Here is a 57,671-nt window from a genome sequence, read left to right as displayed (position 1 = left end):
GCACGCCGACCAGCTGGACACCAGCGGCCGGCAGCGCCGCCGGCACCTGGAGCGGCTGGCCGAGCTGCTGCTCACCGGTGCGCCCCCCTACGACCTCGGCACCGCCGCCGAGCGTGCGGACTGGACGCCGCCGCGGACCCTGACCGCCGTGCTGGTGCCCGAGGCCCGGGTGCGGGGCGCGCTCGGCGTGCTCGACGTGCGCACCCTGCAGGCCGGTGAGGACGCGCCGGGTGCGGAGTCCGGCGGCGAGCGCGCGGTGCTGCTCGTGCCGGACGCCGACGGGTACGCCCGCGGCCAGCTGGTCCGTGCGCTGACCGGGCGGGAGGCCGTCGTCGGCCCGGCCCGGCCGTGGCAGCAGGCCCGGTCGTCCTACTCGCGGGCGTTGCGGGCGGTGCAGCTGGACCTGCGCCCGGACGGCGACCTGCCGGTGGACACCGAGCTGCGGCTGGCCGACCTGGTGCTGCGGGCCGACGGCGAGGCGCTGGCCGACCTGCGCGCCCAGGTGCTGGGTCCGCTGGACGAGCTGGGCCCCGGCCCGCGGGAGAAGCTCGTGGAGACGCTGCGCGCCTGGCTGCTGCACCACGGGCGGCGGGAGCGGGTCGCCGCCGAGCTGTTCGTGCACCCGCAGACCGTCCGCTACCGCATGGGCCAGCTGCGCGAGCTCTACGGCACCCGACTGGAGGACCCGCGGTCGGTGCTGGAGCTCACCCTGGCCCTCGGCGTCCCGGAGGCCTGACCGCGGGCGGTCCCGGCCCTACGCTCGGCGTCGTGCCGGAGGACCTGCGCGGACGAGGTGTGGACCTGCTGGCGCAGGTGTGGCCGCTGCTGACCGGCACCGACGGACCACCGCCGCAGCTGCGGGTCACCGGCGCGACCGGCCTGGCGTCCCCGCTGCCGGTACCCGACCTCGCGGTCGGCTCCGTCGCCGCCCAGCTCGCCGCCGCACGGGTGCTGCGCGAGGACGGCGGCCCGCTGGACGTGGACGCCGCCCACGTCGGGCTCGCCTTCCGCAGCGAGCGGTACGCCGCGGTGGACGGCACGCCGGCCGGGCTGCGCCTGCACCCGCTGTCCCGCTTCTGCCGCACCGCGGACGGCTGGGTCCGTCTGCACGCCAACTACCCCCACCACCGGGCCGCGGTGCACCGGGTGCTGGGCCAGGACGTCGAGGCGGCGGCGCTGGACCGGACGGCCGGAGAGCTGGCCGACGCCGTGGTCGCGGCCGGGGGCGCGGCGGCCGCCGTCCGCCCGGCCGTGGCGTGGGCGGCCAGCCCGCAGGGACGGGCCGCCGCGTCCGCACCGCTGGTCGCGCTGCGCCGCACGGCCGACGGCCCGCCTCGCGCGGTCCTGGTCGAGGGGGTGCGGGTGCTCGACCTGACCCGGGTGATCGCCGGTCCGGTGGCCACCCGCACGCTGGCCTCGCACGGCGCCGACGTCCTGCGGCTGGACGGACCCGCGCTGCCCGAGGACCCGGCCGCCCTCGTCGACACCGGCCCGGGCAAGCGGCACGCGGTGCTCGACCTGGCGTCGGCGGCCGGCCGCCGGACCGTCGAGGAGCTGCTCGGCGCGGCCGACGTCGTCGTGCAGGGCTACCGGCCCGGCGCGCTGGCCCGGTTCGGGCTCGACCCGGCGTCCCTCGCCGAGCGGCACCCGCACCTGGTGGTGGTCAGCCTCTCGGCGTGGGGGACGACCGGGCCGTGGGCGGACCGCCGCGGCTTCGACTCGCTGGTGCAGGCCGCCTGCGGCATCGCCCTGGAGTGCGGGACGGCCGAGGCGCCCGGCGTGCTGCCCGCCCAGGCGCTGGACCACGCCACCGGCCACCTCGCCGCGGCGGCGGTGTTGGCGGGGCTCGCCCGGCGACGGGTCGAGGGCGGCGGGTGGCACGGGGAGCTGTCGCTCGCGCGGACGGCGGCCTGGCTGCTCGCCGCCCCCCGCCGCGCCGAGCCGGTCGGCGAGCCGGCCGACCCGGCGCCGTACCTGCTGACGCTCCCGTCGACGGACGGCGAGGTGACGGTGCTCGCCCCGCCGGGGTCGCCGCGGTGGTCCGCGCCGGCCCGGTTCCTCGCCGCCACCGAGCGCCCGGCCTGGCGCGACCGGGGGTAGCGGCCGCACCCGGGTCAGTCCGGCCGGCGCACCAGGTGGACCCACTCCAGGCCGGGGCGGTCGGGGGCGTCCCGGACCTCCTCGAGCACCAGCTCGGCGGCTGCGAGAGAGTCGGCGATCTCCTCGCGACCGCGGAACCGGAGCGTGGACCGCGAGGTGAGCAGCGCGCCGTCCTCGTGGAAGGCGAAGCTCGACCGGAACGACACGAGGTCGCCCCGGACGTCGGTGACCTCCACCCACGCCTCGACGACCCCGACCCCAGGGACGTCCACCCGGCGCGCCGACCGTTCCCGGGTCCACGTGCGCCAGGCCTGCCGCTCGGGGCGGCGGGTCTCGAAGACGAGGTACCCGCCCGGGCGGAGCGCTGCCCGTGCCGCGGACAGCGTCGCCGCCCACTCCTCGTCGGTGAGGAAGACCTGGGCGACGTTTCCCGTCATGGTGGCCAGGTCGACCTGCAGGGGCGGCAGGGACCGGACGTCCCCGGTCACCCAGCGCACGTGCCGGGCCTGCGGTTTCGCACGTGCGACGTCCAGGGAGGCCGCCGCGGGGTCGACGCCGACCACCTGCACGCCTCGGTCGGCGAGCAGGCACGCGAGGCTGCCGGTCCCGCACCCGACGTCCAGGACGGTGCGTGCGCCCAGTTCCCCGACCAGGGCGACGTAGGAGTCGAGGTCCGACCGCTCGCCCTCGAGGACGTCGTACAGGCGGGCGAGTCTGGGGTCGGCGAAGTGGGCGTCGGGCACGGCGGGACGGGGGCTCAGGCGGGGCGGAGGACGGCGACCAGGAAGTCCGCCTCGGCGGTGAACGGTCGCAGGTCCCAGGTGGACAGCAGCAGGTCCTCCGCCCAGCCGGCCGCGCGGGCGTCGTCCCGGAAGTCGTCGAAGGCGTAGCCGCGGCCGGCCCCGAAGCCGATCACCGCCCGCCCGCCGTCGGCGACGTGGGCACGCAGCCGCGTGAGCACCGCCGCCCGGGTGGACGGCGCCACGAAGGCCATCACGTTGCCGGCGGACACGATGACGTCGAAGGGACCCGCGACGCCGCGGGCGGGCAGGTCGAGCTCGGCCAGGTCCCCGACCAGCCACCGCGGGCCCGGGTGGTCCTCCTCCGCGGCGGCGACGAGCACCGGGTCCACGTCCACCCCGACGACGTCGTGACCGGCGCGGGCCAGCCAGCCGCCGGTGCGCCCCGGGCCGCAGCCGGCGTCCAGCACCCGCGAGCCGCGGGGCAGCATCGCGTCGACCATGCGCGCCTCGCCGGCCAGGTCGAAGCCCTGGGCGGCCAGGTCGCGGAACCGCTGCACGTAGGCGGCCGAGTGGCCCGGGTCCTGCTCGGTGATCCGCACCCACGCGCTCTGCTCGACCATGGCGCCCATCCTCACCCGCACGCTGCGAGCGCGAGGGACCGGCGTCCGCGAGCGCCGCCTCGTGGACCGCGAGGCCGCGCGGACCGGCCGGTCGATCTCGGCCCTGATCCTGGCCATCGCGGCCACCGTCGTCCAGCTCGACGGCCGGCTGCTGACCGGCAACGTCCGCCACTCCCCCGTTGTCCGCGGACATGCGCCGGTGCGGCTCGTGCGGATCAGGTGCCGGGCATGCCGGCGGGCCGCCGTCCGGATGGGCAGCGGCTGGGCGGAGGCGGTGCGGTCAGGTGCGCAAGCGGGTGGCGGCGATGAGGATCTCGGTGCCGTCAGGCCGCCAGGTACGCCATCGATCGTCGATGCGTTCGACGCGGTACCCGTGGTGGACCTTGGTGTGGTGGCGTTCGCAGAGCAGTGCGGAGTTCTCCAGGCTCGTCGCGCCGCCCTGCGCCCAGTGCAGCAGGTGGTGCACGTCGCAGAACCAGACGGGAGCCTCGCAGCCGGCGAAGACGCAACCGGCGTCGCGGAGTTCGGCCGCCCGGCGGATGTGCGGCGGGACGATGCGCTGGGTGCGGCCGACGTCGAGGGGGAGGCCGTCGGGGTCGAGCACGATCCGGGTGATGCCGGCGTCGCAGGCCACCCAGCGGGCGCGGGCTGCGGAGATCGTGGCGCCGGTGGAGGTCTGCGCCGCCCCCGGTGCGGTGTGGCTGCCGGAGAGGTCGGACAGCGGCACAGTGACGATGACCTGGGGCTTGGTGCCCCGCAGGACCGGCAGCTGTCCGCCGGTGAGCTGGTTGTCGGCCAGCTGCACGAGTGCGTCACCGGTGCGCTCGGCGCGGGTGCGCTCGTCGCCGGCGCACCGGGACGCGGCCTGGACGGACTCGAGCGCGGTGGCGACCTTCTGCCCGCCGACGGCGTCGAGGTGCCCGCCGATGGTCCACGTCCCGTCGGGGTGCTGGACGAGGGTGACCGCGCGCTCGGAGGTCGGGTCGGGTTCGGTGCCGTCGGGGTCGAGCTTGGCCAGGTACTCGCCGACTGCCTGCTGCAACTGCCGGTGGGTGCCGACGCAGGCCAGCTGCACGAGGGCGCCCTCGATGGCGCCGACGTCGATGCCCTGTGCCCGCGCCAGATCGACGTTGGCGGGCTCGGCGATGACGGCGATGACCTCGACCTGGTCGGGGCCGATCGATCCCTCGGCGAAGGCGTGCGCGGTGGCGGGCAGCGACTCGAGGACGCGCCCGTGGTCCACCAGGTCGCCGGCCCACGCGCCGGAGATCCGGGGGACGCCGCGCAGCCAGGCCCGGACGTTCTTCGCCCCGTCGTGCTCGCTCGCGCCCCGCACGTCGCTGCGGCGGACCACGCGGGTCAGCTGCGCGTGGACGCGGTGGGCGGCGGTGATGAGGTCGCGCGCCTGGTCGAGCAGCTCGGCATCGCTGAACTCGTCGAGGTCGACGGCGGACAGGGCGTCGAGCGCGGAGGCCAGTTCGCCCACTGCCGTCACCTCCTCGATCCATCGAACTCGTGTTCGAGGATACCGGAGGGAGGGACGCCTGCGCAAGGTGAAAGTCCAGCTCAGAGGCTTGTTTCCGTCAAGATTCGGCCTCTGTGATCGGCTGGTCGGCGACTCGGGGAAGTCCTCGTCGAGCTCGACCACGCGGTAGGTGTGTCGGGTCTGGACGCCGGCCCTACCGAGCCCGAGGCCGCCAGTCCGGCGGGTCGGCGGGGTGCAGGGCGGGGTCGTCGGCGGACAGCGTGCGCACCGGTCCGGGCGGGGTGAGCGGGCCCTCGAAGCGGACCGTGACCCGCCCGAGCCCGCGCCCCCACACCCACCCGGCGCCGAGGTCGTCGTGTCGCACGTCCTGGCCCGGCCACCACCGCGCCTCGGCGGTCACCGGCTCCGGCGCCTGCTCGGCCGGTTCGCCCTCGACCGCGTCGTCCGGCGGCGGGTCGTCGTCCACGGCGAACAGGTCCCCCTGGGCGTACAGCGACAGCCCGGAGACGCCGACGCCGAGCAGCCGCAGCCCGCCCTGCGTGCCGGCCTCGGCGAGCAGCCGGTGCGCCACGGCGGCGATCACCCGCGGGTCGTCGGTCGGCTGGGGCAGGGTCTGGGAGCGGGTGAGCGTGGTGAAGTCGTAGCGGCGCAGCTTCAGCGTCACCGTCCGGCCGGAGTAGGCGGCGCTGCGCAGCCGGCTGCCCACCCGCGCGGCCATGCTCTCCACGTGCCGGCCCAGCACGGCACGGTCGGTGAGGTCACGGGCGAAGGTCTCCTCCTGGGAGACCGACTTGGCCTCGCGCTCGGCGACCACCGGCCGGTCGTCCTCGGCGCGGGCCAGCGCGTACAACCCCGTCCCGTGCGCCCGGCCGGCCAGCGCGACCAGGTCCGACAGCGGCTTGGCGGCGAGGTCCGCGACGGTGGCCACGCCCACCTGGCGCAGCCGCTCGGCGGTGGCCGGCCCCACGCCGCCCAGCCGGGTCACCGGCAGCGGGTGCAACACCGCCAGCTCACCGCCCGGGGGGACGACGACCAGGCCGTCGGGCTTGTCGAGGTCCGAGGCGATCTTCGCCATCAGCTTGGACGTCCCGATGCCCACCGAGCCGGTCACCCCGCCGGTGGCCGCCGCGATCCGCTCCTTGAGGCCGCGGGCCAGGGCGGTCACGCCGTCCACCGACAGGTCCGCGACCCCGCCGGCGGCCAGGTCGACGTAGGCCTCGTCGATCGACACCGGCTCCACCAGCGGCGAGAGCTCGCGCAGCAGCTCCATGACCACGTCGGAGGTGCGCCGGTACGCGGCGAACCGGCCGCCGAGGAACGCCGTCCCCGACGGGCAGCGCCGCCGGGCCTCGGCCGTCGACATCGCCGAGCGCGCCCCGTAGGCGCGGGCCTCGTAGGACGCCGTCGCCACCACCCCGCGGCCGCCGGTGCCACCGACGACCACCGGCCGCCCGCGCAGCGAGGGCTTGTCGCGCTGCTCCACCGCGGCGAAGAAGGCGTCGAGGTCCAGGTGCAGGATGCCCGCCTCCCGCCGCACGCCCCACCTCCCCGCCCGTCGTCGCACTCCATGGTCGCCCGTCCTCCGCACGGGTGAGAGCGGACGCCCCGGAGCCGGATCTCGTTGATCACCGGCGCCCCCGCCTGCCAGTGTCGGGCGGACACCGACCGGAGAGGGGCAGCGTGGAGGTGCTCTTCCTCGTCCTCGGGGCGTTCGGCGTCGGCGTCCTGCTGCTGGCCCTGGTCGTCGGCGAGGTCGGTGACCTCGGTGACGCCGACGGTCCGTTCTCCGTCCCGGCGCTGGCCGCGCTGGCCGGCGGGGTGGGCTTCGGCGGTGCGGCCGCCGCCTCCGTGCTGCCCGAGGAGCTGCCGGACGCCGGACGCGCCGCGCTGGCGCTGGCGGCCGGGCTGGTGCTCGCCGTCCCGCTGGCGTGGGCCACGGTCCGGCTCTCCCGCGGGCTGCGCGACATGCCGACGGCCCCCACGCTCACCCGCTCCGACCTGGTCGGCACCCAGGGCGTCGTCGTGTCCGCCGTCCCCGCGCCGGGCTACGGCGAGGTCCGGCTGGTGCTCGCCGGCCAGCAGCTGAAGTTCGCGGCGAGCAGCGACACCCCGTTGCCCGCCGGCACCCCCGTGTACGTCGTCGAGGCGCTCAGCGACACCGCCGTCCACGTCGTCTCGACCGCACCCGACCCCGGAGGCACCATCCAGTGGACCTGACCCTGCTCATCGCGCTGGGCGGCCTCGCCGTCCTGGTGCTCGTGCTCGTGCTGTTCGTGCTGTCCCGGATCAAGGTGGCCGGGCCCAACCAGGCGTTCATCGTCACCGGCCGGCAGGGCCGGGAGGTCACCAGCGCGGCGGGGATCACCTCGCGGGACGCCTCCGGGCAGAAGGTCGTCATGGGCGCCAGCGTGTTCGTGCTGCCGGTGGTGCAGAAGCTGCACACCCTGGACCTGTCCAGCCGGCGCATCCCGGTGGGCATCCGCGGCGCGGTGTCCAAGCAAGGCGTCAAGTGCGACCTGGAGGGCGTGGCCATCGTAAAGGTCGGCGGCACCGAGGACTCCGTGCGCGCCGCCGCGCAGCGCTTCCTCAACCAGCAGGAGGGCATCGACACCTTCACCTCGGAGGTGCTCGCCGGGGCGCTGCGGTCGATCGTGGGCCGGCTGACCATCGAGGAGATCATCCGCGACCGCGCCGCCTTCGCCTCCGCCGTCGCCGAGGAGGCGGAGTCCTCGCTCACCGGGCAGGGGCTGGTGCTGGACACCTTCCAGCTGCAGGACATCCAGGCCGAGGGCAGCTACCTGGCCGACCTGGGCCGCCCGGAGGCCGCCCGGGTGCTCAAGGAGGCGTCGATCGCCGAAGCGCGCGCCCGGCAGGCCGCCGAGCAGGAGCAGCTGCTCGCCGACGAGGCGATCGCGGTGGCCAAGCGGCAGCTGGCGCTGCGGCAGGCCGAGATCACCGCGGAGACCGACGCGGCCACGGCCCGCGCGGCGGCGGCCGGCCCGCTGGCGCAGGCCGCGCAGGACCAGGCCATCCTCGCCGAGCAGGAGAAGGTCGCCGTCCGGACGGCGTCGCTCACCGAGCGGCAGCTGGACACCCAGGTGCGCCGGCCCGCCGACGCCCAGCGGTACAAGGTCGAGCAGGAGGCCGAGGCGCGCAAGAACGCCGCCATCCTGACCGCCGAGGCGCAGCGGCAGGCGACGATCGCCGGTGCGCAGGCCGCCGCCGAGCAGGCCCGGCTGTCCGGTGAGGGCGAGCGGGCGCGGCGGTCGGCGCTGGCCGAGGCCGAGGCGGTCGAGGGCGCCAAGCGCGGCGAGGCCGAGAAGCTGCGCCGGCAGGCGGTCGCGGACGCCGTCGAGCGCGAGGGCACCGCCGAGGCCGCGGCGATCCTCGCCCGTGGTCAGGCCGAGGCCGAGGCGCTGGACGCCCGCTCGGAGGCCTTCGCCAAGTACGGCGAGGCCGCGGTCCTGGAGATGCTGGTCAAGGTGCTGCCGGAGGTCGTGCAGGCCGCGGCCGCCCCGCTGGCGGGCGTGGACAAGATGACCGTCATCTCCGCCGACGGCGCCGGCGCGCTGGGTCGCTCGGTCGCGGCCAACGTCGCCCAGGGGCTGCAGCTGTCCGGCGACCTCACCGGCGTGGACGTCGCCGCCCTGCTGCGCCGCTTCGCCGCGGACGGCGGTGGTGCCACCCGCGTGCCGATCACGACCGACGGGGACGCCCCGCCCCGCCCGTGATCATCGGCATCCGGCGGCTCGACACGCCGGTGTAGGCCCACCACTCGCCGATGATCACGGTGGGTGGCGGTGGGCTCACCGCTCCCAGACGCCGGCGAAGTGGTGCACGGGACCGTGCCCGGAGCCGACGCCCAGGGTGCCGCCCGCCTGCAGCGCCCGCTGCAGGTAGTCCCGCGCCGGGTCGACCAGCCGGGTCCAGTCGTCGGTGCGGTGGCGGGCGGCCAGCGCGGCGAGCGCGGAGGACAGCGTGCACCCGGTGCCGTGCGTCGAGGTGGTGTGCACCCTGGGCCGCCGGGTGACCGTCACGCCGTCGGCGGTGGCCAGCACGTCGACGCTGTCCTCGCCGCCCAGGTGGCCGCCTTTGAGCAGCACCGCCCGCGGGCCGAGCGCCAGCAGCGCGGTGGCCTGGCCGGGCAGCTGGTCGACGTCGGTCGCCGGGTCGACGCCGAGCAGGACGGCGGCCTCGGGCACGTTCGGCGTCACCAGGTCGGCATGGGGCAGCAGCTCGGCGCGGACGGCGTCGACGGCGGTGTCGTCGATGAGCCGGTCGCCGCTGGTCGCCACCATCACCGGGTCGCACACCACCGGCCCGCCCGGGCGGGCGGCCAGCGCCTCCGCGACCGCGTGGACCACGTCGGCGGTGCCGAGCATGCCGAGCTTGGTGGCGTGCACCCCGACGTCGGCGAACAGCGTGGCCAGCTGCTCGGCGACGAAGGCGGCGGGGACGGCGTGCACGCCGGTGACGCCGCGGGTGTTCTGCGCCGTGAGCGCGGTGAGCACCGCGGTGCCGTAGACGCCCAGCGCGCTGAAGGTCTTCAGGTCGGCCTGGATGCCGGCGCCGCCGCTGGGGTCGCTCCCCGCCACGGTCAGCGCCACCGCGACCCCGCTCACCGGGCCGCCCCGATCGACTCGTCCAGCCGGCGGGCCGCCCGCTGCGGGTCCTCCGCCGTGCAGATCGCCGAGACGACGCACACGCCGTCCACCCCGGTGGCGGCCACCTCGCCGGCCCGGTCGGCGTCGATGCCGCCGATCGCGACGGTGGTGAACCCCGCGGCCCGGGCCTCGTCGGCCAGCGCGCGGACGCCGTCCGGGCCGAGCGCGGTGCCGGCGTCGGGCTTGGTCGGCGTCGACCACACCGGGCCGATGCCCACCAGGTCGACGGTGCCGGGCGGCAGGGCGCGGGCGACGTCGAGCTCGGCGACGGAGGAGACGCTGAACCCGAGCAGCCGGTCGGGACCGAGCAGGGCCCGCACCTCGGCGGGGGGCAGGTCGTCCTGGCCGAGGTGCACGCCGTCGGCCCCGGCGAGCAGCGCGACGTCGACCGCGTCGTTGACCCACAGCGCGACGTCGGGCCGGCCGGCCAGCGCGTCCTGCACCGCCCGGGTGAGCGCCAGCAGCTCGCGGCGGGCGGCGGTCTTGTCCCGGACCTGGACGGTGGTGACGCCACCGGCCACGGCCGCGCGGACGACGTCGGCCACCGGGCGGGGGCGGCACAGCGCGGTGTCGGTGACCAGGTAGAGGGTCGGGTCGAACGCCCTGCTCATCGGACGTCGGCCGCGGCCAGCGCGTCGCCGTCCACGGCGTCCAGCGCGTCGAGCCAGGCGGGGGTGAAGGTGCCGGGGCCGCCGGCCACCGCCGCGGCGCGCTCGGCGGCGACGGCGACGTGCGCGTGCGCGGCGACCGCCCCGGTGAGCGGGTCGCCGGTGGCGGCCACGTAGGCGGCGACCAGGGCGCCCAGCGCGCAGCCGGCACCGGTGGTGCGGGTGAGCAGCGCCGAGCCGCCGCCGACGCGGACCGTGCGCCGCCCGTCCGTGACCAGGTCGACCGCGCCGCTGACCGCGACCACCCCGCCGGTGCGGGCGGCGAGCTCGGCGGCGGCCTTCGCGGCGTCCTCGGCGCTGTCGGTGCTGTCCACGCCGCGGCCGCCGGCGCCCGCGCCGGCCAGCGCCATGACCTCCGAGGCGTTGCCGCGGACGACGGTCGGCCGCAGCCCCACCAGCTCGGCGGCCAGTCCGGTGCGGAACGCCAGCCCGCCGACCGCGACCGGGTCGAGCACCCACGGCGTGCCGGCCGTCCCGGCCGCGCGGGCGGCCAGCCGCATGGCCTCGGCGGTGCGGGCGGAGACGGTGCCCACGTTGACCAGCACCGCGGAGGCGACCGCGGCGAAGTCGCCGGCCTCCTCCGGGGCGTCCACCATCGCCGGCGCGGCGCCGACGGCCAGCAGGGCGTTGGCGGTGACGGTCTGCACGACGGTGTTGGTCAGGCAGTGCACCAGGGGGGTGCGGGTGCGCAGCGCCGCGGAGGCGGCCCGCAGGTCGAGGACCGGCATGCCGGTGACATCCCTTCGCCAGTGCGAACTGGAGCAGGTTCGACGGGTGTGCTCTCAGTCCCCGGGAGGGGACACCCCGTGCCGAGCCGAACGTAACACCGGCCGGTCGGCCCGGTAGCGTCCCGGCCCTGACCACGGGAGCCCGCGCCGAGCGGGCTGAGAGGGCGGCTGGGGCCGCCGACCGTCCGAACCTGTCCGGGTCGTGCCGGCGTAGGGAGGCCGTTGCGTGCGTGCTGTCCGTTTCTCCGGGGTGGGACACCCCCTGACCGTCGAGGACGTCGAGTCCCCTCGCCCCGGTCCGGGCGAGGTGCTGCTCGACGTCGCCGCGGCCGGGGTGTGCGGCACCGAGCTGCACTTCCTCGACGGCCTGCTCACCCCGGCCCGCACCCCGATCACCCTGGGCCACGAGGTCGCCGGGGTGGTGGCCGCGCTCGGCGAGGGGGTCGACGGCGTCGCGGTGGGTGACCGGGTCGCCGTCCACTACCTGCACGCCTGCCACCGGTGCCGCTGGTGCCGGGCCGGCGACGACCACCTGTGCGACGCGCCGCTGGGCTTCCTCGCGTTCGCCACCGACGGGGGGTTCGCCGAGCAGGTCGCCGTCCCGGCCTCGTCGGTGGTGCCCGTGCCGGCGGGGGTGGACCTGCCCACCGCGGCCACGCTGTGCTGCAGCGGGACGACGGCGTTGCACGCGGTGTCGGTCGCCGGCGTGCGGCCCGGGTCGGACGCCGTCGTGTACGGCGTCGGCGGGGTCGGGCTGGCGTTGGTGCAGGTGCTGCGGGAGGCCGGCGCGCGGGTGGTCGCGGTGGCCCGGTCGGCACGGCGGCTGGAGCTGGCCCGCGAGCTGGGCGCCGCGGTGACCGTGGACGCGTCGGCCGGGGACGTCGCCGGCGCCGTCCGGGAGGCCACCGGTGGCCGTGGGGCGGACGTCGTGTTCGAGCTGGTCGGCACCCGGGAGACCGGCGCCGCCGCGCTGGCCGCCCTGGGCAAGCGCGGCACGCTGGTCTACGTCGGCTACTCCGCCGAGCGGGTGGAGGTCGACCCGCTGGCGATGGTGGTGCCCGAGCAGCGGATCGTCACCTCCGTCGGCAACCGGCGCGCCGAGCTGGTCGAGGCCCTGGAGCTGGCCGCCCGCGGCCGGCTGGTCACCAGCGTGAGCACGCACCCGCTGGCCGACGCCCCGCGGGTGCTCGAGGACCTGCGCGCCGGCCGCGTCGTGGGCCGCGCGGTGCTCGTGCCCTGACCACCCGTCGCTCCGCCGTCCGCTCGTCCCGGTGGCGGCCCGCGCGGGTCAGCCGTCGGTGAGGGTGGCCGGTGGCAGCCAGTCGGCGTCCAGCAGCTCGGCGACCTCCCGCAGCGCGGAGGTGTCCGCGCCCGCGGTCGAGCCGCTGACCGCCAGCCGCTCCACCATCACCCGGGCCACCTGCTCCTCCACGGTGTCCGCGGCGAAGGCCACCCGCCACGGGGAGACCTGGCCGTCGCGGTGGGTGCGGCCGGTGACCTGGCGGGCCTGGATGCCGGAGAACCGCGGCTGGTGGAACAGTCCGACCCGCGGGGTGGTGGACGCCGTCGCCCCGCCGGGCAGCAGCTCGCCAGCGTGCAGGCTGATCGACGCCGTCACGGTGAACACGCACACCGGCGCCACCCCGGTCTGGAAGCGCAACCGCTCGGCCTCGACGTCGAAGCGGTCGCGCCCGTAGATCGACGCCACCGCGACGCCGGAGTCCTGCAGCGCCTCGCGGATGGGATCGGCGGCCGTCTCCACGAACTCCACCGACACCGCGACCTGGCGCTCGGCCTCCACCTGGGCCCGCACCCAGTCGACGGTGGCCTGCGCGCGGATCAGCCCGGCCTTCTGCCGGAACCGCAGCAGCGCCGCCCGCCCGCGCGCGGTCTGCCGGGCGCGGCGGGCCAGCTGCATCTCCGCCCGGAACTCCTGCCACTCCGACTCGTAGGCGGTCCGCTCGGCCGGGGTGAGTGCGACCGGCGTTCCGGTGACCGACACCGGACCCCACGGCGCCGGGCGGTGCAGCGTGGCGGGCGGGTCCCCGCCGGCCAGCCAGCCCTGCAGCCGGGCCAGGTCCGCGCGGCGGGCGTCGGCGTCCTCGGTCCACGCCCACCCGTACCGCCCACGTTCCACGTGGAACCCGTGCTCGGCGAGCCTCGCGGGCAGGTCCGCCCAGGCGCGCAGCGGGTCGCCGTGCCGCTGGGCGAACTGCGGCGCGAGGTAGGGCAGCTCCAGCGGCGTGTGCGCCGGGGTGGCGGTCGCGGCGACGACGAACGGCACGTCCCTCACCCGGCCGGCGCCGGAGACGGCCCGCCAGTGCTTCCACCGCTGGGTGGTCGTGTGCCGGACCATGTGCGCCTCGTCGGCGATGACGACGTCGAACCGCAGGCCGGCGACCTTGGCCAGCCGGTCCCAGGTGGTGACGCACCAGCGCAGGCCGCCGTCGCCGAAGCCGGCGATCGAGCGGGTCCAGTGCGGGACGGTGATCGCGGCCGGGCGGTCGGCGACGACCAGCACCCGGTCGCCGCCGCGGGCCTCGCAGACCTCACGGGCGGCCAGGACGGCGGTGCCGGTCTTGCCCACGCCGGGGTCGTCGCCGAGCAGGAAGACCCGGTGCCCGGCGGCGGCGGAGGCGACCACGGCCTCCGCGCCGGTGCACTGCTCCTCGCGCGGGACCAGCGGCCGGCCGGGCGGCACCGGGCGGGGGGTGTCGTTGAGCTCGTCCTCGAGGAACCGCTCGAGGGTGTACGGCGGCGGGTCGTAGGCGGCCAGCGCCGGGGGCAGCTCGCGGCCGACCCACACGTGCGCCTGCAGCTCCGCGTGCCACTGCGCGCCCGGCGCCGGGGCGCGGAAGGGCACGGCGAGCACCCACACCCGCTCCCCCGGCCGGGCGACCGGCCGCTCGGCGGCGGGCTGCGCGGTGCGGCGGGCGGGCGCCTTCCGGCGCGAGGTCGTGGTGGTGCCCGTGGAGCGGCTGGTGGTCCGGCGTCGCCGTCCGGGCACGGTCGCGGTGCTCCTCTCCTCCGGCGGTGGCCCGGGGAGCCGGGCCGCCGCAGGGATGGTGCGTCGGCCCGGCGCCGGTCCGGTGGCGCCCCGCCGGACCGTGAGCCGCGTGGCGTCGTGTCCGGCTGTGGTGCGATGACCCGGTGACCGACGCGGAGGAACGGCTGCACGCCCGGACGCTGGGGGACGCCGGGCCGCGGGTGGCGTTCGTGCACGGCCTGTTCGGCCAGGGCCGGAACTGGACGACGATCGCCAAGGGCCTGGCGGGCGACCACCGGGTCACCCTGCTGGACCTGCCCAACCACGGGCACTCGCCGTGGACCGACCGGGTCGACTACGTCGACATGGCCGAGCTGCTGGCCGTGGAGCTGCGTTCGTCCGGGGAGCCGGTCACCCTCGTCGGGCACTCGATGGGCGGCAAGGTGGCCATGCAGCTGGCGCTGCGGCACCCGGAGCTGCTGCGCGCGCTGGTCGTCGTCGACGTCGCCCCGGTGGAGTACCCGGTCTCCGGCGGTCGCACCGGCGACCCCGACGAGGAGGCCTCGCCGTTCGCCGCCTTCATCGCCGCGATGCGCGCCGTGGACCTCGACCGGCTGGAGACCCGCGAGGACGCCGACGCCGCGCTGCGGGACGCCGTCCCCAGCACGATGGTGCGCTCGTTCCTGCTGCAGTCCCTGGTGCGCGACGGGGTGGGCCCCGACGGCGGCTGGCGCTGGCGGCTGAACCTGGCGGTGCTCGAGCGCGACCTCGGTGAGCTGCGCGGCTTCCCCGAGCCGCCGCCGGGCGCCCGCTACGACGGGCCGGTGCTGTGGCTCGCCGGCGCCACCTCCCACTACGTGCTCCCGCAGGACCGCGCGCGCATGGAGGAGCTGTTCCCGAACACCCGGCTGGTGCGGGTGAAGGGCGCCGGCCACTGGGTGCACTCCGAGCAGCCCGAGGTCTTCCTGCAGTCGGTGCGGGCCTTCCTCGACCGCGTCGAGTCCTGAGCCGTGCGCCGGGCCGGGACGTCGCCGTCCCGGCCCGGCGCCGGTCGCTCAGGACCCGGTCAGGCCGCGGCCCGCTGCTCCTGCGGGTCCTCCTCGAGCAGGAACGCCTGCAGCCCGGGCAGGTCGTCGGTGTTGAGGTGGTCGACGTCGGCGGCCACCAGCTCGCCCCACAGCGCGTCGCGCTGCGGTCCGGGCAGGTCCGGCGTGGCCCAGAAGCGCACCCGGTACCCCTCGGCGTGCGCCTCGGCCACGATCTCCCGCAGCCGCGCCCGCTCGGCCTCCGGCATCGGGCCGATGCCCAGCCAGGTGAAGTGCCGGGTCCAGTTGTCGCTGACCAGCGGCACCAGCGTGGCCGGCAGCCCGGACCCGAGGTCGGCCAGCCGGCCGTCGTAGCCGGCGAAGCGGGTGCGCTGCGCGGCCATGGCCGGCAGGTCGCGGTTGCCGCTGATGACCGCGGTGACCGCCCGCTCCTTCTCCCGCCCGTCGGTCCAGCGGGTCATCAGCACCGCGTACTCCCGCAGCTGGGCGTCGATGGCCGCGTAGGTGGCCGCCGCCTCGCTCTTGACGTCGACGAGCAGCTGTAGGGAGCCGTCCCAGCCCGGGTACACCGAACCGCGGTTGGCCGCGACCCGCTCGGCCAGCGGCTGCAGGTACAGCGACTCCAGCGTCACGCCCGGAGAAGCGTCGACGAGGTCGTGGGCGACCCGCAGCTCGCCGTCCACCAGCCACACGTCGGCCTCCACGCTGGTGAAGCCGTGCTCCAGCGCGTCGAGCAGCGGGCGGTCGTGCTCGTAGTCGTTGTGCGCGTGCGCCCGCTCGAGCGGCTGGACGTCGGAGGTGGTGGGCGGGGCGGCGGCCGCCGGTCCCACGGCCGGCGCCAGGGTGGCCGCGACGACACCGAGGAGCAGGGTCAGCACCCTGCCGGGGAGGCTCACCGCCGGCCGCCGGGGACGGCGACGTCGACCCACACCATGCGGTGGTCGGAGCTGGGGAACCCGTTGGTGTACTGCGGGTCGTAGACGCCGGTCAGCCGGGACAGCGGGTCGGCCAGCGGCGGCCAGAACACCCCGGCGCCGGCCACCCGCAGGCCGCGCGAGGGCAGCGCGTAGTCCACCCGCAGGTTGCCCGGGCCGGTCTCGCCGTCGGAGAAGTCGGCGGTGTCGTACGCCGGGTCGCCCTCGTGCGCGAGGTTGGCCCCGCCCTGCAGCGCGGTCGCCTCGACGGCGCCCTCGCTGGCCGGCAGCGGGTCGTGGACGCGCGGGTGCTCGACGATCTGGTCGGCCGCGCCCGGCAGGCCGTTGCCGTCCTCGGCCGGGTCGGCGTTGAGGTCGCCCATGACGACGAAGCGCGCACCCGCCGCCAGCCCGCCGGTCTCCCCGGCGTCGTCGTAGACGTAGTCCGCCGCGCCCGGGGTGACGTAGTCGGCCCAGAAGCGGATCTCGTCGGCGTTGCGGGTGCCGTTGCGGTCCTCCGGCCCGTCGAAGCCCGGCGGGGTGGGGTGGCTGGCCAGCACGTGCACGGTGCGCCCCCCGATCCGGACCGGGACGTCGACGTGGTTCTTGCTGGACAGCCGGAAGACCGCCAGCTCCTCCTCGGAGTACCAGTCGGCGGGCTCCGGGGTGGCCGGGTCGTCGGGCAGCCGGGCACCGGGCATGTCGGCCCAGCGGAAGGTCTGGAAGGTGCGGACGGCGTCGGTGTCGATCGGGTGCTTCGACAGCACCGCGAAGGCGTACTGGCCGGGGAACTCGCCGTAGCCGAACGAGTCGTCGCCGTAGGCCCGACCCGACTCGCCGACCTGGCCGTCGCCGTTGAGGTCGAAGCCGGTGGCCACGCCGGTGTTGGACGGGAAGGCCATCGCGTAGGGGTACTCGATCGGGTCGGCGTCCCCCTGGCCCACGCCGAGGAAGTCCTCCTGGAACCGCTCCAGGGCCACGCCCTCGGCGTCGAAGTCGAACTCGTTGACCAGCAGCACGTCGGGGCGCTGCCGCTGGATGATCTCGGCCACGTTGCGCACCTCGGCGTCCTGGGCCTCGTCGTCGGCGTCGGCCAGGTCGGCGGCCAGCTCGCCCTCGGTGGCGCGGAACATCGACACGTTGAACGACGCGAAGCGCACCGGGTCGGCGGAGCCGCCGCGGTCGTGGGCGGCCGCCGGGGCGGCGGTCAGCAGGGGCAGTGCCAGCGCGCCGGCGAGCAGCAGGCCGGCGGCGGGGGCGGGTCGGGACGGGCTCACGGGGCCTCCGGGGGAGCGGTGGGACGGCGGGCGGTCGCGGGCGACCCTGCGCGCCGGCCGTGAACCCCGGGTGCTGCGCGGCGTCCCGGGAGGCGACGAGGACGCGAAGCCCCGGTGGCCGGAGCCCGCCCGGTCCCCCGGTCGGGGCGCTCCGGCGGCCCGGCGGGTGCACGTCCGGCGCCGCCGCTGCCATCCTGGCGCGGTGGTCAGCCAGGTCGTCGCGCACCGGCCGCACGCGGCGCTGCGCGGGCTGGTCACCGGCGCGGTCGGCTACCGGCAGGAGGGCCTCCCGGCGGGGGTGCACCGCGGCCTGCCCTCCCCCGCGCTCACGCTGGTCGTCACCCTCGACGAGCCGCTCGACGTGGCGGCCCACCCCGACCCGGCGCAGTCCCCCGGCCGCTACGACGCCCTGCTCGGGGGCCTGCACACCGCCCCCGCGCTGATCCGCTCCCCCGGCCGGCAGTCGGGCCTGCAGCTCGACCTGTCCCCGCTGGGCGCCCGCCGGCTGCTCGGTGTGCCCGCCGGGGCGCTCGGCTCCCTCGACCTCGACCTCGCCGACGTGCTCGGGCCGGCCGCGGGCGAGCTGGTCGAGCGGGTGCGTGCCGCCACGACCTGGCACGGGCGCCTCGCCGCCGCCGACGACGTCCTGCGCCGGGTCGCCCGCGACGGCGACCCGGCTCCCGAGGTCGCCGAGGCGTGGCGGCTCACCCTGGCCGGCGGCGGCCGGGTGCCCGTGGCCGAGGTCGCCCGCCGGGTCGGCTGGTCGGCCCGGCACCTCACCGTCCGGTTCCGCGCGGAGACCGGCCTCCGCCCGAAGGAGGCCGCCCGGGTGGTGCGCTTCGACCGGGCCCGCCGGGCGCTCGCCGTCCACCCGCGCCCGGACCTCGCCGGGCTGGCCGCGGCGGCCGGGTACGCCGACCAGGCCCACCTGTGCCGGGAGTGGCGGGCGTTCACCGGGCTGGCCCCGCTGCGCTGGCTGGCCGCCGAGTCCGGATCCGTCCCCGACGGCCGAGACCGCGCCGCGGCGGGGTCGGCGGCATGACCACCCCACCACCCACCGTCTGGCCGGCCCTCCGCGCCGCCGACGCCCCCGCCCGGGTCCGCTGGCTGGTCGACGTCCTCGGCCGGCCCCTGCAGCAGACCGCGTACGGGGCGCAGGAGTCCACCGTGCGCGACCCGGAGGGCGACAGCTGGAGCGGCGGCGACCACCGGGGTGCGCCACGGGACTGACCGACGACGACGTCCGCGCGCTCGCCCTCGCCCTCCCGGAGGTCACTGAGGCCGACCACCACGGCCGCCCGTCGTTCCGGCTGGGCACCGCGGTGCTCGCCACGCTGTGGGCGCCCGGCAAGCTGAACGTCATGGCGGGGGAGTCGGAGGCGCGGGCGGCCGAGGGCGGCGCGGTCACCCTGCTGGAGTGGGGCCGGCGCCTGGCCGGCGTGCAAGTCGACCTCGCCGCGGCCGACGGGACCCTGGTCGCCGACCTGCTGGACGACGCCTGGACCCGGCGCGCACCGGCCCGGCTGCGGCGGGACCGCCCGTGACGTACCCCCGCCCGGTCCCGGTCGTCGGCGACCCCAGCTCGGCCGCCCAGCGCGCCGGCGACCCGGCCGGCTGGGCGATGTCCGACGACGCCGCCGGCCTCTACGCCGTGCTCGCCGCCCGCCGCGACGTCCGCCGGTTCCGGCCCGACCCGGTTCCCGGCGATGTCCTGCGCCGGGTGCTGGCCGCCGGGCACGCCGCGCCGTCGGTGGGGCACAGCCAGCCGTGGCGGTTCGTCGTCGTCCGGGACCCCGCGTTGCGCGACCGCGCCGCCGTCCTCACCGACCGCGAGCGGCTGCGGCAGGCTGAGCAGCTGGAGCCGGACGCCGCCCGCCGCCTGCTGGACCTGCAGCTGGAGGGCGTGCGCGAGGCGCCGCTGGGGATCGTCGTCTGCTGCGACCGGCGCGTGCCCGCGGCCGGCGTGCTGGGCCGGGCCACCTTCCCCGACGCCGACCTGTGGAGCTGTGCCGCGGCCATCCAGAACCTCTGGCTGGCCGCCCGCGCCGAGGGGCTGGGCCTGGGCTGGGTGACCCTGTTCCGCCCCGAGGAGCTCGCCGGTCTGGTCGGCCTGCCCGACGGGGTGGCCACCCTGGGCTGGTTGTGCCTGGGCTGGCCGGACGAGCGCCCGCCCGCACCGGGCCTGGAGCGGGCCGGCTGGTCGCGGCGGCTGCCGCTGGACGCCGTCGTCGTCGAGGACCGGTGGCCGGCCGACGACGGCGGCCCGCCCGTGCCGCCGTCCTCCCTGCGCGCCCCCGGGCGCGAGGCCGTGGTCGGCGCCCGCGACGAGGCCGACCGGCTGCTGACCCCGCCCGGCTCGCTCGGCGTGCTCGACCGCGCCGTCGACCGGGTCGTGGCGCTGGGCCGCGGGGAGCTGACCGGCGGCACGCTGGTGCTGGCCGCCGCCGACCACCCGGTGGCGGCGCTGGGGGTGTCGGCCTACCCGGCGGCGGTCACCCGCGACGTGGTCCGCGCCGCGCTGGCGGGCACCTCGGTCGGCGTCACCGCCGCGGCCGCGGCCGGACTGACCGCCGTCGTGGTCGACGCCGGGGTCGGCGGTGACCCGCTGCCCGGGACGGTCGACGCCCGCCCGGCCGGCCTCCGCGGCGACCTCGCCACCGCGCCCGCGATGACCGGGCACGACGTGGCCCGGCTGCTCGACGCCGGGCGCGCGCTGGGTGCGCGGGACGGGTTGCTCGCCCTCGGCGAGGTCGGCGTCGGCAACACCACCGTCGCCGCCGCACTGGCCGCCGGGCTGCTGGACGCCGACCCGGCCGAGGTCACCGGTCTGGGCTCCGGCGCCGACAGTGCCGTGCTGGAGCGCAAGCTCGCCGTGGTCGCGGCCGCCGTGGCACGCGCCGGGCGCGGCCTGGGCCCGGCGCGGGCGCTGGCCGAGCTGGGCGGACCGGAGCTCGCCGTGCTCACCGGGGTGGTGCTCGGCGCCGCGGAGGCGCGCAGCGCCGTCGTCCTGGACGGGTTCGCCGTCTCGGTGGCCGCGCTGGCCGCCGTCCTGCTCGAGCCGGGCGCGCAGGCCTGCCTGGTCGCCGGGCAGCGCAGCCGGGAGCGCGGGCACGGCCCGGTGCTGCAGGCCCTGGGCCTGGAGCCGCTGCTGGACCTGCGGCTGCGGGCCGGGGAGGGCGCCGGGGCGGCGCTGGCGGCCGGGCTGCTGCTCGACGGGCTGCGGGTCCGCCGGACCACCGCCCGGGTCGGCTGACTGGCCCGGGCGGTGGTCAGGGGACCGACGGCGTGCGGGCGTCGAAGTCGGCGCGGGCAGCGGCCACGTCGTCCCGGTGCTCGACCGCCCACCGGGTGAGCTCGGCGAGCGCGCGGCCCAGGCCGGCGCCCAGCGGGGTCAGCGAGTAGGTCACCTGCGGCGGCGTGGTGGGCCGGACCTCGCGGGCGACCAGCCCGTCGCGCTCCAGCAGCCGCAGGGTGCGGGTCAGCATCCGCTGGGAGAGCCCCTCGGTGCCGCGCAGCAGGGCGGAGAACCGCCGCGGCCCGTCCTGCAGCTGGGCGACCAGCAGCACCGACCACTTGTCCCCCACCCGCTCGAGGACGTCGCGGACGGGGCAGGGGTCCAGCGCCGGGTCCCCGGGCCGGGGCACACCGGTGTGCGCAGTGGTCACGGAAGTGCCTCCTTGTGGCCGTCGGTTCTCCATGGTGCCCTGGTTCTCCTCAGGAACCAACACAAGGAGGGGTCCACGTGGAACTCAGCGGGGCACGGGTGCTGGCCTTCGGCACCTCGGGGGACCAGGGGTCGGGTCTGGTGGAGGCGCTGCGCGCCCACGGCGCCGTTCCCGTGGTGGCCACCAGCCGTGCCGGCCGGGTGGCACAGCTGCGGGCCGACGGCGAGGAGGCGGTGCAGGCCGACCTCACCGCGCCGGACGCCGTGGCCGCCGCGGCGGGCGAGGCCGGCGCGGTCGCCGCGGTGCTGCACGTGCCGCTGGCGGTGAGCACGCGCGGCGGCGCCGGTTCGGTGGTCGCCTCGGTCGGCGCGCTGACCGCCGCGGGGCTGCCGGTCGCGGTCAACCTGGGCACGGTGCTGCCGCCGCCCGGTGCGCCGGACCCGTTCGGCGCCGCCGCGCTGGCCGAGGGGCTGCTGGGCACCGGCGCCGCCGTCCTCGGGGTGACCGCCTACCTGGAGAACCACGCGACCCCGTGGGCGCTGGGACCGCTGTCCCGGGGCGAGCTGGTCTACCCGCGGCCGGCCGGCGACCCGATCGCCTGGATGACCGCCCGCGACGTCACGGCGGCCGCGGTGGCGGCGCTGGCCCGGGACGTGCGCGGCCGGGCGCTGCAGCTGAGCGGGCCGACGGTGCTCTCCTTCGACCAGCTGGCCGCCGAGGTCGGCGCGGGCCTCGGCCGCGAGGTCGTCTACCGGCGGATCACGCCGGACGAGTTCGCCGACCTGCTGCGCCCGGTGCTCGGTCCCGAGGCCGCGGCCGGGGTGGCTGGCGGGTACGCGGCGATGCCCGAGGAGCCCAACCCGCTGATGGCGGTCGACAGCAGCGCGGCCTGGGCGGAGCTCGGGGTCACCCCGACGCTGGCGCGGGAGTGGGCGGCGCAGGTGCTCAGCAGCCGGCTGCAGCAGGCGGCAGCTCCGTCCTGACCTCCCGGTCTCACCGCGACGTCGGCCGGGTCGTCGGTGTCCAGGGTCAGCCGGCCGGAGCCCGCCGCCTCGGCGGCGGCGGCGACCTGCGCCCGTGCCGGTTGCGGCGGACGCCGCCCACGGGTGGGAGTCCGCCGGGCCGAGCAGGGGATGGAGGACGGCGTCGGTGGCGGCCCCGTCGCGCAGCAGCCGGACGGACCCCGCCGGGTCCAGCCGCAGGGGCAGGGCGAGCGCGCCGGCCCGCCAGGCGGCCGCCGGGCCGGTGCCCTGCTGGGTCGCCGGGTCCAGACGGCGGCGCCGCCCGCGAGGTCGGCGTCAGCCACGCCGCTCCGGAGAACCACGTCCCCGACCGGCGGGCGCTGTTCTGCTGGCCGGTGGCGCGTAGGGCGGCGGCGGGCCGCCGGTGGGTCAGGGGCCGGCGCGGCTGAGGACCTCGGTGCCGTCGGGGCGGTGGGTGTGCCAGCGGCTGGTGCCGGGGTCGCGGTGGATGGTGAAGCCGCCTTCGTGGACGGCGGTGTGGTGGCGTTCGCACAGCAGCGCCCCGTTGTCGCAGCTGGTGGGGCCGCCGTGGGCCCAGTGCACCAGGTGGTGCACGTCGCACCACTGCGGGAGGGCGTCGCAGCCGGTGAACACGCACTGCCCGTCGCGGACCTCCACGGCGCGGCGGATCGCGGTGGTGGCGGTGCGCTGGGCGCGGCCCACGTCCAGCGGCAGCCCGTCGGGGCCGGTGATCATCCGGGCGACGGCGGCGTCGCAGGCCAGCCGCCGCGCGGTCTCCGGCGTGATCGGCCCGGCCCAGCCCAGCTCGCCGCCGGCCACGCCGGGGGCGCCGCGGGCGGCGCACAGGGCCTGCCAGTCGATGGTCACCCGCAGGTGCGGGCGCTCCCCCCGGACGGCCGGCAGCGACCCGGCGTCCAGGGCGTCGCGGGCGATGGCGACCAGCGCGTCGCCTTGGCGCTCGGCGTGCCCGCGGGCGTCCCCGGCCGGGCGGTCGCCGTTCATGCGCGCGGCCAACGCGGTGCGCAGGTACTCCCCACCGACCGGGTCCAGTTCGCCGCGCAGGTGTACCCGCCCGTCCAGGCCGGTGGCCATGCTGAACGAGCGGCGGACGTCGGCGGCGTCGGCCAGCGCGCCGTCGGGGTCGACGCCGGCCACCCAGCGGGCCACCCCGCGGGCGGTGTCCCCCGGCGTGGTGCGGCGGGCCAGCTCGGCCAGGATCTGGTCGGTCTCGGCCAGGTCGATCCCGGCCGCGGCGGCCGTGGCCACCCGGCGCGGGGTGATGGCCTCGGTGATCACCCGGGCGTGAGTGGCGGTGACCTCCCCGGCGGCGAACGCGGCCGCGACCGCGGGCAGCTGCTCCAGCCGCCGCCCGGTCGTGACGATCGCGGTAGCCTCCGCCGGCGCCAGCCGGACCGACCCCACCAGCCAGCCCCTCACCGACAGCGCCCCGTCGCGGCGGTGGGCCTCGCGGCGGTCGACCGCCCGCACCGCCGAGGTCAACACCGCGGCCACCCGGTTCGCCGCCACCGACAGCTCCCCCACCAGGTCCAGCAGCGCGTCATCGGACAACCCGACCAGGTCCACCGCGGCCAGGTCGTCCAGGGCCGAACGCAGCTCCGACACGCGCCCGCCCCTTCCCGCCGTGCACCGGATCGACGAGTCGAACACACGACCGAGGCACGACAGAAACCGCAGCTCAGAGAGGAGATCGACCCGCTCGGGAGCTCGGTCGACGAGACGGGACCGAGCCGCCGGTGCTCGATCTCGACACGCACGGACAGCCGGCGCGCTCACCGCCTCCTGCACCGCACATGGCCCACGGGGGCTCGTCGCACGACGCCAGGCCACACCTCGACCCACCTGGGTCGAGGACGCCTCGCCAGGACGTCGAGGACCGGCGTGGCCACCGGGGACACCGCTCCACGGGGCAGGAAGGCCGAGGGCCTCGTCCTGGGCTGGATCGGGGTCGGCTTCCTGCTCCTCGGGCTGGTCGCCGCTGTCGCCTCCTCCGCCTGACCAGGGCTGACCCGGGTCGCGCGCCGGGGTGACGCCGGGCCAGGATCGGCCCATGACCGACCCCCGCGCCGGACAGCCCGCCCAGCCCAGCGACCTGGTCGACGTCGCCTCGCTGGTCACCGCGTACCACACGCTCGAGCCGGACCCGGCCGAGCCCGCCCAGCAGGTCGCCTTCGGCACCTCGGGGCACCGCGGCTCGGCGTTCGACCGGGCGTTCAACGAGGCGCACATCCTGGCCACCACGCAGGCCATCTGCGAGTACCGCGCCGCGCAGGGGTACGACGGGCCGCTGTTCGTCGGCCGGGACACCCACGCGCTGTCCGAGCCGGCCTGGGCCAGCGCCCTGGAGGTGCTGGTCGGCAACGACGTGACCGTGCTGGTCGACGCCGCCGACCGCTACACCCCCACCCCGGCGGTCAGCCACGCGATCCTGCGCGCCAACCGGGGGAGGACGACGGGCCTGGCCGACGGCATCGTCGTCACCCCGTCGCACAACCCGCCCCGCGACGGCGGCTTCAAGTACAACCCGCCGAACGGCGGCCCGGCCGACACCGACGCCACCAAGGCGATCGCCGCCCGTGCCAACGAGCTGCTGCGCAGCGGCCTGGACGGCGTCCGGCGGGTCCCGTTCGCCCGGGCCCGCGCCGCGGCGACCGCGCACGACTTCCTCGGCGACTACGTCGACGACCTGCCGTCGGTGCTCGACCTGGACGCCGTCCGCGACGCCGGGGTGCGCATCGGCGCCGACCCGCTGGGCGGCGCCAGCGTCGACTACTGGGCGGTCATCGCCGAGCGGCACCGCCTGGACCTCACCGTGGTCAACCCGCTGGTGGACCCCACCTGGCGGTTCATGACGCTGGACTGGGACGGCAAGATCCGGATGGACTGCTCCTCGCCGAGCGCCATGGCCTCGCTGATCGGCGCCAAGGACCAGTACGGGATCGCCACCGGCAACGACGCCGACGCCGACCGGCACGGCATCGTCACCCCCGACGGCGGGCTGATGAACCCCAACCACTTCCTCGCCGTCGCGATCGCCCACCTGTTCGCGCACCGCCCGCAGTGGGGTGCCGACGTCGCCGTGGGCAAGACCCTGGTGTCGTCGTCCCTCATCGACCGCGTCGTCGGCGGGCTCGGCCGGCGGCTGGTCGAGGTGCCGGTCGGCTTCAAGTGGTTCGTGCCCGGCCTGCTCGACGGGTCGGTCGGTTTCGGCGGGGAGGAGTCCGCCGGGGCCTCGTTCCTGCGCCGCGACGGCAGCGTGTGGACGACGGACAAGGACGGCATCCTGCTGGCCCTGCTGGCCAGCGAGATCCAGGCCGTGACGGGACGGTCCCCCTCGCAGCTGCACGCCGACCTGACCGCCCGGTACGGGGAGTCGACGTACGCCCGCACCGACGCGCCGGCCACCCGGGAGCAGAAGGCGGCACTGGGGCGGCTGACCCCCGAGGCGGTCACCGCCACCGAGCTGGCCGGCGAGCCGATCACCGCCAGGCTCACCCGCGCGCCCGGCAACGACGCTCCGATCGGCGGGCTCAAGGTGACCACGGAGAACGCCTGGTTCGCCGCCCGTCCCTCGGGCACCGAGGACGTCTACAAGGTCTACGCGGAGTCCTTCCGCGGCGCCGACCACCTGGCCCGGGTGCAGGAGGAGGCCCAGGCGGTGGTCACCGCGGCGCTCGGCGGCTGACCCCCTCCACCCTCGGGCGGAGAGGGTCAGCCGAGGGGGCGGCTACCCGCCGGCGACCGCCTCCGCCTCCTCGACGAGCCGCCGGCCGTCGGAGGGCGTCAGGAAGCGGGCGTCCACCAACGCCCGGACGTCGTCCCGGACCTGCTGCACGTAGTCCTGTGGCGACGGGTACAGCTCCGCCAGCGTCGCCTCGTCGAAGGGCACCTCGTAGCCGGCGATGTAGCAGAACGAGGCGCCGGTGGCCGTGCCGTACCAGGTGCTGCGCGGCACGTCGAGGTACGGCGAGCGCAGGCCGCCCTGCACGTTGCCGAACCGGTCGAGGACCGGCTCGCCGTACCGGACGACGATCGGGTCGGCCCGCGGCGGGGCGACGCCGTCACGGACCCAGACGTCGAGGTTGCGCAGCGCGGCGTCGAAGAAGATCGAGCTGGGGAAGCGGCTGCGCGGCCCCTGGTCGCAGGCCGCCGGTGGCACCGTCCGGCCGGCCTGCACGATGTCCTCCGCCGCCGCGGAGAAGTCCAGCTCGTCCGGTGTGGCGTGCCCGGCGCCGGCCATCTCGTAGTGCCGGAACTGGTCCGGGGCCACGTCGCTGTCCGGACGCCGGGAGCCGATGCCGCGCAGGTAGTCCGACTGCGACATCAGCTGGATGACCGGCACCCCGATCCCGTAGAGGTCCCGACGGGGGTCGTCGACCGGCGGGGCGGCCTCGCACTGGTTCATCGGGTAGGCGCCGGCGAAACCGCCGCCGGCCACGCCGATGAGGTAGCCGTCGTAGGTGGGCCGCCCCTGCTCGGCGACGACGAGGGGGTGCACCGCCTTGGCGTAGTTGACGAGGTAGCCGCCGGTCTGGGAGTAGCCGAAGCCGTACGCGTGCTCCACCCGGGTCCGCGACCCCCCGTAGGTGAGCGGGTTGGTCGCGCCGTCCCCGCGCAGCCAGTTGCCGACCTGGGTGTAGACGTCCCAGATCAGGCCGTTCTCGGTGGCCTGGGTGGTGTCCGCCGGCAGCGGTGTCGGCGGCGTGGCCGGGTCGGCGTCCGCGTCCACCGTCGAGCAGTTCGCCGGGTCCTCGACCGGGAGGGGGTTGGCGAAGGACAGCGGACCGTAGCGCTGGGGGTCGAAGGTCCTCAGCGCCTCGACCGCGACGGGCTTCGCGGTGATCCCGACCCACGCGTCGCCGTTCTCCAGGATCTGGCGGTGGGCCATCGCCCAGCCGATGTTCAGGTCGAAGAGGTTGGAGGGGTTGAGCATCTCCACGACGACGTTGCCGCTGAAGTCCGCACCGTCGGCGGGACGCCGGACCAGCACCCGCGTGGTGTAGGGGGCGTCGGGGGTGCGCACGACCGCCGGTGCGTCGGCCGGCCAGCTGTAGACGTTGGAGGTGCCGCTGGCCAGGAACTCCTCCTCCAGGTAGCCCGACGCCGCCAGGTCCTGCGGGACCTGCGTCCGGTCGGCGGCGCCGAAGGGGTGGGAGTCCGTCGTCACCGGCAACGGGCCGGTGACGTCCGGGACGGGACCGGCCGCGTCGGGTGCGGCCGGTCCCGGGTCGTGCGCGGCGGCGGGTGCCAGGACCGCACCGGACAGCCCCGCGGCCAGGGCCACGGTGAGCAGGAGGCGACCGGTGCCCCGTGTCCGGGCGGTCCTGGTGGGCGTGGTCCTCGGTCGAGCGGCTGTCATGACGTGTCCCCCTGGAGTGGTGTCGCGGACCGGGTCGGGCGGTGCGGTGGTCGGCTCAGCTCACGTCCTCGTCCACCCAGTCGAGGCTCTTGGTGACCGCCTTCTGCCAGTTGCGGTAGCTGCGCTCGCGCTCCTCGGCCGGCATCTGCGGGTCCCACCGCTTGTCCTCGGCCCACTTGGCGGTCAGCTCGTCGAGGTCGGACCAGAAGCCGACGGCGAGCCCCGCGGCGTAGGCGGCCCCCAGCGCCGTGGTCTCGGCGATCTTCGGCCGGATCACCGGGACGTCGAGCAGGTCGGCCTGGAACTGCATGAGCAGCTCGTTGCCGACCATCCCGCCGTCCACCCGCAGCTCGGTGAGGTCCACCCCGGAGTCGGCGTTCATCGCGTCCAGCACCTCGCGGGTCTGGTACGCCGTCGCCTCCAGCACCGCCCGGGCCAGGTGGCCCTTGGTGACGTACCGGGTGAGCCCGACGATCGCGCCGCGGGCGTCGGAGCGCCAGTGCGGGGCGAACAACCCGGAGAAGGCGGGCACGAAGTAGGCGCCGCCGTTGTCCTCCACGGTGCGGGCGACGTCCTCGATCTCCGGCGCGCTGGAGATCATCCCCAGGTTGTCCCGCACCCACTGCACCAGCGACCCCGTGACCGCGATCGAGCCCTCCAGGGCGTACACGGGCTTGCCGTCGCCGAGCTGGTAGCACAGCGTGGTGAGCAGGCCGTTCTGCGAGGGGACGGCCTCCTCGCCGGTGTTGAGCAGCATGAAGTTGCCGGTGCCGTAGGTGTTCTTGGCCATGCCCTTGGTGAAGCAGACCTGGCCGAAGGTGGCCGCCTGCTGGTCGCCGAGGGACCCGGCGATCGGCACCCCGGCGAGGAAGCCGGCCTTGCGGCCCTGGCCGTACTCCTCGGAGTTCGACCGGATCTCCGGGAGCATGGACGTCGGGATGCCCATCTCCTCGGCGATGCCGGCGTCCCAGGACAGCGACCGGTAGTCCATGAGCATCGTGCGGGAGGCGTTGGAGACGTCGGTGAGGTGCAGCCCGCCGTCGGCCCCGCCGGTCATGTTCCAGATCAGCCAGGAGTCGATGGTGCCCATGAGCAGCTCGCCGCGCTCGGCCCGCTCCCGGGCGCCGTCGACGTTGTCGAGGATCCAGCGCACCTTGGGCCCGGCGAAGTAGGTGGCCAGCGGCAGGCCGACCTTGTCCTTGTACCGGTCGGCGCCGCCGCCGAGGGCGCCGAGCTGCTCGACGATCCCCTGGGTGCGGGTGTCCTGCCAGACGATCGCGTTGTACACCGGCTCGCCGGTGGCCCGGTCCCACACCACGGTGGTCTCGCGCTGGTTGGTGATGCCGACCGCGACGATGTCGCCGGTGCCGACGTTGCCCCGGGCGAGGGCCTGGCCGACCACCTCGCGGGTGTTGCCCCAGATCTCGTTCGCGTCGTGCTCGACCCACCCGGCGCGCGGGAAGATCTGCCGGTGCTCCTTCTGCCCGACCGAGACCACGGCGCCGTCGTGGTCGAAGATCATGCAGCGGGTGCTGGTGGTGCCCTGGTCGATGGCGGCCACGTACTGGCTCACGGGGGGTTCCTCTCGATCGGTCGGTGCGGGGGTCGGACGGGTCGGGGAGTGGGTCAGATCGGCACGCGGGAGAACAGGCCGGCCACGATCCCGCCGAGCAGCGGGCCGACGATCGGCACCCACGAGTAGCCCCAGTCGCTGCCGCCCTTGTTGCGGATGGGGAGCACCGCGTGGGCGATCCGCGGGCCCAGGTCGCGGGCCGGGTTGATGGCGTAGCCGGTCGGTCCGCCGAGCGAGGCGCCGATGCCGACGACCAGCAGCGCGACCGCCAGCGGGCCGAGCTGGCTGGGCGTGTCGCCGAACCGCAGGATGATGTAGACCAGCACGAAGGTGCCGACGAACTCGGCGAGCACGTTGTTCGGGGTGTTCCGGATGGCCGGCCCGGTGGCGAACGTGCCCAGCACCGGCTCGGTGGCCGCGGCGTAGTGGCTGCGGTAGGTGAGCCACGCCAGGACGGCGCCGAGGAAGGCGCCCACCAGCTGCCCCGCGAGGTACACCAGCGTGCTGGTGAGCGTGATCGGCACGCCCGGCGCGTACTGGTCGGTGCCGCTGGCCCACAGCCCGACCGTCACGGCCGGGTTGATGTGCGCCCCCGAGCTGGCCCCGGCGAAGACGCCGGCGAAGACCGCGAACCCCCAGCCGATGGTGATCAGCAGCCAGCCACCGCCGTTGCCCAGGGTCTGGGGGAGGACGACGTTGGCCACCACACCGATGCCGAGGAGCAGCAGGACCCCCGTCCCGACCACCTCGCTGCCGAACACGGTCCACAGACCGATCTCTTCCATGCGCGCTGCTCCTCGTCGCCGGTGGTGCGGGGGTGCGGTCCGGGGCCGGGGGACGGCCGGGAGCCGACTGGAGCGGTGACGCTATTCACACAGGTGACCGGGGGACAATGGCTGCTGTACGACGATGTCGGACAACTCGCCGGCGATCAGGGCCGCTCGCCCCACGCGATGCTCAGCCGCACGGCTCGCTCCCACTCCGGGTAGGCCGCGTCGAGGGCCGCCACCCGCGCCGGGTCGGGCGACCACTGCGCCGACCGGTGCCAGTTGCGCCGCAGCGCCCCGGTGTCCGACCACACCCCGACCGCCAGCCCGGCCGCGTAGGCCGCGCCCAGGGACACCGTCTCCCCCACCATGGGGCGCACCACCGGGGTGCCGAGGACGTCGGCGAGGAACTGCATGAGCAGGTTGTTGGTGGTCATCCCGCCGTCCACCCGGAGCGCCGTCATGGGCAGCCCGGAGTCGGCGTCCATGGCCCGGACGACGTCGCGGGTCTGCCAGCCGGTCGCCTCCAGTGCCGCGCGGGCCAGGTGCCCCTTGGTCACGTAGGACGTCAGGCCGGCGACCAGGCCGCGGGCCCGGCCCGCCCAGTGCGGCGCGAGCAGCCCGGAGAACGCCGGGACGACGTAGCAGCCGCCGTTGTCGGTGACCGTGCGGGCGAGGGTCTCCACCTCCGCCGCCGAGCCGATCAGCCCCAGGCTGTCCCGCAGCCACTGCACCAGGGCCCCGGTGACGGCGATGGAGCCCTCCAGCGCGTAGTGCACCGGCTCCCCCGCCAGCTGGTAGGCCACCGTGCTGATCAGCCCGTGCCGCGAGCGGACCAGGTCGGTGCCGGTGTTCTGCAGCAGGAAGCTGCCGGTGCCGTAGGTGCACTTGGCCTCGCCGGGGGCGAAGCAGGTCTGCCCGAACAGCGCCGCCTGCTGGTCACCGAGGGCACCGCCGATGGGCAGGGGCACCGGCAGGGCACGCGCCGTCCCGAGCACGCCGACCGACGGACGGATCTCCGGGAGCATGGCGGCCGGGACGCCGAAGAAGTCGAGCAGGTCACGGTCCCAGGCGCAGGTGCGCACGTCCATGAGCAGGGTGCGGCTGGCGTTGGTCACGTCGGTGACGTGCACCCCGCCGTCGGTGCCGCCGGTGAGGTTCCAGACCAGCCAGCTCTCCATCGTGCCGAACAGCAGCTCGCCGCGCTCGGCCCGCGCCCGCGCGCCGGGGACGGCGTCGAGCACCCAGCACAGCCGCGGTCCGGCGAAGTAGCCGGCCAGCTCCAGCCCGGTGCGCTCGCGGACCAGCGCGGCCTCCGGTCGCCCGGCCAGCTGCTCCACCAGCGGCCCGGTGCGGGTGTCCTGCCAGACGAGCGCGTTGACCAGCGGCCGGCCGGTGGCCCGCTCCCAGACCACCGTCGTCTCCCGCTGGTTGGCGATGCCCAGCGCCACCACCTGCCCCGGCGCTGCGGCGACGTCGCGCAGCGCCTGGGCGGCGGTGAGCTGGGTGTTCGCCCAGATCTCCTCCGGGTCGTGCTCCACCCAGCCCGGCCGGGGGAAGTGCTGGCGGTGCTCGCGCTGGCGAACGGCGACCAGCCGGCCGGCGCGGTCGAACACGATCGACCGGGTGGAGGTGGTCCCCTGGTCCACCGCCAGCACGTACCGCTCCCTCACCGCCGCACCCCGGTCACGAGGCGAGCTCCCGGGAGACGGCGGCCGCGGCCTCCACCACCATCGCGCGCAGCGCCGGCCGGGCGGTGTCGGTGAACAGCTGCTCGACCGGCCCGCTGATGCCCAGCGCCCCGACCACCTGCCCGCCGGGGCCGTACACCGGCGCGGCGATCCCGCCCGTGCCGAGCCGGTACTCGTCGCGCTGGTCGGCCCAGCCCCGTGCCCGCACCGCCTGCAGCTGGGTGAGCAGGACCGCCGGGTCGACGACGGTGCGCCCGGTGAGCGCCTCCAGCGGGGCGTCGGCCAGCGCCCGGGCCATCGCCGGTCGCCCGGCCAGCAGCACCTTGCCCACCGCCGTGGCGTGCGCGGGCAGCAGCGCGCCGACCTCCAGCTCCTGCGGCGAGTCGTCGGGCCGGAACACGTGGTGGACGACGACCACCTGCGGCCCCGCCGGCGTCCCGAGCCGGACGGCGCAGCCGCTGCGCCCGGCCAGGGAGTCCGCCCAGTTCGACGCCCGGGAGCGCAGCTCGTTGGCGTCCAGGTAGTGCGACCCCAGGCCGAGCAGGCCGGCGCCGAGGGCGTAGCGGCCGGTGCGCGGGTCCTGCTCGACGAAGCCGACCGCCAGCAGGGTGCGCAGCAGGCCGTGGGTGGTCGTCTTCGGCAGGCCGACCGCGGCGGCCAGCTCGGTGACGCCCATCTGCCCGCCGGACTCGACGATGGCGTGCAGCAGGGTGGCCGCCCGCTCGATCGACTGCACGGTGCCTGGCACGGGCGGTCACCCTAGGGCCTCGACGTCCGACATTGTCGAACGGAGGGCGTCGACCCGCCCGGGAGGCGCGCCTACCGTGGACGGCGAGCAGTCCCCGCCCTAGGAGTCGGCATGCCCGTAGTCCCCGCACTCGGTCCCGAGCAGCGCGCCCGCGCCTGGGCGGACCTGGCGGAGCACCCGTTCGAGGTCCTCGTCGTCGGAGGCGGGGTGACCGGAGCCGGCGTCGCGCTCGACGCGGCCACCCGCGGCCTGCGGACGGCGCTGGTCGAGGCCCGCGACTTCGCCAGCGGCACCTCGTCGCGGTCCTCCAAGCTGTTCCACGGTGGGCTGCGCTACCTGGAGTCCTTCGACTTCGGGCTGGTCCGCGAGGCCCTGCACGAGCGCGACCTCAGCGTCACCCGGCTCGCCCCGCACCTGGTCAAGCCGGTGCCGTTCCTCTACCCGCTCACCCGGCACTGGGAGCGGCCCTACGTGACCGCGGGGCTCACCCTCTACGACGGGCTGGCCCGCATCGGCTCGCTGTCCACCCCCCTCCCGCCGCAGCGGCACCTCACCCGCACCGGGGCGCGCAAGCTGTTCCCCGCGCTGCGCCCGGACTCCCTCGTGGGCGCCGTCCGCTACTACGACGCGCAGGCCGACGACGCCCGGCACACCCTGGGTGTGGTCCGCACCGCCGCGGCCTACGGCGCCACGGTGCTCAACTCCGCGGAGGTCGTGGCCTTCAACCACGCCGGCGGCCGGGTCACCGGGGTGCGGGTGCGCGACGTGGAGACCGGCGCCGAGGTCGACGTGCAGGCCGAGGTCGTCGTCAACGCCACCGGCGTGTGGACCGACGACATCCAGACCCTCATCGGCGGGCGCGGCCGGTTCCACGTGCGGGCGAGCAAGGGCGTGCACATCGTCGTCCCGCGGGACCGGATCAACGGCGAGACCGGGCTGATCCTGCGCACCGAGAAGTCCGTGCTGTTCGTCATCCCGTGGGGCAGCCACTGGATCGTCGGGACGACCGACACCGACTGGGACCTCGACAAGGCCCACCCGGCGGCGTCCCGGGCCGACATCGACTACATCCTCACGCACGTCAACCAGGTGCTCGCCGTGCCGCTCACGCACGACGACATCACCGGTGTGTACGCGGGGCTGCGGCCGTTGCTGGCCGGCGAGTCCGAGGTCACCAGCCAGCTCTCCCGCGAGCACGCCGTCGCCCGGCCGATGCCCGGGGTGGTCGCGGTGGCCGGCGGCAAGTACACGACCTACCGGCCGATGGCCGCCGATGCGGTGGACGCCGTCGTCGCCGACGTCACCCGGTCGGTGCCGCCGAGCGTCACCGAGAACATCCCGCTGGTCGGCGCCGAGGGCTACCACGCGATGGTCAACCAGCTGCACGGGCTCAGCCAGCGCTGGGGCATCCCGCGCTTCCGCGCCGAGCACCTGCTCAACCGCTACGGCTCGGAGACCCCCGAGGTGTTGGCGCTGGCCGCCGGCGACCGCTCGCTGCTGGAGCCGGTGCCCGGTGCCGAGGAGTACCTCATGGTGGAGATGGTGTGGGGGACCGCCCGCGAGGGGGCGCTGCACCTCGACGACCTGCTGGCCCGGCGCACCCGCATCTCCATCGAGACCTCGCACCGCGGCGCCGCGTCCGCCGAACCGGTGGCCCGCGCGGTCGCCGGCGTGCTGGGCTGGGACGAGGAGCGCATCGCCAGCGAGGTGGACAGCTACGCCGCCCGGGTGGAGGCCGAGCGCCGCTCGCAGGGCGAGCCCGGCGACCAGGAGGCCGACGCGGTCCGGGTCGCCGCACCGGACACCCGCGCGGTGGCGGTGGGTCGCGCGCTCGTCTGAGGAGTCTCTCAGCCCCCTGTTCCTGACGATCATGGCGTCCGGGACGCGACACGCCGGTCAGCGCCGGTGGGTCGCTTCCTCGGTGCCATGATCGTCGCGGGGCGGGCGCACCCGGGCTGCGCGGTGGCCCTCGGGTGAGCAGGATCAGCCCATGACCGCGACCGCTCCTGCCCTCGACCTGACCGCGCTGGTGCGGGAGCTGGTCGGCCGCAGCACCGTGTCCGGGGACGCCGCCGCCCAGCGCGACGTGCTCGGCCTGCTCACCGAGGTGGTGCGCGGGCGGGCCCCCCACGTGCAGGTCACCGAGGGCCGGGACGCCGACCACCCGTGGACGCTGCTGCGCACGCCGGCCGACCCCGGCCGCCCGGTGCTGCTGCTGGCCTGCCACGTCGACACCGTGCCGGTGCCCGACGCCGGGGCCTGGCAGCGCGACCCGTTCGGCGCCGACCTCGAGGACGGCCGGGTGTGGGGCCGCGGGGGCAGCGACATGAAGGCCGGGGTGGTCGCCGCCGCGGCCGCACTGGCGGCCGCCGACCCGCAGACGCCGGTCGCGCTGCTGCTGACCAGCGACGAGGAGACCGGCTCGCAGGGCGCCGCCGCCGCGGCGGAAGCGGTCGACGGGCTCCCGGTCGGCGCGGTCGTCGTCCCCGAGGCCACCGGCAACCAGGTCGTCCTCGGTCACAAGGGCGCCCTGTGGCTGGCCGTGCGCACCGCCGGGCGGGCCGCGCACGGCAGCACCCCCGAGCGGGGGCACAACGCCGTCCTGGACCTGGTCGCGCTGCTCGGCCGGGCCGGCGGCGCGCTGCCGCTGCGCACCGACCCCTTCCTCGGCACCGAGACCTGGAACCCCGGCGTGGTCTCCGGCGGCACGGTGTTCAACGTCGTCCCCGACCGGGCCGAGGTGCTGGTCGACATGCGCACCGTGGGCGAGGGCGCCGACCTGCTGGCCTGGTGGCGGGCGCAGCCGGAGGTGGCCGACGTCGAGGTGCGGGTGGACCTGCCGCCGGTCGGCACCCCCGCCGACGACCCCTGGGTGGCCTCCCTGCCGGCCGCGGTCCGGCCCGTGCCCGCGACCTACTTCACCGACGCGTCGGTGCTGGTCCGCGTGGTCGGCGGGGCGCCGATCGTGGTCTGGGGGCCGGGCACCCCCGCGGTCATGCACGCCGTCGACGAGTACGTGGAGCTCGCCGAGGTGCAGCAGGCCGCGGAAGCCTTCGGCGCCGTCCTCACCCGCTGGGGCGGCTGACTGCCCGGCCGGCCCGGTTCAGCGCCGGCGGGCGGCCTTGTCGGCGTACATCGCGTCGTCGGCCTCGCGGACGAGCCGCTCCAGGGCCCGCTCGGGGTCGGTACCGCCGGCGACGGTGCCGACCCCGATGCTCATGCCGATCGGCACGTCCACGTCGCCGACCCGCAGCGGTTCGGTGACCGTGGTGCGCAGCCGCGCGGCCAGCGCCTCGGCGTCGGTGCGGGCGCTGTTCTCGCAGACGATGCTGAACTCGTCCCCGCCCACCCGGGCGGCGGTGTCGCTGGAGCGCAGCACCGAGGTCAGCCGCTCGGCGATCGCGACCAGCACCGCGTCGCCGACCGGGTGGCCGTACCGGTCGTTGATCTCCTTGAACCCGTCCAGGTCGATGCCCAGCACGCAGGTGGCGGTCCGCTCCCGGTGGCCGCGCTCCAGCGCGTGCCGCAGCCGGTCGCGGAAGAGGATCCGGTTGGGCAGCCCGGTCAGCGGGTCGTGCAGCGAGCGGTGCACCAGCGAGGCCTCCAGGGCCTTGCGCTCGGTGATGTCCTCGACGATGGCCACCACGTGCGGCGGGTCGCCGTCCGGCGTGCCGTCCACCCAGGACGAGGTCACCTGGACGGGGACGACGCTGCCGTCCGCGCGGACCAGCCGGGTCTCGTGCCGCATCATCCGGCGCCGCTCGAGGAGCTCGGCGAACGCCTCCGCGGCCGCCGCACGGTCGTCGGGGTGGACGAGGTCGAGCATCGAGGAGCCGTAGAGCTCCCCGGCCGGCACGGCCACCATCGCCGTGAGGGCCGGGTTGGCGTCGACGACGAGACCGGTGGTCGTCGCCAGCGCGATCCCCATGGGGGCGTTGGCGAACGCGCTGCGCCGGTCGGCCGGCGGCAACCCGCGGATCTCCTCCGTCAACTCCCACCTCCGTGCCGGACATCCTGCAGGAGGAGTGCCCTCCTGCTGCACGTTCGGTCGCCCTGGGCGGTTCCACGTGGAACCGGCGGAGGGGGCAGGATGGCACGGCGACGATCGAGGAGGGTGTCCGTGAACGAGTTCGACCTGGTGCTGCCGGCCACGGTGGACGTCCGCGAGGTGGGCATGCGCGACGGCCTGCAGCTGGAGGCGCCCGTGCCCCTGACGGACAAGCTGGCCATGCTGGAGGCGCTGGTGGCCACCGGCGTCCGCCGGATCGAGGTGACCTCCTTCGTCTCCCCGAGAGCGGTGCCGGCGCTCGCCGATGCCGCCGAGCTCGCTGCCGAGCTGCACCGGTTCGACGGCGTGCACTTCTCCGCGCTGGTCGCCAACCCCCGCGGGGCCACCCGGGCCGTGGACGCCGGCATGGCCCACCTGGAGTACGTCGTCTCCGCCTCCGACGGGCACAGCCGGGCCAACGCCGGACGCTCCACCGCCGAGGCGCTGGCGGCCGTCGGCGAGATCGCCGCCCTGGCCTCCGCTGCCGGCGGCTCGCTGGAGGTGGTCATCGCGACCGCGTGGGACTGCCCGTTCGACGGCCGGACGCCGATCAGGCGCACCGTGGACGTCGCCCGCGCCGCGGTGACCGCCGGCGCCGGCCGGCTCTGCCTGGGCGACACGATCGGCACCACCACGCCGCTTCGGGTCGTGCAGCTGGTCGACGCCGTCCGCCGGGCGTGCCCGGGCGTGGACGTCGGCGTGCACTTCCACGACACCCGCGGGACGGGCCAGGCCAACGCGCTGGCCGCCGTCCAGGCCGGGGTGACCCAGCTGGACTCCTCCGTCGGCGGCCTCGGCGGCTGCCCCTTCGCGCCGGGCGCGAGCGGCAACATCGCCACCGAGGAGCTGGTGTACATGCTGGAGGAGTCCGGCGTGCACACCGGGCTGGACCTCGACGCCGTCCTGGCCGCCGCCCGCGTCACCGAGCAGGCGGTGGGCCGGCCGCTGCCCAGCTCGCTGTACCGGGCGGGTGGGCGCTCGGTCCCCCGCTCGGCCGGCACCCCCGCGTGAGGCCGCCGGGAGTCGCGGCGCCGTGGTTGAGTGGAGGTCATGAGCCAGCCGTCGTCGGGGGACGGCGTGGTGGACCCCCGCACCATGCGGGACGTCCTCGGCCACTTCGCCTCCGGGGTGACCGTGGTGACCGCCCAGGCCGACTCCGGCCCCATCGGCTTCACCTGCCAGTCGTTCAGCTCGCTGTCCCTGGACCCGCCGCTCGTGGTCATCGCACCGGCCCGCACGTCGCGCACCTGGCCGCAGCTGCGGGCACTGGGCCGCTTCTGCGTCAACGTGCTGGCCGAGGACCAGACCGACCTGTCGGTCACCTTCGCCCGCTCGGGGAGCGACAAGTTCGCCGGCGTCCCGTGGCGGCCCAGCGGGCTGGGCCAGCCGGTGCTCGAGGGCGTCGTGGCCTGGATCGACTGCGAGCTGTGGGCCGAGTACGACGGCGGCGACCACACCCTCGTCGCGGCCCGGGTGCTGGACCTCGGCGCCGACCCCGGCCGGCGGCCGCTGCTGTTCCACCGCGGCGCCTACGGGCTGCTGGAGACCCCGCGCGGCTGACCGCGGACCGGCCTCAGCTGAAGCGGACGGCGAGCAGCGCGACGTCGTCCCGGCCGTCGATGGACCCGGCCACCGCGGCGTCGCACAGCTCCCGGGGGCCAGCCCCGGCCCGGGTGGCCGCCAGCCGGTCGACCAGCTCGGCGATGCCCTCGTCCAGGTCGGTGCCGGGCCGCTCGATGAGCCCGTCGGTGTAGGCCAGCAGCGTGGTCCCCGGCGGCACCTCCAGCGTCGTCGACGGCCGCTCCGCTCCGCCGTCGACGCCGACGAGCAGACCGGCCACCTCGTCGAGCACCCGCACCCCGCCGTCGGGGGCCCGCAGCAGCACCGGCGGGTGACCGGCGCTGGCCACGTGCAGCCGCCACGGGTCGCCGTCCCCGGCCGGTGGCACGGCCCGCGCGTAGACCAGCGTGGCCATGGCGGCCACCCGCAGGCCCTGCACCAGCCGGTCCACCCGGGCCAGGACGATGCCCGGGTCGGGGTCGGCCGCCTCCCAGGCGCAGGCGCGGATCAGGCCGCGCAGGTGCCCCATCGCGGCCGCCGCCACCACGTCGTGGCCGACGACGTCACCGATCACCACGCCGATCGACCCGTCCGGCAGGTGCAGCAGGTCGTAGAAGTCACCGCCGACGTCGGACGCGGTCGAGGCGCTGACGTAGTGCGCGGACGACTCGACCCCGGGGATGTCCGGCAGCTCGGGGAGCAGCGAGCGCTGCAGCGTGTCGGCCACGACGTGCTCCTGCTGGTAGAGGCGCACGTTGTCCATCGCCAGGGCGGCCCGGCGGGCGAGGTCCTCGGCGAGGTCGACCTCCTCCTGGTCGAACGGCCGGCCGGGGTCGGCACGGACCAGCAGGATGGCGCCGCGGGTCCGCCGGCGGGCGACCATCGGGACGGCGACCAGCGAACCGGTGCCGAGCACGTCGACCGCCCGGCGAGCCGCGTCGGAGGTGAGCAGGGCGTCCAGGTCGCCGGCGGTGAGCTGGGCCAGCACCGGCCGGGAGGTGGCCATGCTGCGCCGGGTGGGGGAGTGCGGCGGCAGGTGCGGCACGTACTCGGTGGCCAGCAGGTGCAGCTCCTCCTCGAGCCCGTCCCGGTGCCGCGACGCGGTCTCGCGGACGGTGCCGGCGTCGTCGACCAGGGAGATGAACACCCAGTCGGCCAGCAGCGGCACGCAGAGGCGGGCCAGCCGGTCGAGGACGTCGGAGAGGTCGAGGGTGGCGATCAGCGTGCTGGTCGCCTCGGCCATCAGCGCGAGGCGGCCCTGCATGCGCTCGGCGTCCGAGCGGGCCCGCTCGGCGTCGGCCTGCGCCTGCTCGGCCACGGCCTGCGCCCGTTCGGCGTCCGCCCGCGCCTGCTCGGCCGCCGCCTGGGCCAGCTCGGCCTCGCGGCGGGCGGCCTGCTCGGCGGCGAACGCCGCCTCGCGCTCGCGCTCGACCCGCACCCGCTCGGTGACGTCGGTCTGCACGCCGACGAAGCTGACCAGCTGACCCTCGCCGTCGAACACCGGGCTGATCGCCAGCTGGTTCCAGAACGCCGTGCCGTCCCTGCGGTGGTTGAGCAGCGTCGTGGTGACCGGTCGGCCCTCGTCCAGTGCCGCACGGATCTCCGCCACGGCGTGGGGGTCGGTGGCGGGGCCCTGCAGGAAGCGGCAGTTGCGCCCGACGGCCTCGCCGTACTCGTAGCCGGTGATGCGCGTGAGGGAGGGGTTGACCCACACCAGCGGGTCGTCGGGCTGGCGGGGGTCGGAGATGGTGAAGGCGATGTCGGTGGCCACCACCGCCCGCTCGCGCAGCGCCTGCATCTGGTCCTCGGACCGGTCGGGCCCGCCCTCGACCTCCAGGAAGACGACCAGCGACAGCTGCTCCTCGCCGTCGGCCCGCGACAGGGGGAAGCCGGTGACCCAGAGCAGCCGGTCGTCGGCGGCCGCGTCCTGGTCACCGCCGTGCTGGGCCAGGCGCACGGCCTCGCCGGTGACCGGCTGCCCCTCCGCGACCAGTGACAGCGGACCGGACGTGCGGACGAGCGGCTGCCCGCCCAGGTCGGTCAGCCCGGCGGCGGTGCCCCAGGTGTCGATGTCGACCGGCAGGCGGACGTTGCCGGCCAGCTCCACCGCCGCGCTGTTGGCGTAGGTGACCGCGCCGGCGCTGCGGTCGATGAGCAGCACCGCCACCGGGACCTCGGACAGCACCTCGGGCAGCGCGGCCGACGCCGGTTCGCCGCCGGTGCGCTCGGTGAGGACGGCGCTGGCAGCGGAGACCACGCCAGCCGCTTCCCGGCCCACGACCGCCTCGGGGGGCGGAGCGGGGGAGGTGTCCCGCGGTCGGTCCCGCTCGGCCGGCACGACGACGACCCTAACCCGCCCGGCGGCCGCGGGGGGCGGCCGCCGGGTGACGCGCGTGCAGGAGGCGGACCAGCGGGCGCGCCGGGGCAGGTGTGGCGCGCCCCGCGGGGGGAACCCCACCACGGGAGCACACCGTTCCCGGACCGGAGGGAGACGATCGCCATGGGACTGCTCGACCGGCTCTTCGGGCGCGGCCGACCCACCCACGACCAGTACGACGGCTACCAGCGCACCGCGCCGTCGTACGGCGGTCACCAGCAGCCGCAGGGGGGTGCCCCCGCCGACCAGCAGGCGGTCGAGCGCTACCGCTACCTGCTGCGGACCGCACCACCGGACAAGATCGAGGAGGCGCACGCCGAGGCCTTCGCACAGCTCACCCCGCAGCAGCGCCAGGAGGTGCTGGTGCAGCTGGCGGCCGCGGTGCCCGCGTCCGAGCGGCCGCGCTCCGACGACCCGCACACCCTCGCCCGTGCCGCGACCCGCGCCGAGGTGCGCCAGCCCGGCACGCTGGAGCGGGCCTTCGGCCCCGGCGGGGGCGGTGGCTACGGCGGGTACGGGGGTGGCCACGGCGGCTACGGCCGCAGCGGTCCCGGCTTCGGCAGCATGGTCGGTGCCAGCCTCCTCGGCACCGTCGGGGGGCTGGTGGTCGGCACGGCGGTCGCGGACGCGCTGTTCGACAGCGGCATCGGCGACAGCGGGCTGTTCGGCGGTGGGGACGAGGAGGCCTACGCCCAGGGCAACGAGGACGCCGGCGGCGACCCCGGTGGTGACCTCGCCGGCGGCGCCGACCCGAGCGGGGACCTCGGCGGCGGGGACTTCGGCGGCGGGGACTTCGGCGGCGGGGACTTCGGCGGCGGGGACTTCTAGAAGGACCCCGTCGTCCCCCACCGCTCGCAGGCTCGCGGCGGGCCCCTACGACGGGGCCGTTCCAGGACGTCGCCGGGCGGTGCGCCGCAGGTAGAGCAGCCCGAGCACGGGCAGCACCAGCGGGACGAACAGGTAGCCGCGGCCGTAGGCCGACCACACCGTCTCGTCGGGGAACGCGGCCGGCTCCAGCAGCGACAGCGTGCCGACGACGAGGACGCCGGCCAGCTCGACGCCGATCGCGACGAGCGCGGTGCGCCGGCCGCCGCGGGCCAGGGCCACGGTGGCGACGACGTACACGGCCGCGGCGAGCGCGGACAGCAGGTAGGCGACCGGCGCATCGGCGAACCGGGTGGACAGCTGGACGACGGCCCGCGCCCCGGCGGCCAGCGCGAACACGCCGTACACCGCGACCAGCACCCGACCGGGTCCGGTGGTCCCCGCCCGGTCAGCCACCCGTCGCCTCCCACAGCTGCTGCAGCCGCCACACCATCACGCCGACCGTCCCGGCGGCCACCGCCAGCACCGTGCCCGCCCAGCGGGTCGGCTCGGTGCGCGCCCACAGCGCCCCCGCGATCGGCAGCAGCACGGCGCCGGCCAGGTAGCCGAGGAAGGTGGGCGTGTCGGCCGGGGTCTCCCCCTGCGCCAGCCGGACGACGGCCACGACCGCCTGCACCAGCAGCAGGACCTCGAGCAGTGCGGCGCCGACCAGGTGCAGCAGGCCGATGCGCCGGCGGGCGAGGGTCGAGGCGATCCCGGCCAGCGTGAGCAGCACCGCCGTCACCGTCACCGCGACCACCAGGGCGGCGGTCACCGGGTGGACCCCGTGGCGGTGGTGTCGGGCACGGCCGCCATCCTCCCGCGTGCCGGGCGCAGGCCGGCCGGGGCCCTGTGCCCGGCGCGGGGGACGCGGCGCGGATCCCGCGTGGGACTGATCGGAGCGACCGCCGGCCGTGTCCGTGGACCGGCTCGGACCCGTCCTGGGCCACGTCCCACCGGCCGCGACGGCGGCCCTGGACGACGCCCTGCGGCTGCACCTGCTCCTGTGAGGCAGGCGCCTCCTCAGGACGCCGACGGCTCCAGCAGCAGCTTGCCCGTGGTCCGGCGTCCCTCGAGGTCCTCGTGCGCCCGGCGGGCCTCGGCCAGCGGGTACCGGCCGCCGATGCGCACGTCCAGCCGCCCGGCGGCCACCAGGTCCAGGACGGCGCCGGCCCGCTCGCGCAGCATCTCCGGGGTGCGCGTGTAGGTCTTGAGGGTGGGCCGCTGCACGTACAGCGAGCCGTGCCCGGCGAGGGACTGCACCTCCAGCGGCTCCGGCTGCCCGCTCGCGGCGCCGTAGACGATCATCCGGCCGGTGGGCCGCAGCGCGGTCAACCCGGCGGCGAACGTCGTCCGGCCCACGCCGTCGTAGACGGCCGCGGCGCCCTCGCCCCCGGACAGCTCGCGCACCCGCTCGGCGAAGCCGTCGTACCCGACGACCACGTCGTCGGCGCCGGCCTCCCGGGCCAGCGCGGCCTTGTCCTCGGTGGACACCGTGGCCAGCACGTGCCCGCCACGGGCGCGCACCAGCTGGGTGAGCAGCAGCCCGACGCCGCCGGCCGCGCTGTGCACGACCACCCAGTCACCCTCGGCCACGGGGTGGGAGTCGCCGACCAGGTACTGCGCCGTGCAGCCCTGGAGCATGACCGCGGCGGCCACGTCCAGCGGGACGCCGTCGGGCACCGGGACGAGCGCGTCCCGGTGCGCGGCGACCCGGGCGGCGTAGCTGCCGGCGACGTCGAGCCAGGCGACCCGCTCGCCGGTGCCGACGACGGTGCCCGCGCCCTCCGCGCCGAGGACGGAGGGGAAGTCACCGCCGCTGTAGGGCGGGCGGCCCTCGCGCTCGTAGACGTCCCGGAAGTTGACCCCCACCGCCGCCACGTCGACCAGCACCTGCCCGCCGCCGGGCTCGGGGTCGGGCACGTCGCCGACCGTGAGCACCTCGGGCCCACCCGGCCGCTCGTGGAGCACCGCCTGCACGTCGTCTCCCGCCGTCCCTGGGTCCGTGCCCGCCACGGACCGCCGCCCCACCCTGGCCCCGCGCCCACCGGACGGCGACTCGACGGCACCCGGCCCCGCGCGCGGGAGACCCCCTGGGGGTGGCCATTATCGCGATAAAGGCGACGGGGGCGGGGCCGGTCGCGCGCGGGAGGCCGCACCCCCGGGTGACCTGTTCCACGTGGAACGCGGCCGTGTTGCGTCGACGTGACGTCCGCGCGGGCCGCTCGCGCCGGTACGCAGGGTGGGGTTGGATCGACACCATGTGCGGCCTCTCCGGTGAGATCCGGTTCGACGGCTCCCTGGCCGACACCACCGCCGTGGCGCGGATGGTCGAGTGCCTGGTCCCCCGCGGGCCGGACGGTCAGGGCGCCTGGAGCAACGGTCGGGTGGCCTTCGGGCACCGGCGGCTGTCGGTCATCGACCTGTCCCCCGCGGGCAGCCAGCCGATGGTCGACAACGAGCTGGGCCTGACCGCGGTCTTCAACGGCTGCATCTACGACTACCAGGAGCTGCGCGCCGAGCTGGAGGGGCACGGGTACCGGTTCTTCTCCACCAGCGACACCGAGGTGATCCTCAAGGGCTACCACCACTGGGGCACCGACGTCGTCTCCCACCTGCACGGCATGTTCGCCTTCGTCATCACTGAGCGGGACACCGGCCGCACGGTGCTGGCCCGCGACCGGCTGGGCATCAAGCCGCTGTACCTGGCCGAGACCCCCGGCCGGCTGCGGTTCGCCAGCTCGCTGCCGGCGCTGGTGCAGGCCGGCGACGTCGACACCGCCATCGACCCGGTGGCGCTGCACCACTACCTCACCTGGCACGCCGTCGTCCCCGCGCCGCGGACGATCCTCGCCGGCGTCCGCAAGCTGCCCCCGGCCACCGTGCGGGTGGTCGAGGCCGACGGCACGTCCCGCGAGCACCGCTACTGGGAGGCCCGCTACGAGCGCCGTGCCGAGCACGCCGGCTGGTCGGCCCGGGACTGGGAGGACGCGATCGAGGAGGCGCTGCGGGTCGCCGTCCGCCGCCGGCTGGTCGCCGACATCCCGGTCGGGGTGCTGCTCTCCGGCGGCCTGGACTCCAGCCTCATCGTCGGCCTGCTCGCCCAGGAGGGGCAGACCGGCCTGGCCACCTACTCGATCGGCTTCGAGGCCGTGGCGGGGCGCGAGGGCGACGAGTTCGTCTACTCCGACGTCGTCGCCGAGCGCTTCGGCACCGACCACCACCGCATCCGGGTGGCCGGTGACGAGCTCGCCGCGGCCCTCGGTCACGCCATCGGCGCGATGGCCGAGCCGATGGTCAGCCACGACGTGGTCGCCTTCGACCTGCTGTCCGAGCGGGTCAGCCAGTCCATCCGGGTGGTGCAGTCCGGGCAGGGCGCCGACGAGGTGTTCGCCGGCTACCACTGGTACCCGCCGCTGGCCGGCGTCGGCCGCGACCGGGCGGTCGAGCGCTACGCGCGGGCCTTCTTCGACCGGGACGCCGCCGACACGGCCCGGTTGGTCGCCGACCGGTACGCCGTGGCCGGCGACCCGAGCCTGGAGTTCGTGCGCGAGCACATGTCCGCGCCGCACGCGGAGACCGCCGTGGACGCCGCGCTGCGCCTGGACAGCGAGGTGATGCTGGTCGACGACCCGGTCAAGCGGGTGGACAACATGTCCATGGCCTGGGGCCTGGAGGCCCGGGTGCCGTTCCTCGACCACGACCTGGTGGAGCTGGCCGCCGCCTGCCCGCCGGAGCTGAAGCTGGCCGACGGCGGCAAGGGCGTGCTCAAGGCGATCGGACGGCGGATCATCCCGCCGGAGGTCATCGACCGGCCCAAGGGCTACTTTCCGGTCCCGGCGATCACCCACCTCGAGGGCAAGGTGCTCGACCTGGTGCGCGACGCGCTCACCGGGGACACCGCCCGTGACCGCGGGCTGTTCCGCCCCGAGTACGTCGACGCGCTGCTGGCCGACCCCAACGGGAAGCTCACGCCCCTGCGTGGCAACCAGCTGTGGCAGCTGGGCCTGCTGGAGCTCTGGCTGCAGACCCACGGGGTGTGACGGTGCCCCGGATCGCCGGGCACCGCCGGCACGCGCCGGTGCCCACCAGCCGGCCGTGGCAGCAGCTGTCGGAGCACCAGCGGCAGGGGATGGACGCCGACGTCGTCCTGGACCTGGCCTGGGGCCGGCTGGTCTTCGGGCAGACGTTCGCCGCCCTGGACGGCATCGTGACGGCGCTGCGCTCGGAGGAGAGCGGCCAGCGCGACATCTGCATCTACCCGCGCGACCCGCACGTCCTGGTCGGCATGGCGCCCGACGAGCTGTTCATCGACCCCAGCTACACCTACCGCCTGGACCTGCACCGCTACCGGCCGCGCACGGACCTGATCCGCGGGGTGTTCGTCCGCACGGTCACCTCGCTGGCCGAGATGGAGCAGATCAACGGAATCTACCTGCGCAACGGCATGGTCACCGGCGACCCCGCGACCATGTGGGCCAACCACCGCACCCGCTGCTTCACCTACCTGGTCGCCGAGGACCGGCGGACCGGGGCGGTCGTCGGCACGGTCACCGGCGTGGACCACGTGCTGGCCTTCGGCGACCCGGAGGGCGGCGCCAGCCTGTGGTGCCTGGCGGTGCACGCCCAGGACGCCCCACCCGGGACCGGCGAGGCGCTCGTGCGCGTGCTGGCCGAGCGCTACGTCGGCCGCGGCCGCGCCTACCTGGACCTCTCGGTCATGCACGACAACACCGGCGCGATCGCGCTCTACCGCAAGCTCGGCTTCCACCGGACCCCGGCGGTGTGCGTCAAGCGGAAGAACCCGATCAACACCCCGCTGTTCGCCGCCCGGCCGCCGGGCCTGGAGGACCTCAACCCCTACGCGCGGATCATCGCCGAGGAGGCGCTGCGGCGCGGCGTCCGGGTCGAGGTGACCGACCCCGGGTGGGGGGAGATGCGGCTGGCGCTGGGCGGGCGCACCGTCCTCACCCGGGAGTCGCTCTCGGAGTTCACCAGCGCGGTGGCCATGAGCCGCTGCGACGACAAGCGGGTCACCCGGCGGATCATGGAGCGGGCCGGCGTCCGCGTCCCCCGCGGGGCGGCCGCCGGCGACGGCGACCTGGTCGCCGCCCGTGCCCTCCTGGCCGAGTGCGGCGAGGTGGTCGTCAAGCCCGCCCGCGGCGAGCAGGGCAAGGGCATCACGGTGGGCGTGGCCTCGGCGGAGGCCCTGGAGCGGGCGGTGGCGCTGGCTACCCAGTTCTGTCCCGACGTCCTGGTGGAGGAGCTGGTGGCCGGCGAGGACCTGCGGGTCGTCGTCATCGACCACGAGGTGGTGGCCGCCGCGGTGCGCCGTCCGGCCGAGGTCGTCGGTGACGGCCGCAGCCCGGTCACCGAGCTGGTCGAGGTCACCAGCCGCCGGCGCGAGCGCGCCACCGGGGGGGAGTCGCGCATCCCGCTGGACGCCGCGACCACCGAGGTGGTGGCGGAGGCCGGCTACGCCATGGACGACGTCCCGCCCGCGGGGGAGCGGATCCGGGTGCGGCGGACGGCGAACCTGCACACCGGCGGGACGATCGAGGACGTCACCGACCGGCTGCACCCCCAGGTCGCGCAGGCCGCCGTCCGGGCCAGCCGGGCCATCGGCATCCCGGTGACCGGGCTGGACTTCTTGGTGCCCGACGTCGGTGCGTCCGGTCCGATCGGTCCCGAGCACGTGTTCATCGAGGCCAACGAGCGGCCCGGGCTGGCCAACCACGAGCCGCAGCCGACGGTGGAACGCTTCGTGGACCTGCTGTTCCCCGAGACCCGCCGCCGCTGACGCCGCCAGGGCCGACCGCGCGGGCTCAGCCGGCCACGGCGGGGGCGCGCAGGGCGGCGACCAGCTCGTCCACCGGGCGCGGGGGGTCGTACAGGTATCCCTGCACCAGCGGGCAGCCCAGCGACACCAGCAGCGCCTCGTGCGCCTCGGTCTCCACGCCCTCGGCGATGACCGTCAACCCCAGGGTGCGGCTGAGCGAGAGCAGCGCCTGCAGCATCCCGGCCCGCCGCGGTGAGCTGGTCGTGGTGGCGATGAAGGTGGAGTCCAGCTTCAGGTAGTCCGCGGGCAGCGTGTCCAGCCGGCTGAACGAGGAGTACCCGGTGCCGAAGTCGTCGATGGCGATGGCGATGCCGTGCCCGCGCAGCTCGGCGAGGGTCTCCAGCGCGACGCCGGAGGAGGCGTCGACGACGCTCTCGGTCACCTCCAGCACCAGCCGCTCGGCCGGCCACCCGGTCTCGGCCAGGGTGCGCAGCACCGAGTCGCTGTAGCCGGGGACGACCAGCTCGCGGCCGGAGACGTTGACGGTGAGCAGCAGCGGGCGCCCGGCCGCGTCCTGCAGCGTGCGCACCTGGCGGCAGGCCGCGGTCAGGACGGCGCGGCCGAGGGCCGGCACCTGCCCGGTGCGCTCCGCGACCGGGATGAACTCGTCGGGGCGGACCGCGCCGCGTTCGGGGTCCCACCAGCGGGCCAGCGCCTCGACGCCGACCAGCTGCCGGTCGGGCAGGGACAGGACGGGCTGGAAGGCCACCGCGATGACCCCGTCGTCGATGGCCGCCGACAGGGCGACGGCCAGGTCGTCGGCGTCGGCACCGCTGACCTCGACGCGCCCGCGGCCGGCGGCCTTGGCGGCGTACAGGGCGGTCTCGGCGCGGCGCAGCAGCTCGGCGCCGCTCTCCCCGGGCAGGTGCTGGGCCACGCCGCCGGAGAGCTCGCAGTCCTGCAGGGCGGCGCGGACCTGCTCCACACGCGCCAGCGCGCCCGCCGCCGTGGCGCCGGGGAACAGCAGCGCGAACTCGTCGCCGCCCAGCCGGGCCACGAGCACCCCGGCGGGCAGGGTCTGCTGGCAGGCGAGGGCCACCGACCGCAGCAGCTGGTCGCCGGCCGCGCGTCCCTGGCCGTCGTTGACCGCCTTGAAGCGGTCGAGGTCCAGCAGCGCCACGGCCGGTGGCCGGGACCCGCGGACGGCGGCGGCCGCGGCGGCCTCCAGGGCCACGTCGAACCCGTGCCGGTTGAGCAGCCCGGTCAGGCCGTCGCGGCTGGCGCTGGAGGCCCGCTGCACCAGCGCACCGACGACCAGGGACACCCCGACGCACACCAGGCCGACGGCGACGGCGGCCTCCGGGCCGGTGCCCGGGTGGCCCAGCAGCGCCGCGGACTGCGCGGCCTGCACGACCAGCAGTTGGACCAGCGCCTGGCGCCAGGAGAAGAACAGGAAGCTGCCGATCGCCACGAAGGCGTAGATGGCGGCGACCGCCAGCGCGACCTGCGCCGAGGGCGCCTGGGCCACGGCGGTGCTGATCAGGGCGGTGCCGGCGAGGACGACGCCGTGGAAGGCGGGGTGCGGCAGCCGGCGACCGGCCCACAGCAGGACGCCGCCGCAGGCCACGGCCAGGGTGCCCACCAGCCACAGCGCCGTCACGCCGGGGCCGGACCCGGCCGCGAGCGCGAGGATGGCGCAGCCGCCGACCGTGTAGAGGAACCCGGCCGTGCACCCCATCACCCGCGGCGTGGCCACGTCGGGGGTGGCCGAGGACAGCTGCATGCGGTCGTGATCGGTCGGCCACCGGCCCCGGTTGAGCGCAGCCGCCGGGTAGCCGGCCGGCTTCCCCCCAAGGGGGTGCGGACGGCAACCGGTCACCGGGCACCTCGCTTGCCTCGACAGGTGAAGTCTGCTTCACTGTTTTCAGGAGGGGAGTATCCCCCACGCTCGTGTCGTCACTACGGCCCCGACCGACGGGGTCCGGCCGAGCGGGCGCCCTGCGGGGCGTCGGAGAGACCTCCGGTTGGTGCACCACCGACTGGAGGAGAGTTCGTGGACGTCCCCTTCTGGCTCTGGACGGCCGTGCTCGGCGTGATCGTCGGCATGCTGGCCATCGACCTGTTCGCCCACCGCCGCGCCCACGTGATCGGCGTGCGCGAGGCCGCGGTGTGGTCGGCGGTGTGGGTGGCCTTCGGCGTCGGGTTCGGCGCCTGGATCTGGTCGGCCTACGGGTCGGAGTTCGGCCAGCAGTACTTCGCCGGCTACCTGATCGAGAAGTCCCTCGCCGTCGACAACGTGTTCGTCTGGGCGATCATCTTCACCTTCTTCGCCGTGCCCCGGGAGTACCAGCACCGGGTGCTGTTCTACGGCGTGCTGGGCGCCCTGGTGCTCCGCGGTCTGTTCATCGCCGGCGGCTCGGCGCTGATCGAGAGCTTCGGCTGGGTGCTCTACCTGTTCGCCGCGTTCCTGCTGTGGACCGGCTACCGCATGCTCCGGCAGCGCAACGAGCACATCGACCCCTCCCGGTCGCGCACCCTGCAGCTGTTCCGCCGGTTCGTGCCGATGACCGACGCCTACCACGGGCAGCGGTTCCTCGTCCGGCGGGGCGGGGTCCTGCTGGCCACCCCGCTGCTGGCGGTGCTGGTGCTCGTCGAGGTCACCGACGTGGTGTTCGCGGTCGACTCGATCCCGGCGATCTTCGCCGTGACCGACGAGCCGTTCCTCGTCTTCACCGCCAACGCGTTCGCCATCCTGGGCCTCCGGGCGATGTACTTCCTGCTCGCCGACCTCATCCACCGCTTCGTCTACCTGAAGGCCGGCCTGGCGCTGGTGCTCATGTGGGTGGGCGTCAAGATGCTGCTCAAGATCGACGTCTACTACATCCCCACCACCGTCAGCCTCGCGGTGATCGCCACGATCCTCGCCGTCTCGGTGTGGGCCAGCCTGCGCGCCACCCGGGGTCAGGGACGCCGGGCCGTCGAGGCGCCCGCCGCTCCCCCGTTCCGGGTGGCGACCGCCGAGGAGATGGCCGAGGTGGAGCCGCTGTGGCGCCGCGGCCGCGACCAGGACCGGGACCGGGAGCCGCTGAGCCCGGCTCCCTGACCGACCGCGATCATGGAGGTGCGGAGGCGACACGCCGGCTCGGCCCGGTGTGTCGCCTCCGGCACGTCATGATCGCGGGGACGGGGAGGAGCAGCCGGTGGCGTACCTGCTCGCGGCGGTGGGCGGGGCCCTGGGGGCGCTGGCCCGGTGGGGCGTCGGGACGGCGCTGCCGCAGGCCCCCGGCGAGTGGCCCTGGGGCACGCTGCTGGTCAACCTCACCGGCTGCCTGCTCATGGGCGTCCTGCTCGCCGCCCTCACCGCCCGCTCCCCCGAGCCGGCGTGGGCGCGGCCGCTGCTCGGCGTCGGCGTGCTGGGCGGCTACACGACGTACTCGGCCTTCGCCGTGGAGGTCGTCGTCCTGGTCGAGGCCGGTGCCCCGGCGCTGGCCGCGGCGTACGTGGTCGTCTCGCTGCTCGGCGGCCTGCTCGCCGTCGCCGCCGGGGCGGTGGCGGTCCGGGAGTCCCGGACGGGGGCCCGGGGCCGGTGACCGGGCCGCTCGTCACGGCGCTGCTCGTGGTGGCCGGCGCGCTGGCCGGTGCGCCGCTGCGGCTGCTGGCCACCCGGCTGGCCGCCCGCGCCGGGTGGGACACCGCGTGGGGGACGCTGGCCGTCAACGTCGCCGGCAGTGCGCTGCTCGGCGTGGTGCTGGGGTCCGCGGCCGCTCCCCCGGCCGTGGTGGCACTGGTGGGCACCGGCTTCTGCGGCGCCCTCACCACCTTCTCCACCGCGAGCGCCGACGTGCTCCGGCTGGTCGAGCAGCGGCAGCTGGCCCGCGGCCTGGGCCACCTGCTCGGTACCGCCGTCCTGGCGGTGGGGGCCGCCGCACTGGGGTGGGCCCTGGCGCGGGGGTGACGTCGCGGTTCTGTTCCGGGACGACGATGGCACGCAACTGTGCCACGCACCACCTACGGGGTTACCGTGGCGTGCCGACGAGGACGCAGTACACCTCGGGGTCTCCCCCGCCCCGGCTCGTCCCCCTCCGGAGGCCCCGTGTCCCTGCGCCGCCGACTCGCCCTGGGCCTGACCACCCTGGTGCTGTTGTCCGCCGTGTGTGCCGGTGCCGGGCTGTACTTCCTCGGTCACGTGAACCGCAACGTCGAGCGGATGTACACCCAGGAGGTCGTGGCGCTGGAGGCGCTCGACGACGTCAAGTCCGCGCTCTACCGCATCCGTGGGGACGCCCTGGAGCACATCCTGGCCGGGTCGGTGGGTTCGGAGACCCGGCTGGCCGGCGAGGTGGCCGACCAGGAGCGGCGAGCCCGCGAGCGGCTGGAGGAGTACCGCCGGACCCGGCTGTCCGCGGAGGAGGGGGAACTGCTCGGCACGTTCCTGCGCCACTTCGACGTCTACACCGGGCGGGTGCGGACCGACATCCTGCCCAGCAGCGCGGCCGGGGACAAGGAACTCGCCGAACAACTGGCCCGCGGCGACGCCGTCGAGGAGTTCCGGGCCGCCCGTGAGGCGATGAACGACCTGATGGACTACGCGCTGCAGCGTGCCGAGGAGCGCTCGGAGGAGGCGCGCCGGCTGTACCTCACCTCGGTCGTCGCCCTGCTGATCGTCGCCGCGGTCATCGCCGCGCTGGGCCGGGTGATCGGTGCCCGGCTCAGCCGCAGCGTCTTGGGACCACTGCGCGAGCTGATCGCCCACTTCCGCCGCATCGAGTCCGGTGACCTCGGTCAGGAGGTGCCGGTCGGCCGTCCCGACGAGATGGGCGAGGTCATGGCGGCGCTGGGCAACACCCAGCGCCGGTTGCTGGAGACCGACGCCGAGCGCCGTGAGGCGCTCGACTCCCTCCGGGAGAACGAGCACCGGTTCCGGACCGCGTTCGAGAACGCGCCCGTGGGCATGGCGATCGTCACGCTGGACGGCCGGTGGCAGGAGGTCAACGCGGCCCTGTCCGCCATGCTCGGCCGGTCGGCGGCCGAGCTCGTGGCCGGCGGCTCGGCGGCGGTCACCCACCCCGGGGACGAGCAGGTCGAGCGGGACGTGCTGCGTGCCGTGCTCGGCGAGGCGGTGGCCACCGGCATCGTGGCCGGCGCCGCTGCGCCTCGGCACATCCGGGACAAGCGCTACCTGCGCCCCGACGGGCGGCTCGTGGTGGCCGAGATCAGCGCGGCCGTCGTCCTCGGCCGCACCGACCGCCCCACGCACTGCCTGCTGCAGGTCGTCGACGTCACCGACACGCGGCGGGCCACCGTCGAGCTGGAGCACCTGGCCCACCGGGACAGCCTGACCGGTCTGCCCAGCCGCAGCCTCTTCCTCCGGCGGCTCCGGGCGGCCTTGGCGGTGGACCGGCCAGGAGCGCTGCACGCGGTCCTGTTCGTCGACCTCGACCGCTTCAAGTTCGTCAACGACGTCCTGGGGCACCGGGCCGGCGACGAGCTGCTCGTCGCGACGGCGCGGCGGATCGAGACCTGCCTGCGCCGCGGCGACACCGTCGCCCGGTTCGGCGGGGACGAGTTCATCGTGCTGCTCACCGACGTGCGGGACACCGCCGAGGTGGTCCACGTCGCCGAGCGCGTCCTGGCGGTGGCCCGGGAACCGGTCGTCCTCGACGGTCGGCCCATCGTGTGCTCGGCCAGCGTCGGCATCGCGTACGCGGCGCTCGGGACCGAGGAGGTCGCTGCTGACGACCTGCTGCACGACGCGGACGTCGCCATGTACGAGGCCAAGACGGCGGGCAAGGACCAGTACCGCGTGGCCGGCCCGGAGCAGCGCGTCCGGTCACTCGCCCGGCTGGCCCTGGAGGCCGACCTGCGGGTCGCCGTCCAGGAGGAACTGTTCACCCTGCACTACCAGCCGATCGTCCGGCTGGCGACGGGGGAGACCACCGGCGTCGAGGCGCTGGTCCGCTGGCACCACCCCGAGCGTGGCCTGCTCCCCCCGGCGGAGTTCCTGCCGCTGGCGGAGGAGGTGGGCCTGGTCGTCCCGCTGGGGCGGTGGATCCTGCACGAGGCGTGCCGCACCGCGCAGCAGTGGCGGGAGCGGCACGGCCTGCCCTTCGAGTTCCTCCTGCACGTCAACGTCTCGGCACGGCAGGTGCGGGTGGGCCTCCTCGAGGAGATCGACGAGGTGCTGTCGGCGACCGGTTTCCCCGCGGACCGGCTCTGCCTGGAGGTGACCGAGAGCCTGCTGCTGGACGACGACGAGGTGGTCCGGGCCCTGCTCGAGGGCATCAGCGCCCGGGGGATCCGGCTGGCGATCGACGACTTCGGGCAGGAGTACTCCGCGCTGGGCCGGCTCAAGAAGCTGCCGGTTACCTGCCTCAAGATCGACAGGGGTTTCGTCGAGCAGCTGGCCTCCGACGAGCGCGACGTGGCGATCGTCCGGGCGGTCGTCGAGCTGGCGCGGTCCATGGCGCTCGACGTCGTCGTCGAGGGCGTCGAGACCGACGAGCAGGCGGGGGTGCTGCAGGAACTGGGCTGTGACCTCGGTCAGGGATACCTCCTCGGCCGGCCTGCGTCGGCCGCCGAGGTGGGTGACCGGTTGGCCGCTGCGTCGGCGCCCGGATCGGTGCAGGTCCCGGCCCCGCGCTGACCGGGCCACCAGGCCGGCCACCGTCCCGGCCGACGGCCGGACCCGCCGTCCGGTCGTTCCGGAGGCCGGTGCCCCGGCGCTCGCCGCGGCCCATGTGTGTCGGGCTGAGGCCCGGACGGTCTCAGGCTCCCGGGGGCAGGTCCGCGACGGCGCCGGAGCGGGGTGTGCCGAGGGTGCCGGGCAGGCCGCTCCGGTGGGCCGGGCCGGCCACGGGCTCCCGCGGGTGGCCGAAGTGGTACCCCTGGCCGAACCCGACGCCGAGGTCGCGCAGCGCGGCGGCCTGCTCCGCGGTCTCCACGCCCTCGGCGACGAGCACGGCGCCCACCTCGGTGGCGTAGCCCGCGACCGCGGCAGCGACCGCGCGGCAGGCGGGCTCGTGCAGCAGCCCCCGGACGAAGGCGCCGTCCAGCTTGATGACGTCAGGGCCCAGCTGGGTGAGGTGGTACAGGCTGGCGAAGCCCGCCCCGGTGTCGTCGACCGCCAGCCGCACCCCGCGGGCCCGGTGGGCGGCCAGCGCCTGCCGGACGGCGGCGTAGTCGGTGACCGCCTCATGCTCGGTGATCTCCACGACCAGGCGGGGGGCCGGTACGGCGGCCAGCAGTGCGTCGGTGCCAGGGTGCAGCAGTGCGGCGGGGGAGAGGTTGACCGACAGGTAGGTGCCCGGCTGCAGTGCGGGCAGCAGAGCCAGCGCGTCGCGGGCGGTGGCCTGCTCGAGCTGGACGGACAGGCCCAGCTCGCGGGCGTCGGCGAACACCCGGTCGGCCGGCACGGGTGCCTCCCCCGCGTCGCCGAACCGGGTCAGCGCCTCCTGGCCGACCACGGTGCCGTCGCGCAGGTCGACGATCGGCTGGACGACGGTGCGCCGGCACCGGCCGGCGATGACCGAGCGGAGCGCCGCACGCCGCTCCTCCTGCCGGGCGGCCGCCAGCCGTTCGTCGTGCAGGCACTCCCCCACCAGGCCGGCGACCAGGCGCAGGGCGTCCATCCGGGCGGGGTCCGGTGCGGTGGTGGTGCGGGAGTGCAGGCCGCAGAGCGTGCCATACAGGGACCCGTCGGGGAGTCGCACCGGCACCCCGCAGTAGGCCCCGATCCGCAGGTCCGCCGTCACGGCCAGCGCGCCCAGGAGCGGGTGGGCCGGGACGTCGGGTACCGCCGCCGGGATGGCGTCGTCGAGCAGCAGGCTGCAGTAGCCCTCGTCGGCGTCGATGGTGGTGCCCGGGCGCAGCGCCGGTGCGGCCGTACCCGCGTCGACGGCGTCGAAGGTCTGGCGGCCGTCGGCGACGTGCGACAGGAAGGTGAGGTCCATGCCGAGCAGCGCCCGGGCGGACCCCAACAGCCGGCGGATGGTCGGGGACGCCTCGCCGGCGACCGGGGGCGGGTCGCCGGCGCGCGTGCCGATGGGGTCCAGCGCCGTGAGCACGGCGTCGGTGGCCAGCCGCGCGCGGACCCGGGCGATGACCGCACCGGACTGCCGGCCGAGGGACTCGGCCACCCGCCGGTCGCGGGGGGAGAACGGGCGGGCACCGGGCGCCGGCGTGAAGGTGAGCCAACCGAGCGGTTCCTGCTCCGTCGCCACCGGGGCGACCAGCGGGGGGTGGTCCTCCCCCACCGCCGCCGGACCGGCGGCACAGGACTCCACGACGACCAGCGACGAACCGCCGTCCGGGCTGCCCAGCCACCCGTGACCGCTGCCGGCGTGCAGCAGCGAGCAGCCGACCGTCACCGCCCGCCGGAGGACGGCCTCCTCGCCGTGCTCCTGGGCGATCGAGACGACCGCGGCCAGGGCGGCTGCCGTCCCCCCGACCGGTCCGTCGGTCTCCTCGCCGTCGACCTGCACTGCGCCCCCGCCCGCCCACCCGGAGCGGGTGGCCCGTCGTCGGGCCCGCGGAGCGGGCCGCTGCGTCGTCCTGGTCCTCGAAGTGTCCCTGACGGGACGGCTCAGTAGGCTCGCAGCGGTATGGCTGGGACCTCAGCAGGAGACGGGCAGGCGGACAGCCCGGTCGTCGTGGTGGCCAACCGGCTGCCCGTCGACCAGGTGACCGCGCCGGACGGCACGACGAGCTGGCAGCGCAGCCCCGGTGGGCTGGTGACCGCGCTGGAGCCGTTCGTGGCCGGCCGGAACGGCGCCTGGGTCGGCTGGTCGGGGTCGGCCGGGGACGCGCCGGAGCCGTTCGAGTCCGGCGGGATGTCGCTGGTCCCGGTGGAGCTGTCCGCCGAGGAGGTCGACCGCTACTACGAGGGCATGTCCAACGCCTCGCTGTGGCCGCTGTACCACGACGTGGTCGAGAAGCCGGAGTACCACCGCACGTGGTGGGACACCTACGTCCAGGTCAACAAGCGCTTCGCCGAGCGCGCCGCGGAGGTCGCCGGCGAGGGCGCCGTCGTCTGGGTGCACGACTACCAGCTGCAGCTGGTGCCGGCGATGCTGCGCCAGCGGCGCCCCGACCTCACGATCGGCTTCTTCCTGCACATCCCCTTCCCGCCCTACGAGCTGTTCACCCAGCTGCCGTGGCGCTCGGCGATCGTCGAGGGTCTGCTCGGCGCCGACCTGGTCGGCTTCCAGCGGCCCAGCGCGGCGGCCAACTTCGTGCAGCTGGCCCGCCGGCTGCACGACCTCCCCGCCCGCAGCTCCGCCATCGAGTACGACGGCCGGACGGTCACCGCCCGGGCCTTCCCCATCTCCATCGACGTCCGGGCCTTCGAGGAGCTGGCCGCCTCCCCCGAGGTCGTCAAGCGGGCCGAGGAGGTCCGGGCCGAGCTCGGCAACCCGGAGAAGCTCATCCTGGGTGTGGACCGGCTGGACTACACCAAGGGCATCACCGTCCGCCTCGACGCCTTCCAGGAGCTGCTGGAGGAGGGCGCGGTCGAGGTCCCCGGCACGGTGATGGTGCAGGTCGCGACGCCCAGCCGGGAGCGGGTCGAGCACTACGTGCACATGCGGGAGACGATCGAGCAGCAGGTCGGGCACATCAACGGCGTCCACGGCACGCTCGGCAGCCCGGCGGTGCACTACATCAACCAGTCGGTGCCCCGCGAGGAGCTGGCCGCCCTGTACCGCGCCGCCGACGTCATGCTCGTGACCCCGTACCGCGACGGGATGAACCTGGTGGCCAAGGAGTACGTCGCCGCGCGCAGCGACCTGGGCGGTGCCCTGGTGCTCTCGGAGTTCGCCGGCGCGGCCGCGGAGCTGCGCCAGGCGTTCCTGGTCAACCCGCACGACATCGCCGGGGTCAAGAACCAGCTGCTGCGGGCCCTGCGGATCGAGCCGGCCGAGGCGGCCAAGCGGATGCGCGCCATGCGCCGGCACCTGGCCAAGAACGACCTGGAGCACTGGGCCACCTCCTTCATCGAGGCGCTCGAGGCGCAGGCGTGACCCCCGCCGGGGTGCTCCCGGCGGACCTCGCCGCGGCGCTGCCCGCGCTGGCCCGGCGGCGGCCGCTGCTGGTGGCCAGCGACTACGACGGCGTCCTCGCCCCCCTCGTCGGTGACCCGTCGGCGGCCGTCCCCGTGCCCGGGGCGGCCGAGGCGCTGGCCCGGCTGGCCGCCCGCGACGACGTCGTGGTGGCGCTGGTCAGCGGGCGCGGGGTGGCCGACCTGCAGGCGGTCAGCGGCTTCCGGGGCGCCCACCGCTGGATCGGCAGTCACGGGGCGGAGTACGACGGCCCGCTCACCGGGCAGCTCGCCGCCCGGCGGGACGCGCTCGCCGAGCGGCTGGCCCCGCTCGTCGCGGCGGTGCCCGGCGCGCGGCTGGAGGTCAAGCCGGCCAGCGTGGCGGTGCACGTTCGGCAGGTCGCCGACCGCGCCGCGGCCACCGCCCTGCTCGCGGAGGCCGACGCCGCCGCGGATCCGTCACTGACGAAGAAGCCGGGCAAGGAGGTCCTCGAGCTCGCCGTCACCGACGCCGACAAGGGCAGCGCCCTGCTGCGGCTGCGCGCCGACGTCGGCGCCGCCGCGGCGGTCTACCTCGGCGACGACCGCACCGACGAGGACGCGTTCCGCGCCCTGTCCCCCGGGGACCTCACCGTCAAGGTCGGGGACGGCGACACCGTCGCGCGGTACCGCATCGCCGACCCGGCCGCCGTCGTGGTCCTGCTCGACACCCTGGCCGGCCTGCTCGACTGACGCACGACGGTCCGGCGGGCGGCACCACGTCCGGACGCGCCCGGTGTCGACGACTCCCGGGACGCCTCCGTCTGCCGCGACACGCACTCGACGAAGTCGGACGACCCGTCCGGAACAGGAGAGAATGTAGGTGCCCGCACGGCGGGTCGTGGCGCACGGGTCCGTGTCGCGCGGCGCCGGCAGGTGACTGCACGCGGCGGTCGACGTCACCGCTCCCCACGTGTCGACACCCCGGCGGTCTC

49 protein-coding genes and 2 riboswitches (1 of these 51 only partly in view) are annotated in these 57,671 nt (G+C 76.1%); of the genes, 25 read left to right on the top strand and 24 right to left on the bottom strand.

Annotation, left to right across the window (positions count from 1 at the left end; translation table 11 throughout):
* Both RTG05_RS22065 and RTG05_RS22060 read left to right on the top strand, forming a co-directional pair.
* Positions 1–736, top strand: partial view of a PucR family transcriptional regulator gene (locus RTG05_RS22065; RefSeq protein ID WP_166526893.1) — the 3' portion only. The gene continues 452 nt to the left of window position 1, outside the view; only the last 736 of its 1,188 coding nucleotides appear in the window; its start codon lies off the left edge, out of view; the stop codon is at positions 734–736.
* Positions 737–768: 32 nt separating this feature from the next.
* Complete coding sequence (locus tag RTG05_RS22060) at positions 769–2,100, top strand: CoA transferase (RefSeq protein WP_208104716.1); 1,332 nt, start codon at positions 769–771, stop codon at positions 2,098–2,100.
* A 14-nt stretch (positions 2,101–2,114) separates the two neighbouring features.
* Here the strand turns inward: RTG05_RS22060 and RTG05_RS22055 are convergent, their stop codons facing one another.
* From RTG05_RS22055 to RTG05_RS22040, 4 genes are all read right to left on the bottom strand, one after another.
* Positions 2,115–2,843, bottom strand: a complete 729-nt coding sequence (locus RTG05_RS22055; RefSeq protein ID WP_166526892.1) for a class I SAM-dependent methyltransferase — start codon at positions 2,841–2,843, stop codon at positions 2,115–2,117.
* Positions 2,844–2,857: 14 nt separating this feature from the next.
* A complete protein-coding gene (locus tag RTG05_RS22050; protein WP_166526891.1) occupies positions 2,858–3,463 on the bottom strand; it encodes a class I SAM-dependent methyltransferase in 606 nt (201 codons plus the stop codon).
* Positions 3,464–3,743: 280 nt separating this feature from the next.
* On the bottom strand, positions 3,744–4,949 hold the full coding sequence (locus RTG05_RS22045) for an HNH endonuclease signature motif containing protein (protein ID WP_166526890.1): 1,206 nt from the start codon (positions 4,947–4,949) through the stop codon (positions 3,744–3,746).
* A 193-nt stretch (positions 4,950–5,142) separates the two neighbouring features.
* Positions 5,143–6,486 carry a DNA polymerase IV gene (locus tag RTG05_RS22040; RefSeq protein WP_166526889.1) on the bottom strand — a complete coding sequence of 448 codons (1,344 nt, stop codon included), beginning with the start codon at positions 6,484–6,486 and terminating at the stop codon, positions 5,143–5,145.
* A gap of 143 nt (positions 6,487–6,629) precedes the next feature.
* Here RTG05_RS22040 and RTG05_RS22035 point away from each other — a divergent pair, with 143 nt between their 5' ends.
* Both RTG05_RS22035 and RTG05_RS22030 read left to right on the top strand, forming a co-directional pair.
* The gene (locus RTG05_RS22035; protein ID WP_208104715.1) at positions 6,630–7,166 is read left to right on the top strand and encodes an NfeD family protein; all 537 of its coding nucleotides are present in this window, start codon (positions 6,630–6,632) and stop codon (positions 7,164–7,166) included.
* Entirely contained in the window at positions 7,157–8,680 is a 1,524-nt protein-coding gene (locus RTG05_RS22030) for a flotillin family protein (RefSeq protein WP_315912145.1), read from the top strand. Before RTG05_RS22035 ends, RTG05_RS22030 begins: the two co-directional genes overlap by 10 nt.
* Before the next feature lie 75 nt (positions 8,681–8,755).
* On the opposite strand, the gene thiD is transcribed toward RTG05_RS22030, so the two are convergent.
* From thiD to thiM, 3 genes are all read right to left on the bottom strand, one after another.
* Positions 8,756–9,571, bottom strand: a complete 816-nt coding sequence (thiD, locus tag RTG05_RS22025) for a bifunctional hydroxymethylpyrimidine kinase/phosphomethylpyrimidine kinase (protein WP_166526888.1) — start codon at positions 9,569–9,571, stop codon at positions 8,756–8,758.
* On the bottom strand, positions 9,568–10,224 hold the full coding sequence (gene thiE / locus RTG05_RS22020) for a thiamine phosphate synthase (protein WP_166526887.1): 657 nt from the start codon (positions 10,222–10,224) through the stop codon (positions 9,568–9,570). Before thiE ends, thiD begins: the two co-directional genes overlap by 4 nt.
* Complete coding sequence (gene thiM, locus RTG05_RS22015; RefSeq protein ID WP_166526886.1) at positions 10,221–11,009, bottom strand: hydroxyethylthiazole kinase; 789 nt, start codon at positions 11,007–11,009, stop codon at positions 10,221–10,223. Before thiM ends, thiE begins: the two co-directional genes overlap by 4 nt.
* Positions 11,003–11,098: riboswitch (TPP riboswitch) on the bottom strand. Its footprint overlaps the gene before it by 7 nt.
* Before the next feature lie 40 nt (positions 11,099–11,138).
* Positions 11,139–11,233, top strand: a riboswitch (TPP riboswitch).
* A 2-nt stretch (positions 11,234–11,235) separates the two neighbouring features.
* Here thiM and RTG05_RS22010 point away from each other — a divergent pair.
* The gene (locus tag RTG05_RS22010; RefSeq protein WP_166526885.1) at positions 11,236–12,249 is read left to right on the top strand and encodes an alcohol dehydrogenase catalytic domain-containing protein; all 1,014 of its coding nucleotides are present in this window, start codon (positions 11,236–11,238) and stop codon (positions 12,247–12,249) included.
* A 48-nt stretch (positions 12,250–12,297) separates the two neighbouring features.
* On the opposite strand, the gene RTG05_RS22005 is transcribed toward RTG05_RS22010, so the two are convergent.
* On the bottom strand, positions 12,298–14,016 hold the full coding sequence (locus RTG05_RS22005; protein ID WP_166526884.1) for a DEAD/DEAH box helicase: 1,719 nt from the start codon (positions 14,014–14,016) through the stop codon (positions 12,298–12,300).
* Between the two features lie 143 nt (positions 14,017–14,159).
* Between RTG05_RS22005 and RTG05_RS22000 the strand changes: the two genes are divergently transcribed.
* On the top strand, positions 14,160–15,002 hold the full coding sequence (locus RTG05_RS22000; protein WP_166526883.1) for an alpha/beta fold hydrolase: 843 nt from the start codon (positions 14,160–14,162) through the stop codon (positions 15,000–15,002).
* A gap of 59 nt (positions 15,003–15,061) precedes the next feature.
* Here the strand turns inward: RTG05_RS22000 and RTG05_RS21995 are convergent, their stop codons facing one another.
* Together RTG05_RS21995 and RTG05_RS21990 are read right to left on the bottom strand one after the other, a co-directional pair.
* Complete coding sequence (locus RTG05_RS21995) at positions 15,062–15,919, bottom strand: phosphatidylinositol-specific phospholipase C/glycerophosphodiester phosphodiesterase family protein (protein WP_166526882.1); 858 nt, start codon at positions 15,917–15,919, stop codon at positions 15,062–15,064.
* A 14-nt stretch (positions 15,920–15,933) separates the two neighbouring features.
* Positions 15,934–17,232 (bottom strand): endonuclease/exonuclease/phosphatase family protein, encoded by a 1,299-nt coding sequence (locus RTG05_RS21990; RefSeq protein WP_166526881.1) that lies wholly within the window; start codon positions 17,230–17,232, stop codon positions 15,934–15,936.
* Between the two features lie 202 nt (positions 17,233–17,434).
* Between RTG05_RS21990 and RTG05_RS21985 the strand changes: the two genes are divergently transcribed.
* From RTG05_RS21985 to bluB, 4 genes are all read left to right on the top strand, one after another.
* Positions 17,435–18,274 (top strand): helix-turn-helix transcriptional regulator, encoded by an 840-nt coding sequence (locus RTG05_RS21985; RefSeq protein WP_166526880.1) that lies wholly within the window; start codon positions 17,435–17,437, stop codon positions 18,272–18,274.
* Entirely contained in the window at positions 18,271–18,462 is a 192-nt protein-coding gene (locus RTG05_RS21980) for a hypothetical protein (RefSeq protein WP_166526879.1), read from the top strand. Before RTG05_RS21985 ends, RTG05_RS21980 begins: the two co-directional genes overlap by 4 nt.
* Positions 18,463–18,554: 92 nt before the next feature.
* The gene (locus tag RTG05_RS21975) at positions 18,555–18,776 is read left to right on the top strand and encodes a hypothetical protein (RefSeq protein ID WP_208104714.1); all 222 of its coding nucleotides are present in this window, start codon (positions 18,555–18,557) and stop codon (positions 18,774–18,776) included.
* Positions 18,773–20,485 (top strand): 5,6-dimethylbenzimidazole synthase, encoded by a 1,713-nt coding sequence (bluB, locus tag RTG05_RS21970; RefSeq protein ID WP_315912144.1) that lies wholly within the window; start codon positions 18,773–18,775, stop codon positions 20,483–20,485. The genes RTG05_RS21975 and bluB overlap by 4 nt, the downstream gene beginning before the upstream one ends.
* A 16-nt stretch (positions 20,486–20,501) precedes the next feature.
* Here bluB and RTG05_RS21965 read toward each other — a convergent pair whose 3' ends face one another.
* Positions 20,502–20,897 (bottom strand): winged helix-turn-helix transcriptional regulator, encoded by a 396-nt coding sequence (locus RTG05_RS21965; protein ID WP_315912143.1) that lies wholly within the window; start codon positions 20,895–20,897, stop codon positions 20,502–20,504.
* A 77-nt stretch (positions 20,898–20,974) separates the two neighbouring features.
* On the opposite strand from RTG05_RS21965, the gene RTG05_RS21960 reads away from it, so the two are divergent.
* Positions 20,975–21,880 (top strand): Rossmann-fold NAD(P)-binding domain-containing protein, encoded by a 906-nt coding sequence (locus RTG05_RS21960; protein ID WP_166526877.1) that lies wholly within the window; start codon positions 20,975–20,977, stop codon positions 21,878–21,880.
* Between the two features lie 408 nt (positions 21,881–22,288).
* Here the strand turns inward: RTG05_RS21960 and RTG05_RS21955 are convergent, their stop codons facing one another.
* Entirely contained in the window at positions 22,289–23,503 is a 1,215-nt protein-coding gene (locus RTG05_RS21955) for an HNH endonuclease signature motif containing protein (RefSeq protein ID WP_166526876.1), read from the bottom strand.
* A gap of 445 nt (positions 23,504–23,948) precedes the next feature.
* Between RTG05_RS21955 and pgm the strand changes: the two genes are divergently transcribed.
* Complete coding sequence (gene pgm, locus RTG05_RS21950) at positions 23,949–25,583, top strand: phosphoglucomutase (alpha-D-glucose-1,6-bisphosphate-dependent) (protein WP_166526875.1); 1,635 nt, start codon at positions 23,949–23,951, stop codon at positions 25,581–25,583.
* Between the two features lie 42 nt (positions 25,584–25,625).
* Here pgm and RTG05_RS21945 read toward each other — a convergent pair whose 3' ends face one another.
* The 5 genes from RTG05_RS21945 to RTG05_RS21925 form a co-directional block, all read right to left on the bottom strand.
* Positions 25,626–27,182, bottom strand: a complete 1,557-nt coding sequence (locus RTG05_RS21945) for an alpha/beta hydrolase domain-containing protein (RefSeq protein WP_166526874.1) — start codon at positions 27,180–27,182, stop codon at positions 25,626–25,628.
* Positions 27,183–27,312: 130 nt separating this feature from the next.
* Complete coding sequence (glpK, locus tag RTG05_RS21940; RefSeq protein ID WP_166526873.1) at positions 27,313–28,830, bottom strand: glycerol kinase GlpK; 1,518 nt, start codon at positions 28,828–28,830, stop codon at positions 27,313–27,315.
* A gap of 53 nt (positions 28,831–28,883) precedes the next feature.
* Positions 28,884–29,615 carry an MIP/aquaporin family protein gene (locus RTG05_RS21935; protein ID WP_208104713.1) on the bottom strand — a complete coding sequence of 244 codons (732 nt, stop codon included), beginning with the start codon at positions 29,613–29,615 and terminating at the stop codon, positions 28,884–28,886.
* Positions 29,616–29,761: 146 nt separating this feature from the next.
* Positions 29,762–31,270 carry a glycerol kinase GlpK gene (gene glpK, locus RTG05_RS21930; protein ID WP_166526872.1) on the bottom strand — a complete coding sequence of 503 codons (1,509 nt, stop codon included), beginning with the start codon at positions 31,268–31,270 and terminating at the stop codon, positions 29,762–29,764.
* Positions 31,271–31,283: 13 nt separating this feature from the next.
* Complete coding sequence (locus tag RTG05_RS21925) at positions 31,284–32,036, bottom strand: IclR family transcriptional regulator (RefSeq protein WP_166526871.1); 753 nt, start codon at positions 32,034–32,036, stop codon at positions 31,284–31,286.
* A gap of 111 nt (positions 32,037–32,147) precedes the next feature.
* On the opposite strand from RTG05_RS21925, the gene RTG05_RS21920 reads away from it, so the two are divergent.
* A complete protein-coding gene (locus RTG05_RS21920) occupies positions 32,148–33,875 on the top strand; it encodes a glycerol-3-phosphate dehydrogenase/oxidase (protein ID WP_166526870.1) in 1,728 nt (575 codons plus the stop codon).
* A gap of 151 nt (positions 33,876–34,026) precedes the next feature.
* Complete coding sequence (locus tag RTG05_RS21915) at positions 34,027–35,121, top strand: M20 family metallopeptidase (protein ID WP_166526869.1); 1,095 nt, start codon at positions 34,027–34,029, stop codon at positions 35,119–35,121.
* A gap of 18 nt (positions 35,122–35,139) precedes the next feature.
* Here the strand turns inward: RTG05_RS21915 and RTG05_RS21910 are convergent, their stop codons facing one another.
* A complete protein-coding gene (locus RTG05_RS21910; protein WP_315912142.1) occupies positions 35,140–36,027 on the bottom strand; it encodes a diguanylate cyclase domain-containing protein in 888 nt (295 codons plus the stop codon).
* Between the two features lie 129 nt (positions 36,028–36,156).
* Here RTG05_RS21910 and RTG05_RS21905 point away from each other — a divergent pair, with 129 nt between their 5' ends.
* Positions 36,157–37,095, top strand: a complete 939-nt coding sequence (locus tag RTG05_RS21905) for a hydroxymethylglutaryl-CoA lyase (RefSeq protein WP_208104712.1) — start codon at positions 36,157–36,159, stop codon at positions 37,093–37,095.
* Positions 37,096–37,134: 39 nt separating this feature from the next.
* Positions 37,135–37,644: a flavin reductase family protein gene (locus tag RTG05_RS21900; RefSeq protein WP_166526868.1), complete on the top strand. Its 510-nt coding sequence runs from the start codon at positions 37,135–37,137 to the stop codon at positions 37,642–37,644.
* Between the two features lie 13 nt (positions 37,645–37,657).
* Here RTG05_RS21900 and RTG05_RS21895 read toward each other — a convergent pair whose 3' ends face one another.
* Complete coding sequence (locus tag RTG05_RS21895; RefSeq protein ID WP_315912141.1) at positions 37,658–39,901, bottom strand: SpoIIE family protein phosphatase; 2,244 nt, start codon at positions 39,899–39,901, stop codon at positions 37,658–37,660.
* 243 nt (positions 39,902–40,144) lie between these two features.
* On the opposite strand from RTG05_RS21895, the gene RTG05_RS21890 reads away from it, so the two are divergent.
* Entirely contained in the window at positions 40,145–40,849 is a 705-nt protein-coding gene (locus RTG05_RS21890; RefSeq protein WP_166526866.1) for a hypothetical protein, read from the top strand.
* Positions 40,850–40,894: 45 nt separating this feature from the next.
* Here the strand turns inward: RTG05_RS21890 and RTG05_RS21885 are convergent, their stop codons facing one another.
* The 3 genes from RTG05_RS21885 to RTG05_RS21875 all read right to left on the bottom strand — a co-directional run bounded on the left by RTG05_RS21885 (position 40,895) and on the right by RTG05_RS21875 (position 42,865).
* Positions 40,895–41,302: a hypothetical protein gene (locus RTG05_RS21885; protein ID WP_166526865.1), complete on the bottom strand. Its 408-nt coding sequence runs from the start codon at positions 41,300–41,302 to the stop codon at positions 40,895–40,897.
* Complete coding sequence (locus RTG05_RS21880; protein ID WP_166526864.1) at positions 41,295–41,660, bottom strand: hypothetical protein; 366 nt, start codon at positions 41,658–41,660, stop codon at positions 41,295–41,297. Before RTG05_RS21880 ends, RTG05_RS21885 begins: the two co-directional genes overlap by 8 nt.
* Before the next feature lie 248 nt (positions 41,661–41,908).
* Positions 41,909–42,865 (bottom strand): quinone oxidoreductase family protein, encoded by a 957-nt coding sequence (locus RTG05_RS21875; RefSeq protein WP_208104711.1) that lies wholly within the window; start codon positions 42,863–42,865, stop codon positions 41,909–41,911.
* Positions 42,866–43,146: 281 nt separating this feature from the next.
* On the opposite strand from RTG05_RS21875, the gene RTG05_RS21870 reads away from it, so the two are divergent.
* Both RTG05_RS21870 and ngg read left to right on the top strand, forming a co-directional pair.
* Positions 43,147–44,928, top strand: a complete 1,782-nt coding sequence (locus RTG05_RS21870) for an N-acetylglutaminylglutamine amidotransferase (protein ID WP_166526863.1) — start codon at positions 43,147–43,149, stop codon at positions 44,926–44,928.
* Positions 44,925–46,685, top strand: a complete 1,761-nt coding sequence (ngg, locus tag RTG05_RS21865; protein ID WP_315912140.1) for an N-acetylglutaminylglutamine synthetase — start codon at positions 44,925–44,927, stop codon at positions 46,683–46,685. Before RTG05_RS21870 ends, ngg begins: the two co-directional genes overlap by 4 nt.
* Positions 46,686–46,710: 25 nt before the next feature.
* Here the strand turns inward: ngg and RTG05_RS21860 are convergent, their stop codons facing one another.
* A complete protein-coding gene (locus tag RTG05_RS21860; RefSeq protein WP_166526862.1) occupies positions 46,711–48,447 on the bottom strand; it encodes a putative bifunctional diguanylate cyclase/phosphodiesterase in 1,737 nt (578 codons plus the stop codon).
* Between the two features lie 270 nt (positions 48,448–48,717).
* Between RTG05_RS21860 and RTG05_RS21855 the strand changes: the two genes are divergently transcribed.
* The 4 genes from RTG05_RS21855 to RTG05_RS21840 all read left to right on the top strand — a co-directional run bounded on the left by RTG05_RS21855 (position 48,718) and on the right by RTG05_RS21840 (position 53,307).
* Positions 48,718–49,767: a TerC family protein gene (locus RTG05_RS21855; protein WP_166526861.1), complete on the top strand. Its 1,050-nt coding sequence runs from the start codon at positions 48,718–48,720 to the stop codon at positions 49,765–49,767.
* Positions 49,768–49,864: 97 nt separating this feature from the next.
* A complete protein-coding gene (gene crcB / locus RTG05_RS21850) occupies positions 49,865–50,254 on the top strand; it encodes a fluoride efflux transporter CrcB (RefSeq protein WP_166526860.1) in 390 nt (129 codons plus the stop codon).
* Entirely contained in the window at positions 50,251–50,619 is a 369-nt protein-coding gene (locus RTG05_RS21845) for a fluoride efflux transporter FluC (RefSeq protein ID WP_166526859.1), read from the top strand. Before crcB ends, RTG05_RS21845 begins: the two co-directional genes overlap by 4 nt.
* 138 nt (positions 50,620–50,757) lie before the next feature.
* Positions 50,758–53,307: an EAL domain-containing protein gene (locus tag RTG05_RS21840; protein ID WP_166526858.1), complete on the top strand. Its 2,550-nt coding sequence runs from the start codon at positions 50,758–50,760 to the stop codon at positions 53,305–53,307.
* Between the two features lie 121 nt (positions 53,308–53,428).
* On the opposite strand, the gene RTG05_RS21835 is transcribed toward RTG05_RS21840, so the two are convergent.
* Positions 53,429–55,144: a sensor domain-containing phosphodiesterase gene (locus RTG05_RS21835; protein ID WP_166526857.1), complete on the bottom strand. Its 1,716-nt coding sequence runs from the start codon at positions 55,142–55,144 to the stop codon at positions 53,429–53,431.
* A gap of 120 nt (positions 55,145–55,264) precedes the next feature.
* Between RTG05_RS21835 and RTG05_RS21830 the strand changes: the two genes are divergently transcribed.
* Positions 55,265–56,680: an alpha,alpha-trehalose-phosphate synthase (UDP-forming) gene (locus tag RTG05_RS21830; RefSeq protein WP_166526856.1), complete on the top strand. Its 1,416-nt coding sequence runs from the start codon at positions 55,265–55,267 to the stop codon at positions 56,678–56,680.
* Entirely contained in the window at positions 56,677–57,429 is a 753-nt protein-coding gene (otsB, locus tag RTG05_RS21825) for a trehalose-phosphatase (RefSeq protein WP_166526855.1), read from the top strand. The genes RTG05_RS21830 and otsB overlap by 4 nt, the downstream gene beginning before the upstream one ends.
* Positions 57,430–57,671: the final 242 nt, after the last annotated feature.

Source organism: Geodermatophilus sp. DSM 44513 (genome assembly GCF_032460525.1).
GTDB lineage: Bacteria > Actinomycetota > Actinomycetes > Mycobacteriales > Geodermatophilaceae > Geodermatophilus.
The sequence above is the reverse complement of the archived record's forward strand: the minus strand, read 5'-3'. Positions and strand labels throughout refer to the sequence as shown.

Excerpts from the sequence above, each read along its gene's own strand:
- thiE (WP_166526887.1), bottom strand. The coding sequence starts at position 10,224 with ATGAGCAGGGCGTTCGACCCGACCCTCTACCTGGTCACCGACACCGCG.
- RTG05_RS21980 (WP_166526879.1), top strand. The coding sequence starts at position 18,271 with ATGACCACCCCACCACCCACCGTCTGGCCGGCCCTCCGCGCCGCCGAC.
- RTG05_RS21830 (WP_166526856.1), top strand. The coding sequence starts at position 55,265 with ATGGCTGGGACCTCAGCAGGAGACGGGCAGGCGGACAGCCCGGTCGTC.
- RTG05_RS21935 (WP_208104713.1), bottom strand. The coding sequence starts at position 29,615 with ATGGAAGAGATCGGTCTGTGGACCGTGTTCGGCAGCGAGGTGGTCGGG.
- RTG05_RS21915 (WP_166526869.1), top strand. The coding sequence starts at position 34,027 with ATGACCGCGACCGCTCCTGCCCTCGACCTGACCGCGCTGGTGCGGGAG.
- RTG05_RS21900 (WP_166526868.1), top strand. The coding sequence starts at position 37,135 with ATGAGCCAGCCGTCGTCGGGGGACGGCGTGGTGGACCCCCGCACCATG.
- thiM (WP_166526886.1), bottom strand. The coding sequence starts at position 11,009 with ATGCCGGTCCTCGACCTGCGGGCCGCCTCCGCGGCGCTGCGCACCCGC.
- RTG05_RS21920 (WP_166526870.1), top strand. The coding sequence starts at position 32,148 with ATGCCCGTAGTCCCCGCACTCGGTCCCGAGCAGCGCGCCCGCGCCTGG.
- RTG05_RS21890 (WP_166526866.1), top strand. The coding sequence starts at position 40,145 with ATGGGACTGCTCGACCGGCTCTTCGGGCGCGGCCGACCCACCCACGAC.
- RTG05_RS21870 (WP_166526863.1), top strand. The coding sequence starts at position 43,147 with ATGTGCGGCCTCTCCGGTGAGATCCGGTTCGACGGCTCCCTGGCCGAC.
- RTG05_RS21860 (WP_166526862.1), bottom strand. The coding sequence starts at position 48,447 with ATGCAGCTGTCCTCGGCCACCCCCGACGTGGCCACGCCGCGGGTGATG.
- pgm (WP_166526875.1), top strand. The coding sequence starts at position 23,949 with ATGACCGACCCCCGCGCCGGACAGCCCGCCCAGCCCAGCGACCTGGTC.
- RTG05_RS22050 (WP_166526891.1), bottom strand. The coding sequence starts at position 3,463 with ATGGTCGAGCAGAGCGCGTGGGTGCGGATCACCGAGCAGGACCCGGGC.